44 protein-coding genes, 4 pseudogenes and 1 riboswitch (2 of these 49 cut by a window edge) are annotated in these 57,199 nt (G+C 71.5%); of the genes and pseudogenes, 20 read left to right on the top strand and 28 right to left on the bottom strand.

The genetic code is table 11. The features are described from left to right. The 8 genes in view from AQJ91_RS19550 to AQJ91_RS19515 are tightly spaced (at most 42 nt apart) and all read right to left on the bottom strand, a layout consistent with a single transcriptional unit that may run on beyond the window. Positions 1 to 6,017 carry the 5' portion of an eCIS core domain-containing protein gene (locus tag AQJ91_RS19550; protein ID WP_067023018.1) on the bottom strand. Its footprint begins 742 nt before the window's first position, so only the first 6,017 of its 6,759 coding nucleotides appear in the window; the start codon lies at positions 6,015 to 6,017; its stop codon lies beyond the left edge, outside the window. Continuing rightward, the gene (locus AQJ91_RS19545) at positions 6,014 to 6,313 is read right to left on the bottom strand and encodes a hypothetical protein (RefSeq protein WP_067023015.1); all 300 of its coding nucleotides are present in this window, start codon (positions 6,311 to 6,313) and stop codon (positions 6,014 to 6,016) included. Before AQJ91_RS19545 ends, AQJ91_RS19550 begins: the two co-directional genes overlap by 4 nt. Continuing rightward, entirely contained in the window at positions 6,304 to 8,334 is a 2,031-nt protein-coding gene (locus tag AQJ91_RS19540; protein WP_234382564.1) for an ATP-binding protein, read from the bottom strand. Before AQJ91_RS19540 ends, AQJ91_RS19545 begins: the two co-directional genes overlap by 10 nt. A 6-nt stretch (positions 8,335 to 8,340) precedes the next feature. Continuing rightward, a complete protein-coding gene (locus tag AQJ91_RS19535) occupies positions 8,341 to 9,234 on the bottom strand; it encodes a Pvc16 family protein (protein WP_067023012.1) in 894 nt (297 codons plus the stop codon). A gap of 42 nt (positions 9,235 to 9,276) precedes the next feature. Further along, positions 9,277 to 10,026 (bottom strand): hypothetical protein, encoded by a 750-nt coding sequence (locus tag AQJ91_RS52180; protein ID WP_067023007.1) that lies wholly within the window; start codon positions 10,024 to 10,026, stop codon positions 9,277 to 9,279. After that, a complete protein-coding gene (locus tag AQJ91_RS19525) occupies positions 10,019 to 10,747 on the bottom strand; it encodes a T4 family baseplate hub assembly chaperone (protein WP_067023004.1) in 729 nt (242 codons plus the stop codon). The genes AQJ91_RS52180 and AQJ91_RS19525 overlap by 8 nt, the downstream gene beginning before the upstream one ends. A gap of 32 nt (positions 10,748 to 10,779) precedes the next feature. Beyond that, positions 10,780 to 11,304, bottom strand: a complete 525-nt coding sequence (locus tag AQJ91_RS19520; RefSeq protein WP_067023001.1) for a phage tail protein — start codon at positions 11,302 to 11,304, stop codon at positions 10,780 to 10,782. Positions 11,305 to 11,336: 32 nt separating this feature from the next. Continuing rightward, the gene (locus AQJ91_RS19515) at positions 11,337 to 13,202 is read right to left on the bottom strand and encodes a phage tail sheath subtilisin-like domain-containing protein (protein WP_067022998.1); all 1,866 of its coding nucleotides are present in this window, start codon (positions 13,200 to 13,202) and stop codon (positions 11,337 to 11,339) included. A 649-nt stretch (positions 13,203 to 13,851) separates the two neighbouring features. On the opposite strand from AQJ91_RS19515, the pseudogene AQJ91_RS19505 reads away from it, so the two are divergent. Then, a pseudogene (locus AQJ91_RS19505) lies at positions 13,852 to 14,577 on the top strand (excinuclease ABC subunit UvrA); the annotation flags it as partial. After that, positions 14,538 to 15,578, top strand: a pseudogene (locus AQJ91_RS19500) (RNA polymerase sigma factor); the annotation flags it as partial. The pseudogenes AQJ91_RS19505 and AQJ91_RS19500, both read left to right, overlap by 40 nt. An 18-nt stretch (positions 15,579 to 15,596) precedes the next feature. Here the strand turns inward: AQJ91_RS19500 and AQJ91_RS19495 are convergent. Both AQJ91_RS19495 and AQJ91_RS19490 read right to left on the bottom strand, forming a co-directional pair. Continuing rightward, positions 15,597 to 16,541, bottom strand: a complete 945-nt coding sequence (locus AQJ91_RS19495) for an LLM class flavin-dependent oxidoreductase (protein WP_067022986.1) — start codon at positions 16,539 to 16,541, stop codon at positions 15,597 to 15,599. Then, positions 16,538 to 17,575, bottom strand: a complete 1,038-nt coding sequence (locus AQJ91_RS19490) for a helix-turn-helix transcriptional regulator (protein WP_067022983.1) — start codon at positions 17,573 to 17,575, stop codon at positions 16,538 to 16,540. Before AQJ91_RS19490 ends, AQJ91_RS19495 begins: the two co-directional genes overlap by 4 nt. A gap of 231 nt (positions 17,576 to 17,806) precedes the next feature. Between AQJ91_RS19490 and AQJ91_RS19485 the strand changes: the two genes are divergently transcribed. The 5 genes from AQJ91_RS19485 to AQJ91_RS19465 all read left to right on the top strand — a co-directional run bounded on the left by AQJ91_RS19485 (position 17,807) and on the right by AQJ91_RS19465 (position 24,872). Continuing rightward, on the top strand, positions 17,807 to 18,847 hold the full coding sequence (locus AQJ91_RS19485) for a sugar ABC transporter substrate-binding protein (RefSeq protein WP_067022980.1): 1,041 nt from the start codon (positions 17,807 to 17,809) through the stop codon (positions 18,845 to 18,847). A 10-nt stretch (positions 18,848 to 18,857) separates the two neighbouring features. Further along, complete coding sequence (locus AQJ91_RS19480; RefSeq protein WP_067022976.1) at positions 18,858 to 20,399, top strand: sugar ABC transporter ATP-binding protein; 1,542 nt, start codon at positions 18,858 to 18,860, stop codon at positions 20,397 to 20,399. After that, the gene (locus AQJ91_RS19475) at positions 20,396 to 21,379 is read left to right on the top strand and encodes an ABC transporter permease (protein ID WP_067022974.1); all 984 of its coding nucleotides are present in this window, start codon (positions 20,396 to 20,398) and stop codon (positions 21,377 to 21,379) included. Before AQJ91_RS19480 ends, AQJ91_RS19475 begins: the two co-directional genes overlap by 4 nt. Positions 21,380 to 21,410: 31 nt before the next feature. Further along, on the top strand, positions 21,411 to 23,126 hold the full coding sequence (locus AQJ91_RS19470) for an amidohydrolase (RefSeq protein WP_067022972.1): 1,716 nt from the start codon (positions 21,411 to 21,413) through the stop codon (positions 23,124 to 23,126). A gap of 204 nt (positions 23,127 to 23,330) precedes the next feature. Continuing rightward, a riboswitch (cyclic di-AMP (ydaO/yuaA leader) is annotated at positions 23,331 to 23,505 on the top strand. 56 nt (positions 23,506 to 23,561) lie between these two features. Next, positions 23,562 to 24,872: a C40 family peptidase gene (locus tag AQJ91_RS19465; protein WP_159054607.1), complete on the top strand. Its 1,311-nt coding sequence runs from the start codon at positions 23,562 to 23,564 to the stop codon at positions 24,870 to 24,872. A gap of 62 nt (positions 24,873 to 24,934) precedes the next feature. Here AQJ91_RS19465 and AQJ91_RS19460 read toward each other — a convergent pair whose 3' ends face one another. From AQJ91_RS19460 to AQJ91_RS19450, 3 genes are all read right to left on the bottom strand, one after another. After that, positions 24,935 to 26,416, bottom strand: coding sequence for an MFS transporter (locus AQJ91_RS19460; RefSeq protein ID WP_067023238.1), 1,482 nt, complete (start codon positions 26,414 to 26,416; stop codon positions 24,935 to 24,937). A gap of 185 nt (positions 26,417 to 26,601) precedes the next feature. After that, positions 26,602 to 27,276 (bottom strand): response regulator transcription factor, encoded by a 675-nt coding sequence (locus AQJ91_RS19455; RefSeq protein ID WP_067022966.1) that lies wholly within the window; start codon positions 27,274 to 27,276, stop codon positions 26,602 to 26,604. After that, positions 27,273 to 27,599, bottom strand: a complete 327-nt coding sequence (locus tag AQJ91_RS19450) for a sensor histidine kinase (protein WP_067022963.1) — start codon at positions 27,597 to 27,599, stop codon at positions 27,273 to 27,275. Before AQJ91_RS19450 ends, AQJ91_RS19455 begins: the two co-directional genes overlap by 4 nt. Before the next feature lie 206 nt (positions 27,600 to 27,805). Between AQJ91_RS19450 and AQJ91_RS19445 the strand changes: the two genes are divergently transcribed. The 5 genes and pseudogenes from AQJ91_RS19445 to AQJ91_RS58755 all read left to right on the top strand — a co-directional run. Then, complete coding sequence (locus AQJ91_RS19445; protein WP_067022960.1) at positions 27,806 to 28,483, top strand: LuxR C-terminal-related transcriptional regulator; 678 nt, start codon at positions 27,806 to 27,808, stop codon at positions 28,481 to 28,483. Positions 28,484 to 28,512: 29 nt separating this feature from the next. Beyond that, entirely contained in the window at positions 28,513 to 29,991 is a 1,479-nt protein-coding gene (locus tag AQJ91_RS19440) for a pentapeptide repeat-containing protein (protein ID WP_067022953.1), read from the top strand. Between the two features lie 75 nt (positions 29,992 to 30,066). Further along, complete coding sequence (locus AQJ91_RS19435) at positions 30,067 to 31,332, top strand: glycosyltransferase family 4 protein (protein ID WP_067022944.1); 1,266 nt, start codon at positions 30,067 to 30,069, stop codon at positions 31,330 to 31,332. Next, a complete protein-coding gene (locus AQJ91_RS19430; protein ID WP_067022942.1) occupies positions 31,329 to 32,138 on the top strand; it encodes a hypothetical protein in 810 nt (269 codons plus the stop codon). The genes AQJ91_RS19435 and AQJ91_RS19430 overlap by 4 nt, the downstream gene beginning before the upstream one ends. 127 nt (positions 32,139 to 32,265) lie before the next feature. Next, positions 32,266 to 32,376: pseudogene (locus AQJ91_RS58755) on the top strand (class III lanthionine synthetase LanKC N-terminal domain-containing protein); the annotation flags it as partial. 79 nt (positions 32,377 to 32,455) lie between these two features. On the opposite strand, the gene AQJ91_RS19425 reads toward AQJ91_RS58755, so the two are convergent. Beyond that, positions 32,456 to 33,796 (bottom strand): cytochrome P450, encoded by a 1,341-nt coding sequence (locus tag AQJ91_RS19425; RefSeq protein ID WP_199847966.1) that lies wholly within the window; start codon positions 33,794 to 33,796, stop codon positions 32,456 to 32,458. Positions 33,797 to 34,130: 334 nt separating this feature from the next. On the opposite strand from AQJ91_RS19425, the gene AQJ91_RS19420 reads away from it, so the two are divergent. Further along, positions 34,131 to 35,138, top strand: coding sequence for a trypsin-like serine peptidase (locus AQJ91_RS19420; RefSeq protein WP_067022935.1), 1,008 nt, complete (start codon positions 34,131 to 34,133; stop codon positions 35,136 to 35,138). A 150-nt stretch (positions 35,139 to 35,288) separates the two neighbouring features. Here the strand turns inward: AQJ91_RS19420 and AQJ91_RS19415 are convergent, their stop codons facing one another. From AQJ91_RS19415 to AQJ91_RS57805, 3 genes are all read right to left on the bottom strand, one after another. Then, positions 35,289 to 35,972 (bottom strand): DUF899 domain-containing protein, encoded by a 684-nt coding sequence (locus AQJ91_RS19415; RefSeq protein ID WP_067023235.1) that lies wholly within the window; start codon positions 35,970 to 35,972, stop codon positions 35,289 to 35,291. Between the two features lie 113 nt (positions 35,973 to 36,085). Further along, entirely contained in the window at positions 36,086 to 36,451 is a 366-nt protein-coding gene (locus AQJ91_RS57810) for an FCD domain-containing protein (RefSeq protein WP_067022933.1), read from the bottom strand. A 4-nt stretch (positions 36,452 to 36,455) separates the two neighbouring features. Further along, positions 36,456 to 36,743 carry a FadR/GntR family transcriptional regulator gene (locus AQJ91_RS57805; RefSeq protein ID WP_067022930.1) on the bottom strand — a complete coding sequence of 96 codons (288 nt, stop codon included), beginning with the start codon at positions 36,741 to 36,743 and terminating at the stop codon, positions 36,456 to 36,458. A 14-nt stretch (positions 36,744 to 36,757) separates the two neighbouring features. Here AQJ91_RS57805 and AQJ91_RS19400 point away from each other — a divergent pair, with 14 nt between their 5' ends. The 3 genes and pseudogenes from AQJ91_RS19400 to AQJ91_RS55715 all read left to right on the top strand — a co-directional run. Then, positions 36,758 to 36,967, top strand: coding sequence for a hypothetical protein (locus AQJ91_RS19400; RefSeq protein ID WP_067022928.1), 210 nt, complete (start codon positions 36,758 to 36,760; stop codon positions 36,965 to 36,967). Between the two features lie 156 nt (positions 36,968 to 37,123). Next, positions 37,124 to 38,464 (top strand): jacalin-like lectin, encoded by a 1,341-nt coding sequence (locus AQJ91_RS19395; protein ID WP_067022925.1) that lies wholly within the window; start codon positions 37,124 to 37,126, stop codon positions 38,462 to 38,464. A gap of 11 nt (positions 38,465 to 38,475) precedes the next feature. After that, a pseudogene (locus AQJ91_RS55715) lies at positions 38,476 to 38,685 on the top strand (hypothetical protein); the annotation flags it as partial. Here the strand turns inward: AQJ91_RS55715 and AQJ91_RS19390 are convergent. Genes AQJ91_RS19390 through AQJ91_RS19375 form a run of 4 tightly spaced genes read right to left on the bottom strand, consistent with a single transcriptional unit; the run spans position 38,660 to position 42,461 of the window. After that, positions 38,660 to 39,958, bottom strand: coding sequence for an NAD(P)/FAD-dependent oxidoreductase (locus tag AQJ91_RS19390; RefSeq protein WP_079085057.1), 1,299 nt, complete (start codon positions 39,956 to 39,958; stop codon positions 38,660 to 38,662). The pseudogene AQJ91_RS55715 and the gene AQJ91_RS19390 sit on opposite strands and share 26 nt — an antisense overlap. Continuing rightward, positions 39,955 to 40,749 carry an amino acid ABC transporter ATP-binding protein gene (locus AQJ91_RS19385; protein WP_067022922.1) on the bottom strand — a complete coding sequence of 265 codons (795 nt, stop codon included), beginning with the start codon at positions 40,747 to 40,749 and terminating at the stop codon, positions 39,955 to 39,957. Before AQJ91_RS19385 ends, AQJ91_RS19390 begins: the two co-directional genes overlap by 4 nt. Next, on the bottom strand, positions 40,746 to 41,519 hold the full coding sequence (locus AQJ91_RS19380; RefSeq protein ID WP_067022919.1) for an amino acid ABC transporter permease: 774 nt from the start codon (positions 41,517 to 41,519) through the stop codon (positions 40,746 to 40,748). Before AQJ91_RS19380 ends, AQJ91_RS19385 begins: the two co-directional genes overlap by 4 nt. Positions 41,520 to 41,528: 9 nt before the next feature. Continuing rightward, complete coding sequence (locus tag AQJ91_RS19375; protein WP_067022913.1) at positions 41,529 to 42,461, bottom strand: substrate-binding periplasmic protein; 933 nt, start codon at positions 42,459 to 42,461, stop codon at positions 41,529 to 41,531. Positions 42,462 to 42,692: 231 nt separating this feature from the next. On the opposite strand from AQJ91_RS19375, the gene AQJ91_RS19370 reads away from it, so the two are divergent. After that, entirely contained in the window at positions 42,693 to 43,898 is a 1,206-nt protein-coding gene (locus AQJ91_RS19370; protein ID WP_234382562.1) for a CdaR family transcriptional regulator, read from the top strand. 6 nt (positions 43,899 to 43,904) lie between these two features. Here the strand turns inward: AQJ91_RS19370 and AQJ91_RS19365 are convergent, their stop codons facing one another. After that, positions 43,905 to 44,105, bottom strand: coding sequence for a hypothetical protein (locus AQJ91_RS19365; protein WP_067022910.1), 201 nt, complete (start codon positions 44,103 to 44,105; stop codon positions 43,905 to 43,907). Between the two features lie 202 nt (positions 44,106 to 44,307). On the opposite strand from AQJ91_RS19365, the gene AQJ91_RS19360 reads away from it, so the two are divergent. Together AQJ91_RS19360 and AQJ91_RS19355 are read left to right on the top strand one after the other, a co-directional pair. Continuing rightward, positions 44,308 to 45,165 (top strand): glycoside hydrolase family 16 protein, encoded by an 858-nt coding sequence (locus AQJ91_RS19360; protein WP_234382559.1) that lies wholly within the window; start codon positions 44,308 to 44,310, stop codon positions 45,163 to 45,165. Between the two features lie 199 nt (positions 45,166 to 45,364). Next, positions 45,365 to 46,147 (top strand): DUF899 domain-containing protein, encoded by a 783-nt coding sequence (locus AQJ91_RS19355; RefSeq protein WP_067022905.1) that lies wholly within the window; start codon positions 45,365 to 45,367, stop codon positions 46,145 to 46,147. A 213-nt stretch (positions 46,148 to 46,360) separates the two neighbouring features. Here the strand turns inward: AQJ91_RS19355 and AQJ91_RS19350 are convergent, their stop codons facing one another. Further along, on the bottom strand, positions 46,361 to 46,672 hold the full coding sequence (locus AQJ91_RS19350; protein WP_067022902.1) for a thioredoxin domain-containing protein: 312 nt from the start codon (positions 46,670 to 46,672) through the stop codon (positions 46,361 to 46,363). A gap of 170 nt (positions 46,673 to 46,842) precedes the next feature. Then, positions 46,843 to 47,574, bottom strand: coding sequence for a hypothetical protein (locus AQJ91_RS19345; protein WP_234382556.1), 732 nt, complete (start codon positions 47,572 to 47,574; stop codon positions 46,843 to 46,845). Between the two features lie 372 nt (positions 47,575 to 47,946). Here AQJ91_RS19345 and AQJ91_RS19340 point away from each other — a divergent pair, with 372 nt between their 5' ends. Further along, positions 47,947 to 50,487 (top strand): SpoIIE family protein phosphatase, encoded by a 2,541-nt coding sequence (locus AQJ91_RS19340; RefSeq protein ID WP_067022899.1) that lies wholly within the window; start codon positions 47,947 to 47,949, stop codon positions 50,485 to 50,487. Positions 50,488 to 50,506: 19 nt separating this feature from the next. Here the strand turns inward: AQJ91_RS19340 and AQJ91_RS19335 are convergent, their stop codons facing one another. From AQJ91_RS19335 to AQJ91_RS19320, 4 genes are all read right to left on the bottom strand, one after another. Beyond that, positions 50,507 to 51,673, bottom strand: coding sequence for a substrate-binding domain-containing protein (locus AQJ91_RS19335; protein ID WP_067022895.1), 1,167 nt, complete (start codon positions 51,671 to 51,673; stop codon positions 50,507 to 50,509). A gap of 69 nt (positions 51,674 to 51,742) precedes the next feature. Continuing rightward, positions 51,743 to 52,807: an ABC transporter permease gene (locus tag AQJ91_RS19330; protein WP_067022891.1), complete on the bottom strand. Its 1,065-nt coding sequence runs from the start codon at positions 52,805 to 52,807 to the stop codon at positions 51,743 to 51,745. Next, on the bottom strand, positions 52,804 to 54,309 hold the full coding sequence (locus AQJ91_RS19325; protein WP_067022888.1) for a sugar ABC transporter ATP-binding protein: 1,506 nt from the start codon (positions 54,307 to 54,309) through the stop codon (positions 52,804 to 52,806). The genes AQJ91_RS19330 and AQJ91_RS19325 overlap by 4 nt, the downstream gene beginning before the upstream one ends. A 77-nt stretch (positions 54,310 to 54,386) precedes the next feature. Then, on the bottom strand, positions 54,387 to 57,199 hold the 3' portion of the coding sequence (locus AQJ91_RS19320) for a SpoIIE family protein phosphatase (protein ID WP_407696875.1). The gene runs 10 nt beyond the window's last position; only the last 2,813 of its 2,823 coding nucleotides appear in the window; the start codon falls outside the window, past its right edge — the gene reads right to left on this strand; its stop codon occupies positions 54,387 to 54,389.

Genomic DNA, 57,199 nt, shown 5'->3' with positions numbered 1-57,199 from the left:
GACTCGTGGTCCTCGTCCGGCCGCCGATCGTGGGGGCCGAGCGTGAGGTTGGTGAAGGGCTGGAGTTGTTCTTCGGGAATGTCGAAGTAGAGCCGATGGCGGGCCTGGCCGGCGAATTTCTTCATCTGCCGCGCCAGTTCCCTCTTGTTCTGCTCGGCCTCCCGCTTCCGCTTCTCCGTGTCGGTTTCCACCGGGATCCTCGCCTGGATCGCCAACGCTTCCTTGTACTCCTCCTCGGCCGAGTTCACGTAATCCAACTGCTTCGCCTTGTCATTCTCGGCCTCAGGCTTGTCCAGGTCCTTGCGCCAGTCCGCCATGAACGGCGGCACCTCCTGCGGCGTGCTGTGGATGTACATCGGTGCGCGCGGGCCCCGGCCGTGGAACATCAGCGTGTGTCGCTCGCCGTCGTCAGCGTCGGCGAACGGCACCTTCGGCAGGTTTACCGGCTTCGTGGTGTCATCGCGCCGGTCCCGGCGGCGGGGACGGTCTCCGGGACGACGGTCTCCGGGACGACGGTCCCCATCGCGGTCCCGGTCGCGATCCCGGTCGCGGTCACGGTCGCGGTCACGATCCCGGCCGGTGTCACGACGCCGGTCGTCCCTGCCGTCGCGGTCCGGATGGCGGTCGTCCGTGCGGCGCTTGTCGTCGGGGCGCGTGTTCCTGGGATCGCGGTCGCGCTCGTCCGTTCGGTCCCTGCCGCGACGGCGCCGGTCGGGGCGGAGCGTGTCACGGGCCGGGCCACGGCGTGAGGTGCGGCCGTCCCGGTCCTCGTGGCGCGTCCTCTTCTCCGCGTCCTTCGCTTTCCGCCTGGCCGCGTTGATGTCGCGGCCCTCCTCACGGCGTTCGTCGTCGTCGCGGCGCTTCTTCGGCCTGGTCGTGTGCGAGGGGCGCGGCTTCTTCTCCGGGGAAGAGCGCTTGCCGGGGCGGGGCTTGGACTGGGGGCGGGACGTCTTGTCCGGGGACGGCTTGCGCGGGGCCGGGCGGTCGGCCGGCTTGTTCGTGGCCGACGGGTCGTCCTCCTTGGGCTTCTCGTCCTTCGGCTTCTCGTCCCTCGGCTTCTCGTCCCTCGGCTTCTCGTCCCTCGGCTTCTCGTCCCTCGGCTTCTCGTCCCTCGGCTTCTCGTCCTTCGGCTTCTCGTCCTTCGGTTTGTTCGGCGTGGACGGCTGGTCGGGGGTGTCCGGCTGCCCGGGCTTGTCCTTCTTCGTGCGGATCTTCTTCAGCATGTCCCCGAGCCGCTCGGCGACCTTGCCCATGAACCTGCTGACGCCCTCGATCAGGAACTGGTAGACGATCTCGAGCAGGGCCACGACACCGGCGGCGACCGCCTTCGCGAAGGGCAGCGCGCCGTTGCCGCTCTTGACCGACTTCAGGAAGTCCATGAAGAGCCCGAAGGCGTTGAGGACCTCGCTCAGCACTTCCCACGCCACCTGAAGGGCGTCGATGATCGCCATCACCCAGCCGGCGCCGGGGATGAGCTTGGCGACGACCTTCTCGACGACCAACACGCCGATGATGATGGGGAGTTGGGGTACCGCTTCGTCCCAGGCCATCTGGGCCATCTGGTCGACCGTGACGCCGCCGTCGATCAGGGCCTGGAAATCCTCCATCGGGATGCCGATGATCTCCTGGACCTTCTGGTTGAACCAGGCCTTGACGGCGGTCTTGATCTCGTCGAAGAGGTGATCCCTGGCGCCGGTCTCGGCCGCGGCGCCCGCCTTGCTGATCCAGCCGCCGGGGTCGGAGACGATGTCGTTGAAGATGGCCGCCCATTCGCCGAGGCCCTGGACGACCGCGGCACCGAACTCCAGGGCGCCGACCGTGACGAACTCGGCGACGTCGACGGCCGCCAGCAGTCCGGTCTCCAGGAGGTCGAGGCCGGCGAGCAGCGCACCGCACAGGCCGTCGAGCAGCTTCCCGGCGACCTCCTTGAGGGCGTCGGCGAACTCGTTGACCTTCTGCACGGCCCAGTCGCGGGCACCGTCGATGGTGTTGCGCCACTTGTCGCGCATCGCCGGGTAGTCGGCGAGGAGTTCGTCGCCGAGGGCGATCAGGGCGTCGGCGAAGGTGTTGATCTGGTCGATGACCCAGTTGCGGGCGTCGTCGATGAGCTTGAAGACCTGCTGCTTGAACTGGTCGATGAGATCCGTGACGGCCTTGCGGGCCTTCTCGAAGATGCCCTTGATGGCGTTCTTGAGGCCCTCGAAGAACTCCTTCAGCTTCTCGATGGCCTCTTCGAGCCAGTTGTCGGCGTCGTCCTTGCCCTCGTTCTGCTTCTTCTCCGCGTCCTGCTCGGCGGTGGTCTGCTCCGTCTCGATCTTCTTGTTGTCGTCCTCGGTGCGCTTGTCGACGTCCTTGTCGGTGTCCTCTTCCTTCTTCTTGACGTCTTCGCGGACTTTGTCGTACTTCTTGCCCTTCTTGTCGTCGATCTCCGCGACCTTGTCGTCCTGCTCCTTGCGCCACTGGTCGCGGGAGTCGGAGATGTCGGTGCGGCCCTTGTCGCGGGCGTCGGACTGCTTCTTGCTGCTGGCGTCGACCTCGCGCTTGAGGTCCTCGTCGTGCTGCTTGCGGTCGTCCGTGGCCTTCTTGTCCTTGGCCTGGCGCTCCTGGCCCATCTTCTGCCGGCCCTCGGTGAAGCCGGCCTGGATCTGCGGGCCGCGGTCGTGTTCGGCGACGGCGGAGGCGGACTCGATGGGCACGCCGGCGGACACCGAGCGCGGGCCGCCGGCTTTCCCCCTCTTCTTCCCGCCGGGCACCTTGCCGGTCAGGGTCTCCTTGGGGACGTCCGGGTAGAGCTGGTCCTCGCCCATGGGGCGGGCCGCGTCGTCACGCCCGGCCTGGTGGAGTTCGGTCTTGCGTTCGTCGAGCTTGCCGCTCTGCTCGTCGGTGCGCTGCGGGTCGGAGTCGTTCTCCAGGGGCAGGCGGGGGGCGTCGCCCACCTTGGCCTTCTGTAGTCCCTCGTCCTGGGTGGGCAGCCCGAGGATGGAGTCGATCAGGTCGTCGAGTGGGAGGATCTCCTTGAGGAGCTTGCCGAACAGCTGGGCGCCGATGGTGAGGGCGATGTCCCACCAGCTCGGCTCGGGCACGTTCGCGCCCGGGACCTCGCCTTCCGGCTTCTGTTCGCCGGTGATCTCGGGTGTCCTGCCCGCTGTGGCCTCGGTGCGGGCGACCTTCGCGTTGGTGTAGGTGCCGGGGGCCGCGGGCGTCGGGCCGCCGGGCACCGTGCGCGGTGAACCGGACGGCCGCTGCGTCTTCGGCGGCGCCTTGCGCAGCGTCGAGCGCTCCTTCTCGACCGAACGCCCCACCGCGCCGTCAACGCCCTTCAGCGTCTCCAACGCCTGGTGCGGCTTGAGCGATCCCGCCGTCGCCAGACCCGACTCGGGCGTGGCGTTCGAGACGTCCGGGGCGGGTGCCTCCTTCTTGGCCTTCGAACCGCCGGCCGGGGCGCTACGGCTGCCGCCACGGCCACCGGACCGAACGGGTGCGGGTGCGGATGCCGTACGGCCGCCGCCACCGCCACCCTTGCGAGCGGTCTTCGCGGCCTGCCGTGCCGCCTGCCGTTTGCTGCCCGTCGGCCGGGCGCGCGAGCCTTTCGAGCCTCCCGTCGACCCGCCGGATACCGGTGCCTCGGTGGCCTTGGGAGTGTTGGTCCTCGCCTCCGGTCCGGCGGACATGGGAGCGGGGCCGTTGCCCGGTGCCAGTTTCGGGGCGGTGGCGGGTCCCGAGGCGGAGACCTTGTCGGGGCCGGTCACGGGGCCGGGAGACGTGGCGTTGCCGTTGCCGTCGGTCACGTCCTGGTCGATCGAAGGGGGCGTGGTGGGGGCGGACTGTGTGCCGTCCTTGCCCTGGTCCGTTCCCTTCCCCTCCTGGCCGGTGGCGTTCTCGGACTGGCTTGTGCCCTTGCCGGCCTGCTGGCCCGTGTCCTTCCCGCCTCCGCCGGCCTCCGTCCCGTTCCGGCCCGAGGCGCCCGCCTCCGATGCCGTCCTGCCTGCTTCTTCGCCGCGGCTCCCGCCGTCCGACGCACCCTTACTGCCCGACGGCGAGCCCGCTGTCTGGGTACGTGCGTCCTCGTCCGCCTTGGCCAACTGTCCGGGCCCGGCCGCCTCACCGGGAGCGGGCACGGTGTCCTGTCCGGCACCGTCGGCGGCGCGTGCTTCCTCGTCGCGCCGCGCGGCCTCGGCATCCTCCGACCGCTCCCTGTCCGCATCCTTGCCCGTGCCCGACATGGACGTTCCCAGCGCTCCGAGACCCGACGATGCCGCGGCCCCGGCCGGGCTGTCCCCGTCCGCCACGGGGTCCTGGCCCGCGGTGATGTCGTCCATGAGCTCTTGGACAGCCCGGTCCTCGGCGTCGTCCTCGTCGGTGCGCGCGCCGCTGTCGGGGACGGGCTCGGGTTCCGCCGTGTCCTGGGCCTCATCCGCAACCGACGGGCCATCGGAGAACGAAAGGGGCGCACGGGGCGCTCCCCTCTTGCGCCGCTCGAACAGCCGTGGGTCGACCGCCGAGTCCTCGCCCGACGGCGCGGTGTCGGCGTCGGGCGCACGGCCGTCGCCCGCCTCCTCGCCGGCGTCCGGTTCGGTGTCGTCCTCGGCGGACTCCGCATCCAGCCCCAACGGCTCGTCGTCGGCGTCCTGTTCGTTCTCCGGATCCCCCACGGTACGGGCCGTACCGATGTCACCGGCGGTGCGCGGCCTCTCTCCCGGCTCCGCACCGCTCCGGTCCACCGCCGCCGGGGCGGGAGCCTGTTCCCGGACAGCCTCGGCCTGTTGCGGCTCCTGCTCAGTGGCGTGCTCCTCCGGTTCCGGCGCGGCCTCGTCCTGCGCACCGTCCGTGTCCTCCTGCGCCTCCCGCTCGTCGCTCTGGTCCTGCTCCTTCTGCTCCTTCTCGGTGCTCGCCGCGTCTTTGCGCTCGTCCGCGGCGTCCTTCTGTGCGCCCTGACCGGAGGCCTGCCGGTCCTCCTGCTGGTCCTGGGAACGTTCCTGCTGTCGACCAGCCGCCTCCTCGCGGTCCCTGGCAGCGCCCTGCCCGCCGGACGCGTCGCTCTCCTGGCCCTTGGCGTCCTCGTCCTTCCGGTCGTCAGCGGGGGCGGTCCGCCCGTCGCCCTCCTCCCGGGGGCCGTCCGCGGGCTCGTCCTCCTCCTGCCGCTCCTCGCCCGACGCCCGCTCGCGCTCCTCCTCGACCTCCTCCACCGCACCAGGCACGGCCAACGGGGCCGCCGCGGCCTCCGACGGCAGCGGACCGGCCTGTTCCATCTCCTCCACGGCCTCCAACAGCCGGTCGACCACAGGCGTCGGCAGCCGCAGCTCCAGCCGGTCCAGGACGATGTCCTGCACCTGCGGCGCCATCCGCGCCAACTGCAACCGCACCCGCCCCGACCGGTCCTCCGGGTCACCGCGCAGGGAGCGCAGGAGGGTGTTGGCCATGCGGTCGACGACGGTCGCCGGGTCCAGTTCCTCCATACGGCGGCGGTCGGCGTCGGCCGTGGCGTACCGCAGCCAGCCGGGCGTGGCCTGGCCCTCCTCGATCTCCGTCGACTCGGCGGCGGAGCCGGGCTCCGGCTGCCGTACGAGATCCTGTGCCGCCGCTTCAGCCTCCCGCTCGATGGCCTGCTGCGGCAGGCTCACCGCGCCCAGCTCGCGCCCGGCGCGCAGTGTGCCGAGGCCGTGCGGGTTCTGGACGGTGTGCAGGAGTTCGTGGGCGAGGAGGCGGCGGCCCTCGTCGGTGCCCGGCTTGAAGGTGCCCTCGGCGAAGAAGATGTCCTGGCCGACGGCGACCGCGTCCGCGCCGAGGAGGTCCGTGAGGTGTCCGGCGTCGCGGCCGGTGTGCAGGCGTACGCGGCTCAGGTCGTGGCCGAGCGTTTCCTCCAACTCCCGTCGTATGCCGGGGTCGAGAGGCTGCCCGGCGCCGCTGACGATGTCCTTGGGCTCGGGCGTACGGGACTTGGCGGTGCGTTCCTTGCGCTTGCGGCGGCGCTGTTCGGCCGTCTGCTCGGAACTGGCTTCCTGGGACTGGAAGGTCACCGGGTCACCTCCCCGTGGCCGCTGAGGACCTCGTGCACCGCGCGGGCCAGTTCCTGGCCGAGGCGGCGGGCGGACAGGCCGGCCGGCAGTGGGGGCAGGCCGGAGAGTGTGTCGGCGGTCAGGGCGCCGTCGGTCGCCATCGGTACGCCGTGGACGCGGATCAGCCGGGTGAGTTCGTCCTCGAACGCGGCCGAGACCCGGTCCGGGTCCACGCGGAAGCCGTGCAGGGCGAGTTCGCCGATCTCCACCCGGATCTCGCGGGGATTCTCATGCCGGGAGTTCCTGGTCACACCCATCCCCGGACCTCCGTCGGCGTCAGGGAGCGCTCCAGCTTCAGATACTCCGTGCGGGCCGCCGCGAGCATGTGCCGCATCTGCAGGCGGTCGCCCTCCTCGGCGGCCAGGAACGCGCCGGACAGCGCGATGTTGCGGATCGAGCCGCCCGCGACGGTCAGTTGGGCGAGAAGGTCCGCGTCGATGTCCTTGACGGGTGCTTGCGGCGGAAGCACCCTCCGCCAGATCTCGGCTCGTTCGTGCTCCGCCGGGAAGGGGAAGTCGACCACGAAGCGGATGCGGCGCAGGAATGCCGTGTCGAGGGCCTTCTTCATGTTGGTGGTGAGGATGGCCAGGCCCCGGTAGGCCTCCATGCGCATCAGCAGGTAGCTGACTTCGAGGTTGGCGTAGCGGTCGTGGCTGTCCTTGACCTCGCTGCGTTTGCCGAACAGCGCGTCGGCCTCGTCGAAGAGCAGGAGCGCGCCACCTCGTTCGGCGGCGTCGAAGACGCGGCGGAGGTTCTTCTCCGTCTCGCCGATGTACTTGCTCACCACCTGCGAGAGGTCGATGACGAACAGGTCGAGGCCGAGTTCCTTCGCCATGACCTCGGCTGCCAGGGTCTTGCCGGTGCCGGAGCCGCCCGCGAACATCGCGGTGACGCCCAGGCCGCGGCGCAGGGTGGCCGCGAATCCCCACTCCTGGTGGACGGTCGCCCGCTGGCGGACATGCGCGACGATCTCGCGCAGCACGCTCGTCTGCCGATCGTGCAGGACCAGGTCGTCCCAGCCGGCCTGCGGTTCGATACGGCGGCCCAGTTGGTCCATGCCGATCCGGGCCTCCTCCAGGCCGGCCCGCCAGGCGAGTTCGGCGGCGTCGAGCCGGTCCTCGTAGGGGAGTCGGCGGCGTACGGTGGCGGCCGCGGAGCGCACGACGTGCGGCGGCAGCTCGAACTGTGCGATCAGGGAGCGGAGTTCGGTGTCGTCGAGGTCGGCGACGGGGTGGAACGCGTCGGCCCAGAGGGCGAGTTGCTCCTCGTCGTCGAGACGCGGCACGGGCACGCGCGCGCCGTGCGGGCGGTCCGTGCGCAGCGGGTCCTCGCTGGACACCACGACGGGTACGGCGGCCCCGGCCAGGAACGCCTCGGTGGCCGCCCGCTGGTCGCGCTCCACCGCGCCCACCTCCACCAGCAGCGCGGCGGGCAGCAGGATCGCCTCGCGCTGCCAGAGCCGGGCGAGCCGGTCACGCTCGGCGGGGTCCGCCGGAACGTCCTCGGCGCCCATCGCGTACACCCCGAGCCCGGTACGGGCAGCCGCCGCGGCAGCGATGTCGGCGCGGCTGCGCAGATCCCCGCCGGTCACCTCGACGACCGGCGGCACGTCCGGGCCCGCCACCGTCGTCCAGCCCTCGGCGACCCGGCTCGCGGCCAGGTCGTAGGACGGCGGCAGCCGGTCCGGCACGGGCGTGCGGCGCAGGCGTCCGTGCAGCCGGGCGTCCAGATAGGGCGAGCCCAGCAGGAAGTGCAGGATGCGCTCGTCGAGCCGGAGCCGTGACGTCGTCAGCCGCGACTCGTCGTCCAACTCGACGATCAGCCACCGCCGCAACGGCGCCACGGGCGTGAGCGCGCTCCAGTGCGGCTCGGCCAGTGCGGCCAGGGCGAGGGAGAAGGTCGGGTACGCCCGCTGCGGATCACCGCAGGCCGCGGCGCAGCGGGCGGCGGTCGTGGGGTCCAGTTCGTCGGCGGCGGTGAGGAGGATCAGGTCGCGTTCGAAGGGGGTGAGCCCGAAGCAGGCGACGAGGGCGTCGAGGGGCTCGGTGACGGAGGCGTCCGTCGGCACCGGGGCGCCGGCCTGCCCGGGCTCCGCGCCCTGGCCGGTCTCGCCCGCCGCGTGCGCGTCGACGCGGGCCAGGACACGCCGGATCTCCGCCATCAGCGCCGCGCCGCCGTCACGTGCGCCCGCCGCGCCCGGCGTTCCCTTCGCGCCGGTCGCTCCGGTCGCCCCCGGCTCGTTCGTCCCCATGTCCTCACCCGCCCCCGTCGTCGTCATGTCGTCTCAGTTCTCCGTGGTTTCGGATCCGCCGCCCGTCTCCGTGCCCCGCGCCCTCGTCGGCCTGCCCGGCTGCGCCGTCTTGCGGCCGCGTGCCGACGCCTTGGCGGGTGCCTTCTTGGCGGGGCTCTTGGCGACCGTCTTGGTGGGCGCCTTCGCAGGGGCTTTTACGGCCTTCTTGGGACCTGTCGGGCCGGGATCCTCGGTCTCCGCCTCCACAACAACGGTGGCGGGTCCGTCAGTTGACGGCACGCCAGCCGGTTCCGCCCCCGAAGGGACCGGCGCCCCCTCCGCCCCGAAGGGCAGCACCCGTACCTCCGGCCGCTCCACCGGCTTCGCCGGCACCGGGGTCTCCCGGCCGTCGATGAAGAGCAGGGACGCCTGGTAGACCACCGACAGCGAGTACGGCGTCTGGTGGAGCATCCCCCACAGCTTCGACGTCTCGTCGATGTCCATCACCATCGGCGTGAAGCGCACCCGCTGCACCGCCTCGACGAGGTCACTGCCCGTCAGATACGGGCGCTCACCGGCCTGTTCGATGACGTCCTTGGGCAGGACCGGTATCTCGTGCAGGGCGCGCACCACGGCGCCGATGAGCCGTTGTCCGACCAGTTCCGTCTCCTCGCCGTAGGCGCTGATCAGGTAGTGCAGGTCCAGCGCGGCGGCGGGCCGCTTGATCAGCCGGCCGTCGGGTGCGCGGGTCGGCAGGTCGTTGTTGCGCTGCGAGGTGTTGGGCGTGACCTGGTACAGGAACACGGAGATGGTCGGCTCGGCGGGCGGTTCGGCGGGCGGCTTGCGCGGCTCCACCTTGACGGCCTCGCCGAACTCCGGCCCCAGGTTGGACTCGATCAGCAGGGCGAGGGCCTGGGTGACATGCGCGATGGCGAGTGCGTTGCTCATGACGTCCGTTCCTCGGTTCCTCTGGGTGTCTCGTGCCGCATGTCACTCCCGCCCGCGCGCCAGATAGTCCGCGAGGCTCAACGTCGCGCCCTGACGGCCGCGTTCGGGGGTCCGCTGCCGGGTGCCGCCGCCGGACGGTGCCGGTCCGGCCGTCACCTCCAGCCGCCCGATCTGCACCTGCACCACCTGTTCGGGCGCCCGCCCGGGCCGCCGGGCCGCGGCCTGCCGTACGGCGTCGCGTGCCGCCGCCGTGTCCGCGGCGCTGGGCCGCAGGGGGGTGGACACGGTGGGGGAAGCGGCGTCCGCACCCGGGGGGGTGGGTACGGACGCCGCGGTCTGGGTGGAGCCGTGCTCCGGCCGCCGCGGGACCGCGCCGCGCCGGGCGGCGTCGGGTGCGGGCCGGGGCCCCGGCGCGACCGGTGCCACGGGACGCAGCAGCGGCGTCTCGGGCACGGCCCGTACCGCGGGTCGCGGTGTCAAGTCCCCGTCCGTCGGGGCGCGTTCGGTACGTACGACGGTCCGCTCCCGTTCCGTACGCAGCCGCACCTCCGCCGCCGGACGCGGTACGTCCCGCTGTGCGTCGGCGGACGGCGTGGCCGAGGGCCACAGCAGGCCGGACCCGTCGTCCGCCTCCGGTGCCGTGCCCCGTACCGCCTCGACCCGCTCGAACGGGCCGGGCAGCCGGGGCCGTACCCGCGCCACACCCGGGCGCGGGACGGCCGCGACCGGGGCGTGCCGGGCGATCAGCCGGTCGAGGAAGTCGGGAACCGGCGCCCCGTCGGCGTCAGACATCCGCACACAGCTCCAGGTAGTAGCGGCGCCGCAGCGGGCTGAGCGCCAGGATCTCCGGCTCGGTCCAGCCGTAGGCGGTGGCGAGCAGGTGGACGTCGAGGAGCACGTCCCGTGCCCAGGCGTCCAGTTCGGTCCACAGGTAGGAGGCGATGTCGAGCTCGGCCCGGGTGCCCTGCCCGCACTCGGGGCAGCTGACGTTGAGTGTCAGGTCGGCGCCCGGGTCGGCGGCCTCGACCGCCTCCGCGATCCGGCGCTGCACGGGCACGGGCAGATCTCCAGCCCCCACGTCCGCGCCGTCCCGCACCGCCGAGACCAGGCACCGCGTGAGCAGCGCCATACGCGGATCCACGGCCCGGGCCGCCGCCGTCAGGTCGGCGACCCCGGGCAGCCGGAACTCGACCGCCCAGCCGTCCTGTTCGACCCGTACGACGGACCTCGACGTCCCGCCCAGCGAACGCGCGAACTCCCCGGCGTCCAGGTCGAACTCCATGTCCGCCCCGCACGCCGAGCACTCCATCCGCACCTGCATCCGCTCCCCGAACAGGGCCCGGCGCAGCGCGAACAGGTCGGCCTCCCGCTCCCCCACCGGCAGGACCGGCAGGTTCGCGGCGTCGAGGTCCGGCCGTGCGGTGCGGTGCAGCAGCAGGGCACGCCCGACCGACGCCTCGGCGAGCCCCGCCTCCCAGGTGGCCAGCAGATCAGCCGCCCCGGTGTTCCCCATGTCCTCCCCCGATTCCCGTAACCGCCGTCACCTCACGCGGGGTTGAGGAACGACGGCTCCTCCGGCTCGGGCACCTCGTAGTCCCGCTCCCAGCCCTCGCACTCGAGCTTCAGCGACTGGATGGCCACCGCGTTGGCGTTGGCGTCCAGCTCGCCGAGGACCTGGTACTCGCTGGGCCAGGTTCGGTACAGCTTGTGCGAGACGGCGACCTGGCCGGCCTCGTTGAGGACCTGGATGACGATGTCCTTGCGGAAGTCCGCGAGGGACACCTCGGAGCCGAGGCCCGCGCCGACCTGCCAGACCTTGTTGGCCCAGCGGTCGAACTCGGGGTCGTGGGTGACCCCGCGCTCCAGGGTGATGCCCTCGAACTCGGAGCGTCCGGGGGACTTGCGCGGAGACGACGGGTCACCTCCGTGCCGGTGCTTTACCACTTCCGTCGTCCGCTTCAGCGGACTGACCTTGCTGATGCCGGCGACCGTACGACCGTCCCACAGGACCAGGAACTTGAAGTTCTTGTACGGGTCGAAGCGATGCGCGTTGACCGTGAACTCAGCCATCGGATTCCTTCAGTTCTCCACGATTCCGGCGCCTAGAGCGCGAACTGCCCGGACGTCTGCTGGATTTTGACGATCACGAACTCCGCCGGCCGGACCGGTGCGATGCCGACGAGGACGTTGACGATGCCGTTCTCGATGTCCTCGGCGGTGGTCGTGTCGCTGTCGCACTTGACGAAGTACGCCTCGCGCGGGGTGCCACCCTTGAAGGCGCCCTGGCGGAAGAGGGTGTGCAGGTACGAGGAGGCGGCGAGCCGGATCTGCTGCCACAGGTTCTCGTCGTTGGGCTCGAACACGACCCACTGCAGGCCCCGTTGGAGGCTCTCCTCCACATGCAGCGCGAGGCGTCGCACCGGCACGTACTTCCACTCGCTGTCGAGGGCGTCGGAGCCCTCCAGCGTGCGTGCGCCCCAGACGACCGGGCCGGTCACCGGGAAGGTGCGCAGGCAGTTGACGCCGAGCGGGTTGAGCAGGCCGGTCTCGCGGTCCGTGAGGTTGACCGTGAGCGAGTGCACGCCCGCGAGCCGCGCCTCGGTCCCGGCCGGCGCCTTCCACACGCCGCGCTCGGAGTCCGTACGGGCGATGACGCCCGCGACCACGCCGGACGGCGGGAAGGAGCGCAGCCGTCCGGTGAGCGGGTCGGTGAGTTGGAGGTGCGGGAAGTACAGGCCGGCGTGGTTGCCGCGGACGGCGTCGAAGGCGGCGAGCCCGGCGCGGGCCGTGTCGACGCTGACCCAGGTGCTGGGCGCGTCGACCAGCAGGAAGATGCGCCGCTCCGCACACAGCCGCTGGGCGGCCGAGACGACCGTGAGCAGGTCCTCGGTCTTCTCGTACGCGGCGAGTTCGGGCAGCGCGAGGAGGTTGACGTCGGCTACGCCGCGCAGCGCCTGGATGCCGGTCTTGCCGGCCTCGGAACCGATGAGGTCGCGGGGACCCGGAGCCTCGCCGTCCTCGCCGCCCGCCAGTGGGAACACCGGCGGGTTGACGGAGGCTTCCAGACCGAGGTCGTTGGCGCACTCGCCGAGGAAGCGGACGACGTCCTCGGGGTCGGTGGAGCCGGCGACGACCTGGATGCGCCGGCCGAAGGCGGTGACCTCGGCGCCCGCGAAGGCGTGCTTGCCGGGCGCGTCGGGCAGGGCGCGCAGCTTGCGCTCCAGGAGCAGCGCCAACTCGGCCACACTGCACGGGGCTTCGCCGTCGCAGTCGGGGTCGTAGAGCGTGAACTCGCGCTCCACCTCACCGATCTTGACGGTCAGGTCGACGGCCAGGTCGGGCAGTTCGTCGCCGAACGGCTTGGAGACGGTGCCGGACGGGTCGGGGCGGCCCTCGCCGACGACCTCGACGCGGATGAGCCGGGAGCCCGCGTTGATCACGGTCTGCGCGTAGCGGCCGTGCGAGGCGTCCATGGACAGGCCGGTGAAGCTCTCCCGGGCTTCGCCCTTGGCGTCGTAGACACGCAGGTTGAAGGTTTCGTCGGGGTTCGGCGTGTCGTGGTCGACGGCGACGCGCAGGCCGTTGCCCCATACGCCGGGCTCCTTGGCGTGCACCTCGAGGGCGCCGCTCTCACTGTGGCCCTCGGTGGACTCCAGCGTCACGCAGGCGGCCTTGCCGCTGCCGGCCTTGGCGACGCGGACGATCACGGCGACGGTGCCGCCGTTGCCGAAGAACTGGTGGACCGCGTAGCCGACGGCGCTCTGCGCGCTCAGGCCGCCGAAGCGGCGTTCGAACTCCGTGAAGCTGGTGACACGCACCGGCTCGTTCAGCGGACCCCGCCGGGTGTGACCCACAAAGGCGGTCACGGATGTGGTCAGGGTCGAGATCGTGCGGGTGCTGCTGGGAAGCTCTTCGACGTAGACGCCGGGATACGTCGGCTTGGTGGCGCTCACCGCGCTCATCGGCATTCCCCCTCCTTATCCCTGTCTCGGGCACCGGGATGAAGGCACCAAGAGATGGCGGAGGGACACACTCCGGAGCGGTGCGCGAACAGGCCACACACGTCGGTCGACGGCGGCCGTGCGCACCACATCAAGTCCCCCGTCATCGCCCCGGGCTGTTCGGTCGCCCGGGTCAAGCAGCGCGCTTGTGACTCCTGATGCTCAAGTGCTCAACCCACCTTGAGGTGTACGCAGTTGACGCAACAAGGCACCTTCAGGCCACCCGGGGAGGGGGTTTGGTGAAGGCGCCCTCGCGGCATCCGCACACCCCACCTGCGCGCCCCGGCCATGTGGTTCACAGGTTCTCCACAGGGAGTGCGATCGCGCAGGGGCGCACCGGCCCCGGCTCACGACGGAAACCCCTTACCCCCATTGAGCGCCCTGTCGCACGTCCGTGCGATCTCCCCGAGTCGTACACAACCCCTCGTGGCTGGTTTCACGGGGGTGACGTGATCATGCCATCGCTCGTGGCCGACCTGTGGCGGACGAGGCCTTCGCCGCACTCGCACCGCGATGAGGACCGCGTAAATCCGAACTACGCCCTTGACACCCAGAGGTGCCGTGTGGGCAATGAATGCGGCCGCCGAGAATGTTGATAACAGGTCGAGTTGCCCAGACAGGGCTCTTCGACCATCTGCGCAAGCTGTTCGCGCAGACCCCGGAGGCGAAGGTGCGCGGCTACCGGCCGGGACGGTTCTCCTTCAACGTCAAGGGCGGCCGCTGCGAGCACCGCTACGGCGACGGCACCCTCAAGGTCGAGATGAACTTCCTGCCGGACGTGTAGGTGCCGTGCGAGGTGTGCGAGGGCGCCCAGTACAACCGGGAGACGCTGGAGGTGCACTACAAGGGGCGGTCCACCGCCGACGTGCTGGCCATGACGGTCGACGAGGGCCTGGACTGCTTCGACGGACACCAGGTCATCGGCCGCCATCTGCGCGTCCTGCGGGACGTCGGGCTCGGCTGTGTGCGGCTCGGCCAGGCGGCCACCACCCGGTCCGGCGGTGAGGCGCAGCGTGTCAAGCTCGCCGCCGAGTTGCAGCGCCGTGGCCGAGGGCGCACCCTGTACGTGCTCGACGAACCGACGACGGGCCTGCACGTCGACGATGTCCGCAAGCTGCTGGAGGTCCTGCACCGGCTCGTCGAGGCCGGCAACACGGTCGTCGCGATCGAGCACAACCTCGACGTGATCAAGACCGCCGACTGGCTGATCGACATGGGGCCGGAGGGCGGCCACCGCGGCGGCACGGTCGTCGCACAGGGCACTCCCGAGCAGGTGGCGGCCCAACCTGACTCGTACACCGGGCAGTTTCTGCGGGGCCTGCTGGAGGTGGGGCGGGCATGACGGAGGAACTCGTGCGGGAGCAGGAGGAGTTCCTGGTGGCGGAGGACGAGAGGGACGCGCCCAGGGCCCGGCTCACCACCGAGGGCGGCTCCGTCGACCAGGTGCGCGACTATCTGCGGCTCATCGCCCGGGTCCAGCTCCTCGACGCGGCGCAGGAGGTGGAGCTCGCGAAGCGGATCGAGGCGGGCCTCTTCGCCGAGCACCGGCTGGCGGAGGAGCCGGACCTGGCACCGGAGTTCCAGCGCGAGCTCCGGCTTCTCGCCGAGGACGGGGGACGCGCGAAGGCCCATCTCGTCGAGGCGAACCTCCGGCTGGTCGTCTCCATCGCCAAGCGGTACACCGGCCACGGACTGCTGTTCCTGGACCTGATCCAGGAGGGCAACACCGGGCTCATCCGGGCCGTGGAGAAATTCGACTACACAAAGGGATTCAAGTTCTCCACGTACGCGACCTGGTGGATCCGCCAGTCGATCTCGCGGGCCCTGGCCGACCAGAGCCGGACCATCCGGATCCCCGTCCACACGGTGGAGATCATCAACCGGGTGGCCAGGACCCGGCGCGAGATCATCCAGGATCTCGGGGTCGAACCCACACCCCAGGAGCTTGCGGAAAAGATCGGCATCACCGTGGAGAGACTGGCCGAACTCGACGCCTACGCCAAGGAACCCGTCTCCCTGCACACGTCCCTCGGTGACGAGAGCGGCACCGAGTTCGGCGACCTCATCGAGGACGTCGACAGTGTCTCGCCCTGGGACATGGTCACGTTCGCGCTGCTCCAGGACACGCTCCGCACCCTCCTCGCCGGCCTGACCGCACGGGAGGCCGGGATCATCGCCCTGCGCTACGGCCTCGTCGGCGGCGGGCCGAAGACCCTGGAGGAGATCGGCCAGGTGTACGGGGTGACGCGCGAGCGGATCCGACAGATCGAGGCGAAGACGATGTCCAAGCTCCAGCACCCGTCACGCCTCATGGCGCTGAGCGACTTCCTCGACGCCGTGTGACGCCGGCGCCGACGAGGCCTACGCCGCCGTCAGCGCCTCCACCCGCCGCATGACCTCGCGGCAGAACGCGCCGACGCCGTCCGGGTCGTCGATGAACTGGTTGGGTTTGACGCAGAACGTCGTGAAGCCCTGCTCCAGCTGCTCCGGGATCGATGCGAGGGCGGCGCCGAGGTCCGCCGTGGAGTGGTCGTCGGGGAAGTGGGCCTGGGTGCCGCCGATCATCTCCAGGTCTGCGACGTCCCGGCCGGCCGTGGTCATGGCGTCCTTGAGGAGCTGCATGTCGTCCGGTGCCGGCCGGCCCAGCGGATGGAAGCCGTGGCCGTACCGCACCAGTCGGCGCAGCACCGGGCCGTGCAGGCGCTGCCCGCCGAACCAGAGCCGCGGACCCTCCGGGCGGTATGCCTTGGGCTCGAAGTAGACGTCCCGGAAGGGGTAGTGGTCGCTGTCGTGCGAAATCGGTGACGGTCCCCAGGCCTTGGCCCAGACCTCCAGGTGTTCGTCGAGCAGCCGTCCCCGTTTGGCGAAGGGCACGCCCAGGGCGTCGTACTCGTCCTTGCTCCAGCTGACCGTCGGCTGGACCAGCAGCCGCCCCTCGCTGATCAGGTCGAGGGTGCCCAGCTCCCGTGCCATCAGCAGCGGATGGCGCAGCGGTGCGAGGACGGCCGCGGCGGCCAGGCGCAGGCGTTCGGTGACGGAGGCGATGGCGGCGAGCAGGAGCAGGGAGTTGGGCCAGGGGGTGTACGGGTCCTGGTTGCCCGGGAGGGCGTAGTCGCGGGGGTTGCCCATGATGCCGTCGGCGGCGGCGTCGGGGCCGAGCACGATGTGTTCGCTGACCATGACCGAGTCGAACCCCGCGGCCTCGGCCTCGCGGGCCCACCGTACGGCCAGGGGCAGATCGGCCCGGCCGCCGGTCAGCGTCCAGTTCTCGCTGAGCACGAGCAGCATGCGGGGCGCTTGGGTCATCGTCGACTTCCTTCGGGTATCCGCTCGATGAAACGTCCGATGTCTTCGGGTGCCGGTCGCAGCACACCGTCGCGCACCGCGAGGGCCGTGGCCTCGGCGCGGGAGGCGGAGCCGGTCTTGCGCAGGAGGTGCTCGATGTGGCTGTGCACGGTCCGCGGGGAGAGGAACAGCGCCTGCGCGATGGCCTGGTTGGTCTGGCCCGTGGCCGCCCGCGTGAGCACTTCCAGCTCGCGCGGGCTCAGCCCGTACGGCAGCTCGGCCGGCACCTCGTACACCAGGACGGCTTTCCGCACCACCGCCGGCCCCACCGTGCACCGGCTCAGCACCACCCGGCACCATCCGGACCCGACCGGCCACAGCACCCGCAGCCGCAGGCCCCCGGAACCGGCGAACGCCTCCACCAGACGCCGGAAACCGTCGTCCGCCAGCGCTCCGGCGGGCTCCCGGCCCGGCAGATCGATGACACCGTCGGCGGTGACGAGGTTCGCTCCGGCCTCCGTCGGCAGATCGCGGAGCTCGCCGGCCTGGACCGTCGGGTCGGCGAGGGCACCCAGGGCCGGCAGGATCGAGGCGAGCAGGTGCCGTGCCCCGGTGTCGTAGGTGTCCGGCCCTACGGTGGACAGGTGGATCATGCCGACGACGCGGCCCGCGTGGCGCAGCGCCCCGGTCATGCCGTCACGGAAGCCGGACGGCCGGACCCGCTCGGCGTAGAACCAGCCGTGCCGGAAGCGCTGTCCGGGATCGTCGGCGTCCTCCGAGATGGACCGCGGCAGTTCCTGGCGTACGACGTTGCCGTACCACGGGGTCGAGACGAACTCGGAGGCCAGTGCCTGGGAGGTTTCGGCGGTGTAGCCGACGCCCGCGATCTGCACGTGCGTCCGGGAGATGGGATCGATCCCGAGCAGGGTCACGGCGTCGAACGGCAGGGCCCGGCCGAGCTCGTGCACCGCCTGGGCGCAGGCCGCGGCGGTGTCGCGTTCGCGGGTGAGCATGCCGATGCGCGTCGCGGCGGCGATCTGCTGGTGGCTGAGCATGCGAGCCTCCCGGGGCCCGGTACCGCAAGGGTCGTTTGGTCCCTAACGATAGGGCCGGCAGGGGCCCCGGACAAGGCGTTCACCGATCCGTGACCCGGTTCCGCCTGGTCAGCGCCGGGCTCTCGGACAGTCGGTATTTGTACGGATGGCACGGCACGGGGCTCCGGTCTTTCCTGTTCGGCACAGCCGGACGCCCGCCGCCACGGGCCACCTTCCCTGGAGAGCCCCGCCATGACCAGATTCCCGCAAGCCGTCCCCTCGGCCTCCCGCCGGCAGTTCCTCGCATGGTCCGGCGGCACCGCAGCGGCCACCGCGCTGGCCCTCGCGGGCTGCTCGGCGCCGGACGCCGGCGCGACCTCGGCGAAGGCCACGGGCACGGCCGCAGGCTCGTCGAAGACTCTCACCCGGATCGGCTTCGACTACCCGTTCACCCAGCTCCCGCTCTACTCGACGCTGGTGAAGCTCTCCACCGCCGCCGCGAAGCAGCACGACATCTCCCTGTTGACCACGAGCGACGCGGGCAACGCCGACACCCAGGCCACCAACCTGAACACCTGGGTCTCCCAGAAGGTCCCGGCCATCGTGTCGTTCCCGATGGTCTTCGAGGCCACCGAGGCCATCGCCAAGAGAGCGCTGGACGCCGGGCTGATCTGGGTGACGTACGGCGGCTCGCTGGAGCACCAGAGCGCGGACATCCAGTTCAGCTTCCTCGAGGGCGGCACGCTGCTCGGGGAGGCCGCCGCGCAGTGGGCCGACGAGCAGCTCGGCGGCAAGGGAAAGGTCGCCTTCCTCACCGACAGCACGATCCAGCTGGGCCGCGAGCGCACCAAGGGCATGATCGACGCCTTCACCAAGAACGCGCCCGGCGTCGACGTCGTCGCCCAGGAACAGGCCATCGATCCGGACACCGGGCTGTCGAAGTCGCGTGCCGTCCTCGCCAAGCACCCCGACCTCAACATCATCCTCGGGATCACCGACGCGGCGGCGTACGGCGGCTTCAAGGCGCTCCAGCAGGCGGGCCGGAAGGCAACCGACGCCAGGACCTTCGTCGGCGGACAGGACGGCTCGGCCCCCTCCCTCCTCGCGATCAAGCAGGGCACCTTCTACCGCGCCTCGGCCGCGCTCGCGCCGGAGGACATCGCCGCCGCCGTCGTGGAGGTGCCGCGCGCGGTCGCCGCCGGGAAGGCGAACCCGAGCGCACAGGTGCCGATCACGCTCGTGCAGCGCGGCGACACCGCGCGGATCGACGCGCTGCTCGCCCAGAACTCCTAGGGCGCCCCCCATGACGGAAACGAACCTCCGCATCACCGGCCTCAGTAAGTCCTTCGGAGGCGTGCAGGCGCTGGACGGCGTGGACCTGACCGTCCCGGCGGGCCAGGTGCACGCTCTCCTCGGGCACAACGGCGCCGGCAAGTCCACCCTGATCAAGTGCCTCGGCGGGGCCTTCCCGCCGGACGCGGGCACGATCGAGGTGGGCGGGGCCTCGTACCCGCGGCTCAGTCCGCGGGAGTCCATCGCCGCTGGTGTGGCGATCATCTTCCAGACGCCGAGTGTCGTCGACTCGCTCACGGTGGCCGAGAACATCTTCCTCGGCCAGGAGTGGACCCGGCACGGCCGGATCGACCGGCGCGCGCAGGAGGGGGTCGCGGCCGGGCTGCTGCAACGGGTCGCGGCGAGTTGCTCGCCCCGTGACCGGGTGGGCGAACTTCCCATGGGCCAGCGGCAGTTGGTGGAGATCGCCAAGGCCCTCAGCCGCAGCGCCTCGGTGCTCGTCCTCGATGAGCCGACCGCCGCCCTGTCCGGTGCCGAGAGCGACGCGCTGGCCGAGCGGGTGGAGGATCTGCGCGCCCAGGGGCTGGCCATCGTGTACGTCACGCATCTGCTGGGCGAGGTGGAGCGACTTGCGGACGCGGTGACCGTCCTGCGGGACGGGCGGGTGACCCATCACTCCGCAGTGGCGGGGCATACGCGGCGGGAGTTGGTCGAGGCGATTGCGGGCCGGGCGGATGCTGTTCACAGGGACAGCCCGGCAGCCGAGTCGGGCGATGTTCCCATCGGCGCCCCGCGCGCTCCCCGGCTCACCGTCGACGGCCTCCGCGGCCCCGGATTCGGCCCCGTCGACGTCGGTGTCGCCGAAGGCGAGATCGTCGGCCTCTACGGCCTCATCGGCTCCGGCCGTACGCGCATCCTGGAGACCCTCTTCGGCAGGCGGCGCGCCACGGGCGGAACCGTCCGGGTCGGCGACCGGGCCGTCACCGCCACGCGGCCTTCCGACGCGCTGGCCGCGGGCATCGCCCTCGTCCCGGCGGACCGGCGCCGGCAGGGGCTGTTCCCGGGGCTCGGCGCACAGGACAACGCGCTGTTGCCGACGGTCCGTTCGCTCGCCCGGCGCGGCGTGCGGGCGTTGGGGGCCGAGCGGCGGGTCTTCGGTGCGTTGTCCGACGCCGTGGGGCTGCGGCCGGTCCGGCCCCGGTTGCCGGCGGTCGCGTTCTCCGGCGGCAACCAGCAGAAGCTGGTCCTCGGCCGGTGGATCAACGAGGCGCGCACAGTGGACGTGCTGCTCCTCGACGAACCGACCCAGGGCGTCGACGTGGGCGCCCGGCAGGAGATCTACCAGGTCGTCTCCTCCCTGGCCGAACAGCGGAGCGCCGCCGTGCTGTTCGCCTCCAGCGACCCCGAGGAGATCGTCGCGCTCGCCCACCGCTGTCTGATCGTGTCCGCGGGCCGGGTCGTCGGCGAGCTGAGCGGCGCCGAACTCACCGAGGCCGCGCTGCTGTCGGCCGTCCACGACGCCTCGCCCGCGCCCTCCGAAGGAGCAGTATGACCACCGCGACCACCGCCCTGCCCACGCCGCGCGCCCTGGCGGGAGGCGGCCTGACCGCCGTACGGCGGAACCCCCTGCTCATGGTCCTCGCCCTGATGGTGCTGGTCTTCCAGCTGACGACGGGCAGCTTCCTCGACGCGGGCAATCTGCGCGGAATCGCGACCGACGCCGCCACCCTCGCCATCGTGGCGGTGCCGCTGGCCCTGCTGGTCATCAGCGGCTACCTCGACCTGTCCGTCGGCTCCACGCTCGCCCTCGGCGGGCTGGTCGCGGGCTGGCTCGCCGGGCAGCAGCACCAGTCGCCGGTCGTGGCCGTGCTGGGCGCGCTGGCCGCGGGCGCGGCGGTGGGCGCCGTGAACGGCGTCCTCTGCTGCTACCTGGGCCTGTCCGCCTTCATCGTGACGCTGGGCATGCTGACCGCCGTACGCGGACTGGCACAGCAACTGTTCCCGCTGCCGCTGAGCAGCTTCGGCTCCGGCTTCGCCTGGCTGGGCGGGTCGCGGATCGCCGGGATCGACGCGCCGGTCTTCATCGCCGCACTGGTGCTCTTGGCGGGTGCCCTGTTCCTGGCGCTCACCCCGGCCGGACGGCATGTCTTCGCCATCGGCGTCAACCGGGAGGCCGCCTACCTGTCCGGCGTCAACATCCGCCGTACGCCGTTCGCCCTGTTCGTCGTGACCGGGGTCGCGGCCGCGCTGGCCGGGGCCATCAAGGCGTCGGTGCTGGACAGTGTCGTGGCGGGGACCTCGGGCGCCGGGTTCGAACTGACCGTGCTCACCGCCGTACTGCTGGGCGGGGTCGCGCTGACGGGCGGATCCGGCTCGGTCTTCGGAGTACTCCTCGGCGTGCTCTTCCTCGGCTGTCTGCAGAACGGGCTGACGCTGTTGAACGTGCCGACCTTCTGGCAGCAGATGGCCCAGGGCTCCGCCCTGGTGGCGGGCGCGGCGCTCGCCTACTTCGGTCCGCGGCTGACGCGGTGACCACTTTCCCCACCTCAGAGAAAGGCCTCGCGTGAGCGACAGCACCCCCACCCTCCTCCTGACCGGCGGTCAGGTCCTCACCGTCGACGCCGGTTTCACGGTCGCCGAAGCCGTCGCCGTGCGCGGCCGGGACATCGTCGCCGTCGGCAGCGACGCCGAGCTGCGCGCCCTGGCCGGCCCCGGCACGCGGGTGGTCGAGCTCGGCGGCCGGACCGTCCTGCCCGGCATCAACGACTCGCATCTGCACGGGGCGGCGTACGGCATGACGAAGCCGCCCTTCGCTCTCGACGTCGGCCATCCGGCGGTCGGTTCGATCGCCGACGTCGCCGCCGCCGTCCGCCGCGCGGTGGCCGCCGCCCGCCCCGGTGAGTGGATCGTCGGGCTGGGCTGGGACGCCGGTTATCTGGCGGAGTGCCTGACCGATCCGCACCGCTTCCCGCACCGCCGGGACCTGGACGCGGTGGCGCCGGACCACCCGGTGTGCCTGACCGACTTCTCCGCGCACATGGTGTGGGTCAACAGTGCGGCCCTGCGGGTGTGCGGCATCGACGCGGGCAGCACGCCACCGCCGGGTGGTGTCATCGACGTCGATCCCGACGGGAGGCCCAGTGGCATCCTGCGCGAGGCGGCGCAGGGCCTCGTCGAGGCCGCGCTCCCCTCCCCCACGGTCGTCCAGCGTCGCCAGGCCATCCAGAACGTGGTCCGCGAGCTGCACTCCCGCGGCATCACCAGCTACACCGAGCCGGGCCTCGGCCCCGGCGGTGCGACGACCCTGTTCGGTGGCCTGAGCACCGACAACTGGACCGCGTACGCCGAACTCGCCGCCGAGGGTCAGCTCGAAGCCCGAGTCAGTGTGTTGCTGCTGCCCGCGCCCATGGGCGGCTCCGCCGACGACGTACGCAAGGGACTGGCCGAGCTGCGGCACCCCGGGTCGGCGGACCCGCGGCGGCTGCGGGCGATCGGCGTGAAGATCTTCGCCGACGGGGTGCCGCCGAACCGTACGGCCTGGATGAGCGAGCCGTACGCCGACGGCGGCCTCGGCGCGCTGTGCGTGCACGGTGACACACCCGCCCTGCAGGCCGACGAGCTGCGCGAGATGATCCGGCTCGCGCACGAGGGCGGCTTCCAGCTCGGCGTGCATGTCACCGGGGACCGGGCGATCGACACGGTGGTGGACGCCTTCCTCGCCGCCGACGCGTCCGCGCCCCGCCCGGACGCGCGGCACTACGTCATCCACGGCGACTTCATCGGCGCCGGCAGCCTCGCCAAACTGGCCGCGCACGGCTACGGCGTCAACATGAACCCGGCCATCAAGTGGACCATCTCCGATCTGATGGACGAGGTCGTCGGTCCCCGGCGCTCCGCCTACCAGTGGCCCGTGCGCTCCGCCGTCGAGGCCGGGGTCACGGTCTGCGCCAGCTCCGACGCGCCGGTCACACAGCCGGACTGGCGGCAGGGCGTGGCCGCGATGCTGCTGCGCGAGTCGAAGGCGAGCGGCCGGCCCAGCGGCCCCGAGCAGTGCGTGGACCTCGCCGAGGCGCTGCGGGCGTACACCGCCAACCCCGCCCGGCAGGACTTCGCCGAGGACTGGAAGGGGTCCGTCGAGCCCGGCAAGGTCGCGGACCTGTGCGTCCTGGACCGTCCGCTGCTCGGCCTGGACCCGCATGAGATCACGGACGTCGAGGTGGACCTGACGGTGTTCGACGGGCGGGTCGTCCACGAGCGGTGGGGCAGCCATCTGGTCTAGCGGCTCCTGCAGCGGGGCTGTCGGGTCCGCACCACCGTGCGCAGCAGAGACAGTGAGTAGCGGACCGACCGCGGACTGCTCCCTCAGCGGCGAAGGTCACAAAAACGTATCGGGCATTTCACACCTCAACCTTCACGCACCGCACACAAGTTGGCTAGGTTTACCTCCGGCCGCTCGACTCCCTCCGGCGAACCCCGCCGGGTCGCGCGACCTCCGCCGAGTCCGGTGCGCCCACGCGGCCCACTGGAGCCGGGGACCCACCGAACCTCGGGGTGAATCGGCCCAACCGCCCTTCGGGGCAAGGGCCGTAGGGCACACCTTCCGGATCCGTCCGCCCGAACCCGTCAGCTAACTCGGTAGGCGGAGTACGGAAGGAGTACGTCGCCCATGGCGCCGGAAGGCACCGCGCGACCGGGGGGTCTCAGCCTCCCCGGCATGCGCAACTCCGCACTCGCGTCGGCGGCCCTCACCTCGGTGGCCCTGCTCGCCCAGACCGCCAACGCCGCCCCCTCCGCGGGGGACGAGGGCCCGAGCCGGGAAGAGGTCCGGCAGCGGGTCAGCTCGCTCTACGACCAGGCCGAGAGCGACACCGGGACCTTCAACGCGACCCGCGCCGCGGCGACACGCGGTCGCGTCGACCGGCCGGTCGACGGGGGCAGGCGCACCGATCCCGCCCTCGACACCGTCGCCCGGCAGTGGTTCGACGTGGCGCGCTCCCGGCTGGGCCCGACCGTCCCTGCCGTGATGCCGCCCGACAGAAGGCCGGACCGGCCGGCCGGGGCCCGGCCCGCGCGCCCGGCGGAGCGTGCCGGGGACGGCCGCACCGGCGGTGCCCGGGAGACGGCCGACCGCGCCCTGCCCGAGCTGACCGCCAAGCCGGTCGCCGAATTGACGTCCGGTCCGGCCACCGCGACCGCTCCCGTGGCGGAGTTGACCGCCGGGCCCGTGCCGGCCCTGCCGATGGCCCTGCCGACCGCGCCGGAGACTCAGCAGCCGGAGACCTCGCAGGAAACCCCCCGGGCCCAGTCCCTCGCCCTGCCCGCACCGACGACCGAGGCGCGGCAGTCCGCGCTGCGCACGACCAAGGAGCAGAACCGGCGAAAGCTCGCCCACGCCCGCGAGTTGCTCTCGGCCCACGTCGTGCAGCAGAGCACGCCGCTCGCCGCGGCTGAGCCCCCGCCGGTCGAGGACACCTGGTCCGCGACGACGGCCCAGTCCCTCCCGGAGGCCCGGCCGGAGTGGCCGCAACAGCAGCCGACCGAGCTCGGCACGGTCGCACCCGTCACGACGGGCTGGACCACGACGGCGGACCAGGCCGCCGCAACGGGCTGGAGCACAGCGACAGGCCAGGTCATCGACACGGGCACAGGCACCGTGCCGGTCGCGGCGCAGGACACGAGGGCCGTGCGGGCCGTCTCCTTCGCCCGCGCACAGATCGGCAAGCCGTCCCTCTGGGGAGCGACGGGGCCGGACTCGTACGACGCCGGCGGTCTCGTGCAGGCCGCCTGGAAGGCCGCCGGGGTCACCCTTCCGCGCACCCCGCCGGAACAGGCGACCGCCGGAACGCCGGTCTCCCTCATCTACGTCGAGCCCGGCGACCTGGTCCTCTTCCACGCCGGCCACGTCGGGATCGCCACCGGCAACGGCATGATGATCCACGCTCCCAGCCCGGGCACATCCATACGCGAGGAGTCGATCTTCTACGCCGGGGAGGCGGCCATCCACAGCGTGATACGGCCCGCCTGAGGACCGTCGCCCCAACCCGACGAGAACGCCATCCTGGATCCTGACGTGGGGCTGCCTCGGTCTCAGCCCGGGCCGAGGCCCGTGCCGCCCTTGAGGCGTTCCAGGTCGGAGGGGCGGACCTGGATGACCACGACGGCGATCAGGGCCGCCAGCACGGTGAAGATCGCCGCCATGACGAAGGCGGCCGACACTCCGGCGGTGAGGACCTCGTCGGCCCAGCGTCCGGGGAGGTCCCCGGTGCGTTCGAAGCGGCGCCGCTCGGCGGGCGTCGCCTGGGACAGGAACCGCGGGATCTGCTTCTCGGCCTCGTTCCTGCTGGCCGTGCCGAACATGGTGACCAGGATGGACAGACCCAGCGAACCGCCGACCTGCTGTGTGGCGTTGAGGAGTCCGGAGGCCGCGCCGGTCTCCTCGGTGCGGACGTTGGAGAGCGCCATCAGGGTGAGCGACACGAACTCCATGCCCATGCCCAGGCTGAAGACGAGGATCGGGCCGAGGACACTGCCCGCGTAGGTGGAGTGCACGTCGGTCAGGGTGAGCCAGGCCAGGCCCGTCGCCGCGAGGATCGCGCCCACCACCATGAACGGCTTGGGACCGTACGTGGGCAGGAACTTCGAGGCGAGCCCGGCCCCGAACGCGATGACCACGCTGACCGGCAGGAAGGCGAACCCGGTGGCCAGCGGGCTGAAGTCCAGCACGTTCTGCACGAAGAGCGTGAGGAAGAAGAACATGCCGAAGATCGCGGCGGCGAGGCACAGCATGATGCCGTACGTGCCCGCGCGGTTGCGGTCGGCGAACATGTGCAGCGGCGTGATCGGCTGCCGCGAGCGCCGCTCGACCGGCACGAACGTCAGGAGGACGACGCCGGCCGCGGCGAACGAGGCCAGGGTGAGCCCGTCCCGCCAGCCGTCCTGCGCGGCCCTGATGAACCCGTACACCAGCAGCACCATGCCCACGGTCGAGGCCAGCGCGCCGGTGATGTCGAAGTGGCCCGGGTGCCGTTCGGACTCCTTGATCCAGCGGGGTGTGGCGAGGGCGATGACCAGGCCGATGGGGACGTTGACGAAGAGCACCCACCGCCAGTTCAGCCACTCGACGAGCATCCCGCCCGCGAGCAGCCCGATCGCGCCGCCGCCCGCCGAGACCGCGGCGAACACCCCGAAGGCCCGGTTGCGTTCCGGTCCTTCGCGGAACGTCGTACTGATCAGGGCGAGGGCGGTCGGGGACGCGATGGCACCGCCGACGCCCTGCAGGGAGCGGGCGGCGAGGAGTTGGCCGGCGTTCTGCGCGAACCCGCCGAGCAGGGAGGCGAGTACGAAGAGCAGCACACCGAAGACGAAGACGCGCCGCCGGCCGAGGATGTCACCGGCCCGGCCGCCGAGCAGCAGCAGACCGCCGAAGGTGAGGGTGTAGGCGTTGACCACCCAGGACAGGCTGGTGGTGGGCAACTCCAGGTCGCGCTGGATGTGCGGCAGCGCGATGTTCACGATGGTGATGTCCAGGACCACCATCAGCTGGCACGACGCGATGACCAGCAGGGCCATCGCGCTGCCGCCGCCGCCCGGTTCGTGGGCGGTGGTCCGCGATGAAGGGGTCGGCTGCGGGCTGCTGCTCATGGCATGTCGTGCTCTCGGGGGTCGTCGCACCCCCGAGAGGGGTCAGTGAACGATGCCGTCCACTGCTGTCCACCGTTCGACGGTACGCCCGCGAGGGGGCCGTGACCACTCGATCAACGGGCCGCTCGGCGCACCCCGGCGTCCGGTTCGACGATGCCGAGCCGGACGGCCTCGCTGACGGTGCCGGCGCGGTTCTCGGTGCCGAGCTTGCGGTAGATCCGTACCAGATGGGTCTTGACCGTCGCCTCGGCGAGGAACAGCGCGTTCGCGATGGCCCGGTTGCTGTGTCCGCCGGCCAGCAGCCGCACGACCTCGGTCTCGCGGTCGCTCAGGACCGGTCCCGGTCCGACCGCGTGCCCGACGACACGGGCCGCGGCCTCGGGTGCCGGGCCCATGCCGCCGGACGCCGCGGCACGCACGGCGCGGAACAGTTCGTCGGGCGGGCCGGCCTTGAGGACGTAGCCACGGGCGCCGGCCTCCACCGCGCGCAGGACGTCGGTCTGACGGCCGTAGCTGGTGAGCACGACGACGCGGGTGCCGGGGAGGGCGGTGAGGATCCCGCGGGTGGTCTCGATGCCGTCGACGTCGTCGTCGGCCAGGCGCAGGTCCATCAGTACGACGTCCGGGCGGTGCCGGCCCACCAGGCGCACCGCCTCGGTCCCGTCGCCGGTCTCGTCGACGACGTCGAATCCTGGCTCGCCCTCCAGGAGGGCGAGCAGTCCGGCGCGTACGACGGCGTGGTCGTCGACGATCAGGATCCGCAGGGGCGGATCCTCCATGCCGCTCATCGGGCGCCCACCGGGACGCGGTCGGCGGCCGGCAGGGTGGCCCGGACGCGGGTGCCGCGGCCCTGTGCGCTGTCGACGGTGAGTGTGCCGCCGAGCGCGGCCAGCCGGTCGTGTGCCGCGGCCAGCCCGAATCCCCGGCAGCCGTCCTTGACCCGCGGCGAGGCCGGGTCGAATCCGACTCCGTCGTCCCGGATTTCGAGGGCCGCCGTCGTGTCGCCGGGGACCAGGGTGACCTGTATGTGTGTGGCCCGGGCGTGTTCAGGCGCGTTCGCCGGAAGGCCCTGGGCCGGCCGCAGCAGGGCCACGGCCCGTTCCGTGGGCATCGGTACGGCTCGTGCTCGGCGCGGAAGGAGATCCTGGGCGTTCCCGTCATCCGTTTCAACCGTTCGGCTGAACGGGCACGCGACAAACCCGTCGGCATGTGACCCAGACCACAAGGGAAACGGTGTCGTTTCGATAGCGGCGGAGCTACTCTTCTCCCAAGTGAACGAAACCGTTTCGTTCAGAGTGCGAATGTGGGGCCACCCGCATGATCAATGTCCTCGTCGTCCACGCCCAGACCCTGCAGCGCCTCGGCCTCCGCATGCTCCTGGCGGACCGGCCCGGCCTGACCGTCGTCGGCGAAGCGGCCACCGGAACCGACGCCGTCCGGATGAGCACCGCGCTCCGCGCCGACGTCGTCCTGCTGGCCAGCGACCTGCCCGGCACGAACACCGTCGAGACCGTCCGCCGCATCGCCCGGCCCGACGCCGCCGGAGTGAGCGGCGGGCACCCCGCTCGCGTACTGCTCCTGGCCCCCGCCGGGCCCGCCGAGTACCCCTACGCAGCCCTGCGCGCCGGAGCGGGCGGCTGTCTCCCCGAGGACGCCACCCCCGACCAGCTGGCCTCGGCCGTCCGCAGCGTGGCCGCCGGAGACGCCGTGATCACCCCCGGCCTGACCCGCGCCCTCATCGACGCCGTCCGTCGGCAGCGCCGGCCCGCCGCCCCGGAGCCGCCGATCCGGCTCGACACCCTCACCGCGCGCGAACGCGACGTCCTCACCGCGGTCGCCGCGGGCTGGTCGAACGCCGAGATCGCGCAGCGCCTGTCCATCGCCCCGACCACCGTGAAGTCCCACGTCAGCAACATCCTCACCAAGACCGGCGCCCGCGCCCGCGTCCAGGCCGTGGTGTTCGCCTACGAGTCGGGCCTGGTTCGGCCGGCCTGACGGCGGGTCACCGCCGGTAATCTTCCCGGGTGCACTCGTACCAGGAACTGACGTCGGCAGAGCGCGAGTTGTGGGATGCGTATCCCACGGGTCGCCCGGTGAATCTCGGTACGAGCGGTTCGGACGTACCCCCGGAGGACGGGGGCGGCTGGGGTGCCGAGCGGACGATCCGGGCCGGTGTCGTGACCGCCCTGCTCCTCGGCGCGAATCCGGGGCCGCCAGGGACCGTTCCGGCGCTGCGGCTGTCGGGCGCCCGAATCCGCGGGGCCCTCGATCTCAGTGGCGCGGAGATCGGGCACGGGCTGTGGTTCCGGCAGTGCTGGTTCGAGGAGCGGCTCAATCTCTACGGGGCCACGACCCGGACGGTCGAGATCAGGGGCTGTGTGCTCCCGGGGCTCGACCTGACCATGGCCCGGGTGGAGGGCCTTGTCTCACTGAGACGCACGGCCCTGAACGGCAGACTCGAGCTGACGAACGCACGGCTGGCCGGCGAGCTGCTGCTCAGCGACGCGGTCCTCTCGTACCCCCGCGACTGGGCGGTGATGGCCGGCGGGCTGGTCGTCGAGGGCGGACTGTTCTGCCGCAGAACGGTGCTGCACGGCGGGATGCGTCTGCTGGGCGCGCAGGTGGCCGGCGGCATGCACATGGAGCAGGCGCGGGTGCACCGTCCCGGCGCCGAGGCGATCCTCGCCGACCACGCGGTCGTGCGCAGCCTGGCACTGTCGCGGGGTTTCACTGCCGAGGGGACGGTGAGTCTACGGGGCGCGCAGATACCGGACCAGCTGACCTTCGACGGCGCCGACCTGCGGGCCGACGGCACCGCGCTGGACTGCACGCGTATGCAGGCCGGCGTCTTCATCTTCACCCCGGCCGGGCCGCCGTCCGGCGCGGTGGACCTGCGGGACGCCCAGGCCGTGACGGTCCGCGACCGGCAGGACGCCTGGCCGGACACGGTCCGCCTGCAGGGGTTCACCTACGGCTCCCTGCACGAGACGGGCGACCTCGAGGCGGCCTCCCCCGAGCAGCGCATCGCGTGGCTGCGGCGGAACCCCGGCTATGCCGCGCAGCCGTACGAGCAACTGGCGGGCTGGTACCGGCAGATCGGACATGACGACGACGCCCGCAGGGTCCTGCTGGCCAAACAACGGCACCGCAGGAGAACGCTGGGCCGCCCCGCCCGGCTGTGGGGCCACCTCCTCGACACCACGGTCGGCTACGGCTACCGTCCCTGGCTCGCCGGCCTGTGGCTCGCGGCGCTCGTCCTGCTCGGCACCACGGTGTTCCGGGCCCATTCCCCGCACCCGACCGACCCCGGTCAGGTGCCGCCGTTCAACGCGTTCGTCTACACGCTGGACCTGCTGATCCCGATCGGCGGTCTGGGCCAGCGCAGTTCGTGGTACTGGACGGGAGGAGCACCCGCCTGGCTGGCCTACGCCCTCGTCGCGGCGGGCTGGATCCTGACGACGGCGGTCCTCGCCGGCATCACGCGTACATTGAACAGGAACTGACGGGACGGAAGATTCCTGGACTACGAAGTGGTAACGGGCAGCAACCGAACACTAGTTGCCATGGTCTAGTCCGCCATGAAGATCTCTTTCCTGCTGCACAACGCCTACGGAATCGGAGGCACTATCACCACCACCTTCAACCTGGCCCAGGCACTGGCCGAGCGGCACGAGGTGGAGATCGTCTCCGTGCTGCGGCACCGCGAACACCCGAACTTCACGCTGGACCCCAGGGTGTCGCTGCGCCCCCTGGTGGATCTCAGACAGGACAAGGAACATCCGCTCTATCTGAAACCGGCGCGGGTCTTCCCGCGCGCCGAGTACCGCTACGGGCAGTACAACGAGCTGACCGACCAGCGGATCGCCGAGTGCCTCGCCGCGACCGACGCCGACGTGGTCATCGGCACCCGGCCGGGGCTCAACGTGCATCTCGCCCTCCAGGCTCCGCCGCACGTCGTCCGCATCGGACAGGAGCACCTCACCCTGGACAACCACCCGCCCCGGCTGCGCACCGCGCTGCGCCGCGCCTACCGCGGGCTTGACGCGCTCACCACGGTGACCGAGGCGGACGCCGCCGCCTACCGGCGCAAGATGAGGCTGCCCGGGGTGCAGGTGGAGGCACTGCCCAACAGCGTGCCGGATCCCGCGCTGCCCGCCGCGGACGGCACCGCGAAGGTGGTCGTCGCGGCCGGCCGGCTGGTCCCGGTGAAACGTTACGACCTGCTCATCGAGGCCTTCGCCCTGGTCGCCGCCGAACACCCGGACTGGCAGCTGCGCATCTACGGCAAGGGCGAGGAACACGACCGGCTGCGGCAGCTCATAGCGGACCTCGGGCTGTGGAACAACGTCTTCCTCATGGGCGCGGCGGCCCCCATGGAGGCGGAGTGGGTCAAGGGCTCGATCGGAGCGGCCGCCTCCAACTTCGAGCCGTTCGGCATGACGATCGTCGAGGCGATGCGCTGCGGCCTGCCGGTGGTGAGCACCGACTGTCCCTACGGCCCCGGCGAGATCATCGAGGACGGCGTCGACGGCCGGCTGGTGCCGGTCGGGGACCGGGACGCGCTGGGTGCGGCCCTGCTGGGACTGGTCCGTGACGACGAGCGGCGCCACCGTGCGGGCCGTGCGGCCCTGCGGAACGCGCGGCGGTTCGCTCCCGGCCCGGTGGTCGAACAGGCCGAGCGGCTGTTCGCCGAGGCGGTCACCGCGCGCCGGGCGGGACGGCCGGTCGTACCGGACCGCACCCCGGTGGGCGGCGTCCTGATCAGCCAGGGCTTCGCAGCCCGGGACGCCGCGTACTCGGCGGCCAGCAGCGCGCTGCGCGTCGTACGGAGGGGACAGCGATGAGCACGGAACACGGAACGCGGCCACGGGTGGGCTGCACGGTCGACACGGACGGCCGGATCTCCTTCGACCTGCCGCCCGGGCCGGACGGGGAGCACGCTGCGCAGCAGTTGCTGCTGCGGCTGCGGCCGAAGAAGGGGCAGCCCGAGAAGACCCTCCACGTCCTCGACCTGAAGCCCGCCGACGGCCGGCTGAGCGCCGTACTGGACCCGGAGCCGGTTCTCGCCGAGGGCCGGTGGGACGTGTACCTGCTTCAGGGACCGGACTCCGAGCGGGATCGGCTGCGCCCCGGCCCGCGCGACCTGCGGGCCCTGGTCGACGGCCACCTCCGCGACCGGCGGTCACCGCTGGCCGTCCGGATTCCCTACGTCACCAAGGACGGCTACCTCGCGATCCGGACCTGGTTGCGCCCCGCGCACGCGGAGGCCGGCCGCGTCGACCTCACGGACCGTTCGCTGACGGTCGGTGCGCGCCTGCACGGCGCCGCCCTCGAGGAGGGAGCCGTCGTACTCCTGCGGCTGCGGGGCGCCGGCGGCACCGAACACACCCTGGAACCACGGGCCGAGGCCGACGGGCGGGGTTTCTCCTTCACGGTCGGCCACGAGGAACTGGCCGCCGCGACCGGCGTCTGGGACGTCTTCGTCCAGCCCGCGCCGGAAGTGCCCCGTGTCCGGGTCGGCCGGCTCCTGGACGACGTGGCGGACCGCAAGGAGGTGTTCGTCTACCCGGCGGCCACGCTCGGCGGTGCCGTCCTGCGCCCCTACTTCACGGTGGACAACGACCTGTCCGTGGAGGTGACGAAGGTGTGAGATCCGCACAGGCGGACTGTGCGGATCTCACGTCCGGCCGGTGACAGACACTCGATGTCCCTGTCGCCGGGTTCTGCGGTACGAGGTGTAGCCTCACGCACCCGCATTTCTACGAGGCAGGGCAGCGGTGTGGGACTACTGCGTCCCGCGCCGCATGGCCTTCAAGTTCCTCCCCGGCATGGACACCCTGCTCCTCGCCCACGCGCAGTACGCGCACCGCGGGTCCAGCGGGAGGTTCGTGACCGTGCGCGTCTCGCCGGCCCGCGCCCTGGTCCGGGAGCCCGAGCTGCCGCTGCTCGACGCGCCGTTCGGCGGTGTCAGCGGCCGGTGCGGATCAGGCCCGTCAGGTAGCGCCACAAGGAGGAGCGCTGGCGGGCGGACGGGTCCGGCAGTACCGTCTCGGCCGGCTCCGCCGCCGGGTCCTGCGCCGGTGGTCGCTCGGGCACCGAGGCGAGTTCGTACCGTACGGGCAGCGAGCGCAGGCCCCGCATGAAGGGCGAGGAACGCCACGGCAGTTGGTCGACGGGGAGGGCGAGGTCCAGATGGGAGAACCGTTCGAAAAGGCGGCCCACCCCGACCGCCGCGACCGTCGACGCGAGTTCCCGCGCGGGGCACTGGCGGGGACCCGCGCCCCAGGACAGATGCGCCCGGGTGCTGACCGTGGTGCTCGGCGCCACGTGCTTGGCGAAGAGCGGGTCGGCGTGCGCCGCGGCGGAGGAGACCCACACCGGGTCGCCCGCCCGGACCGTGTAGTTGCCGAGCGGGGTGTCCCTGGCCGCGAAGCGCGGTACGAAGTTCACCAGCGGCGGCTTCCGCATGACCACCCGGTTCATCGTCTCCCTGACCATGCCGGCGGACAGGCTGGCCCGCACGCTGCTCTCACCGGAGATGACCTCGACCACCGTGTTGGAGATGAGGATGCCGACGTGGTCGGACGTCATGCCGAGCAGCATGAAAAGCTCTCGGGCCAGCTCGTCCAGCGAGAGTTCGGGGTGCGCGGCCAGCAGGTGGGAGGGAAAGTCGTCCCCCGGCGTCTCCAGTTTCACCGCCGCGAGTTCCGCCAGCGTCGCCAGCAGCCGCTCCAGGGCGGGCTCCGCGTCCGGCCCCGCGTCCAGCACCCGCCACATGTCCATCAGCGCGTCGTCGCCCTGTGAACCGGGGAAGCCGAGCAGATGGCTGGCCACCATCAGCGGCAACGGCCGCGAGAACTGGGCGGACAGGTCCGCCAGGCCCGTGCCGCCGGCCTGCCCCACCAAGGTGATCAGCTCGTCGGCGTAGGCGGTGACGGCCGACTTCAGTCTCTTCGCCTGGGGATGGCGCGGGTCCTGGAACGGTTTGAGCGCCGCGTCCCACGCCGTCCGCAACGGCTTGTATCCCGGACCGCCCTGGATCAGCACATGGTTGACCTCCAGCGACGGCCCGAGCGGCCAGTCGGCCGGCACTCTTCCCTCCGAGCGGGCCCGCCAGTTCTCCAGTCCCTTCGGCCAGCCGGCGTCGTCCTGGAGCACCTGAAGCGCCTCCCGGTAGCCCAGGACCAGCCAAGCGGGTACGCCCAGCAGGTCGACCGGCGCGACCGGCCCGTGCCGCTGCCTCAGGCGCTCGTAGACGAGCGAGGGGCGCGTCTCGTAGTCCCGGGTCAGCAGCGGCTCAGGTGTCATCGCCTCCAACCGGGTGTGGTCCAGGTCCACTGATCCGCCATCGAGCCACCGGGATTCCAACGTCTTGCCGCCCCCTCCGACACTCCACGTACCGACGCACCTTCAGTCGGTAGCCGGAAACGGTGGGGACCTTACCCCAGCCCTACTCGCGAGTGAACGACGGGGGCATCGGTAACGGCCCTCACGTTTGTGGATTTTCGGTCATCGTCCTGACGTGCACCTGTCCAACACGGCTTCCTGATGGCAGGCTGCCTTCCTGACCGCGCAGTAACACCCCTGCCCACCCGGCCGGATGACCCTCACCGCCCGGGCCCCCACCGCAGAAGGAGACCGCGTGAAAGGCAGCCTCCGCAGACTTCACGAATCCGGCAGCTCCGGCGTCCGCCGCACCCTGTTCGGCGCTCTGGCCGGCGTTGCCGCACTACTGGCCACTGGTGTCACCGCCGGCCCGGCGAACGCCGCCGGCCCGGAACCGGGAACGGTGCCGCTCCGGGCGCAGGAACAGGCCCGGGACTTCTGGACCCCACAACGGATGCGTCAGGCAACTCCACTGGACGTCCTGTCCGTCGACCGCTCCGAGGTACGGGCGTCGACCCCGCGCAAGGGCGAGAAGACCGTCGTCGCCCCCAGCGCGCCCGCCGCTCCCGTCGGGGCCCTGGCGATACCCAACGGCGGCGGACCCTGGACCGGGGGCGGGGCCGTGGTGCAGACCGCGGGCCGGGTGTTCTTCACCTACCAGGGCCGCACCGCCTCCTGCTCCGGCAACGCCGTCACCAGCGCCAACAAGAGCACGGTGATCACCGCGGGCCACTGCGTGAAACTGGAGGGATCCTGGCACACCAACTGGGTGTTCGTGCCGGGCTACCACGACGGGCAGGCACCGTACGGCACGTGGACGGCGTCCAAGACCCTCTCCACACCGCAGTGGACGGCCAGTGAGGACATCAACTACGACGTCGGCGCGGCCGTGGTCGCACCTCTGGACGGCAAGGCGCTGACCGATGTCGTCGGTGGCCAGGGCCTGGCCTTCAACACCGGCTACAACAAGGCCATGTACGCCTTCGGCTTCCCCGCCGCCGCCCCGTACGACGGCGAGAAGTTCATCTACTGCAGCGGCACGACCTACCGTGACTTCCTGCTGTCCAGTGACCACGGCCTGACCTGCGACATGACCGGCGGCTCCAGCGGAGGCCCCTGGTTCACACAGTTCGACGAGGCCACCGGCACGGGGCTGCAGTCCTCGGTGAACAGCTTCAAGTACAACTTCCTGCCGACGGCCATGTACGGACCGTACTTCGGCGCCGACGCGCAGAACCTCTACCAGACGGCCCAGTCGTCCTGAGCGTCTGAACGCCTGAGCACCGTCAGAGGAACGCCCGCTTGTCCGCGTGCATCGGGGAGGTGAGCCGGATGGTGACGCACTCGTCGTCGTCCGGCTTGCCCGGCGTACGGAACGACACATGCCCCAACGGCAGTCGACCGGCCGCTACTTCTACTTCCTGGCCGGCTCGGCGTCGTCGTAGGTGTCGTGCCAGTGCCACCATGCGTACGGCTCGGTCTGGGGATAGCCTTCGGGCGACTCCTCCCATGTCTCCTGCCGTCCCAGCGCGGTCATGTCGAGGTAGCTCCAGGTGCTGCCCAGCGCCTCGTCACCGCGGGCGTTGACGAAGTAGGTGCGGAACACGCTGTCGCCGTCGCGGACGAACGCGTTGGTGCCGTGCCACTCGTCCACACCGAAGTCGGTGTCGAAGTCGTCGGTGATCGTGTACCAGGGGATCGTCCAGCGCATGCGCGCCTTCACCCGCGCGATGTCCGCCTGCGGCGCGCGTGAGGCGAAGACGAGGGTGGTGTCGCGGGCGTTCAGATGGGCGAGGTGACCCACGTGGTCGGCCACCATGGAACAGCCGACGCAGGCGTGGTCGGGCCAGCCGGTCACCCCGGGCTCGAAGAAGGCGCGGTAGACGATCAGCTGCCGGCGTCCCTCGAACAGGTCGAGCAGACTCACCCTGCCCGCGGGGCCGTCGAACTCGTACTCCTTCTCCACGGCCTGCCATGGCATCCGCCGGCGCTTGGCGGCGAGCGCGTCGCGGGCGCGGGTCAGCTCCTTCTCCTCCACCAGCAGCTCCTGCCGCGCGGCCTCCCACTCCTGCGGCGAGACGATCGGGGGTGTCTTCATGGCGAGGTCCACCTTCCGGTTCGGTCCGGGCTCACCTCCAGGGTCGCCCGCCACCGGCACCGGCGCACACCCGCGTGCTCCGGGGTGTGGCCGGAGCGGCTCAGTCCGTATGCTCACCGCCGACAGATTCGGCGGCCCCGTTTCGGCACGGCCGCCGCGCGTCGGACTCCGCGGAGCCGAGGGGTGCTCCCGTCCGCCACGGCCGCCGCCCGCTCCAGAATGGCGGCAAGCCAGTTGCTGGTGGTCGCCACGTGGGTCAGTGCGGCGGCTCGGACCAGAGGGGCGTCCCCGACCCGGATCGCCTCCAGGATCACCTCGTGCTCGGCGATGGTGCGCGCGTGCGCGTCACACTCCACGATCCCCCGCCACACGCGGCCGCGGAACGTCCCGCCGGAGGTGCCGATGAGGATCGACGCAAGTGCGGTATTGCCGCTCGTGCGGGCCACCGCGGCATGGAACTCCGTGTCGTGCGTCACCATTTCCTCATGGGTCGCGGCGGCTTTCATGGCGTCCAAGTGCCCGGTGACCTCCGATGCCGCCCAGCAGCAACTCCGGCGTCAGGTCCGTGACAAACGTCCCGTCGCCACGCCGCACATCGAGGACCCTCGCCGTCACCAGTGCGCGAACCGCCTCGCGGACGGTGTTCCGGGACAGGCCCAGCTGGGTGCACAGGTCCTGCTCGCGGGGCAGCCGGTCGCCGGGCTCCAGCGTGCCGTCCAGGATGAGATCCCGGAGCCTGGCGACCGCCGTCTCGATGAGCGGTGCACCCATGGGCCGCCTCTGGGGTGTCGTCGCAGCCGACGGCACTCACGTCGATCGCCGAGTTCCTCGAAGGCCATCCCGGCGTCCGCGCACTACCCGGGGCTGTGGACGGCGACGCGGACGCGGCGGGCCAAGTCTGCGAACGCACCGAGGTGTTCACACTCACCGTGTCCCTGGGCAGCGAGGACTGCGACGAGCTGATCGCCGACCTGGACCGGGCCCTGGCGGGCTGACAAACCCGTGAAAGACGGACCGAGAAGCCTGTGAATGTTGTCGAAGGGGTTCACGAGATGAAAAGGACTGGTAAGACTTTGCCGCTCCCCTTTGACATGCCCGCTGCAAGTCCGCATATCCCCCGCTCACTTCGCGCACCCCAGGAGAAACCCCTCATGCGCAGACTCCTCGCCTGCCTCGCAGCGGTGGCCGCCGCTCTCGGCGGGCTCACCGCGGCCGCCCCCTCCGCAGCGGCCGCCGACTCGGGCGCCTTCAGCGTCCTCAGCTACAACGTGGCCGGCCTGCCCGAGGCCATCTCCAGCGCTCCCACGCCCCGCGAGTCGGCCACCGCCGAGATCGGCCGGCGGATCGCGCCGTACGACATCGTCCACGCCCAGGAGGACTTCAACTATCACGCCACCCTGTACGCCGCCGACACCAACCACCCCTACCGCACCCCCACCAGCGGCGGCGCCGGAATCGGCAGCGGGCTCAACACCCTGTCGAAGATCTCCTACGACGCGGACGACTTCGAGCGGGTGCGCTGGCGGACCTGCACCTACGGCTCGGGCGACTGTCTCACTCCCAAAGGCTTCACCTTCATGCGGGAGCGCCTCGCCGAAGGCGTGTACGTGGACTTCTACAACGTGCACACCAACGCCGGGTCCAACGACGACGACCTCAAGGCGCGTGCCGACAACCTCAGCCAGCTCACCGAGTTCATCAAGACCCACTCGGCGGGCAACGCGGTCGTCGTCATGGGCGACACCAACACCCGCTACACCCGCTCCGGTGACACGATCGCCGAGTTCGCCGCCGCCAACGGCCTCACGGACGCCTGGGTCGAGCTGATCCGGGGCGGCACCCCGCCGGCCAAGGGCAGCGCGGCCCTGGTCTGCGACCAGACCCAGCCCACCGTGCCCAACACCTGCGAGATCGTCGACAAGGTCCTCTACCGGGGCAGCAAGCTCGTCTCGCTGAACGCCACGTACTACAACAACGACCACGCCAAGTTCCTCACCTCCGACGGGCTGATGCTCTCCGACCACGACCCGATCACGGTGAACTTCTCCTGGTCGCGCAACGCCGCCTTCCAGCTCAGCGACCAGTTCGGCGGCCCGCACGGCACGTACTTCAACGACATCGACAGCGTCCCGGCCGCCGCCCGCGCCACCACCATCGCCCTGCGCGCCGGCTCCCGCGTCGACCGGATGAGCCTCACCCTCGCGAACGGCACCACGCTCGCGCACGGCGGCTCCGGCGGCACCGCGTCCTCACTGACGCTGGGCAGCGGCGAGTACGTGACGACCGCTCAGCTCTGCCGGGCACAGAAGGACGGCCACACCCGGATCTTCTACGCCAAGTTCACGACGAACCTCGGCCGCACCCTGGCCGGCGGCTCGACGACCTCCGACTGCGTGACCCGCACCGCGCCGTCCGGCCGGCAGATCGCCGGCTTCCACGGCCGGACCGGTGACGAGGTCGACAAGATCGGCTTCATCTACACCCAGCGCTGACGCCCGTTCTGGGCCGCCGGGGCCGGCTGAATCCGTCCCCGCTGGTCCCGGGCGACACGGTCACCATGACGGTGGAGGGCATCGGCACCATCAGCAACACCGTCGTCGCGGGCGTGGCTCCGGTCCCCCTCCCGGCCGCACGCCGCCGGGGACCGGAGCGGGCCGGGCGGCGTACGGATGCCAGTCCGGTCCGGTTCAGCGGCGGAGCCGGTCGAAGCTGAACGGCGCGAGGGTCTCGGGGCGTCGGCCGGTGAGGATGTACTCGGCGAGTCGGTGCCCGGTGGCGGGGCCCAGGGTGACGCCGAGCATGCCGTGGCCGGTGGCCGCGAAGGCGTTGTCGTACCCCGGGAGGCGGTCGATCACCGGCAGCCCGTCGGGGAGGAACGGCCGCCCGCCGACCCAGGGGTCGCGGATCACGCTCACCAGGTCGTCCGGGTCGTCGAACCAGCGGCCCAGATAGTGTCGGCTCGCCAGCGCCACGGCGACGATACGGCGCCAGTCGAGACGGCCGTTGTTTCCGCTCAGCTCCATCGTGCCGCCGATCCGCGTGGTACCGCCGATCGGTGAGGCGACGGCCCTGCGCTCGCCGAAGTACAACGTGTGCCGGGGCGCCGGGTCCAGCTCCACCGAGAAGCTGTAGCCCTTGCCCGCCTGGAGAGGCAGTCGGTGTCCCAGACCACGCAGCAGGTGGGGAGAACGCATACCGGCCGCGATGACGACAGCCGAGCAGGGGATCTCGCCCTGGTCGGTGCTCAACGCGGTGACCTGCCCCCCTGAGGACCGGAAACCCGTGACCTCCGCGTTCTCATGGACCTTCACCCCCGCGGCGGCCAGTGCCTCACCGAGCCCGCGGGCGAACGCCTCCGGATCGACGACGCCCTCCCCCTCCACCAGGTAGGCCGCGCGCACCCGGGGCGACAGCGCGTCGTCCAGCAGATGCGCTGCGGCACCCGTGGTGACGTCGTCCGGCATCGGATAGCGGCCGTCCGCCATCTCCCGCTGGATCGCGAGGTGGTGCCGGGCCTGCTCCGGCGACAGGAACGCGTGCACCATGCCGGGCCGGGTCAGCGTCGTGGCCACCCCTGCCTCGCGCAGGCCGTCGAAGAGATCGAACGTACCGCGGTTCAGCTCGGCGATCGCCGCGTAGCCGCGCCGGAACGCGGCCGGTGTGCTGCTGCGCCAGAACCGCCACAGCCACCGTACGAACGCCGGATCCGGAAGCGGCCGTAGATACAGCGGTGAGTCCGGCCGCCCCAGCGAGCGCAGGGCGTAGCGCACCACGCCCGGGGCCGGGACGGGCGTCGAGTGGCTCAGGCAGACCCAGCCCGCGTTGCCCCGGGACACACCCGAGCCCAGACCGCGCCGCTCGACGACCGCCACCGGCAGACCGGCCGCGGCCAGGTAGTAAGCGGTGCACAGCCCCACCACACCGCCTCCCACGACCACGACCGGGTTGTCGCCGGCCAGTCCCGTCCCGCCGGGCACGCCCGTCACGACGCGGATCCGTACGACGCGAGGAACTCCCGGGTGCGGGCCTCGGAGGGCGCTCCGAGGACGTCCTCGGGCCTGCCTTCCTCCACGATCCGGCCGCCGTCGACGAAGACGACGTGGTCGGACACCTCGTGGGCGAAGGGCAGTTCGTGGGTGACCAGCAGCATCGTCATTCCGTCCGCGGCGAGTTCCCGCATCACGCTCAGTACCTCCCGGGTGGCCTCGGGGTCGAGGGAGGACGTGGGCTCGTCGAAGAGCAGCAGTTCGGGCTTGAGAGCGAGGGCCCGCGCGATGGCGACGCGTTGCTGCTCGCCGCCGGACAGCTGGTCGGGCAGGGCGAGGGCGCGGTGGGCGACGCCGACCCGGCGCAGCAACGCGACGGCGCGCTCCAGCGCCTCCGACTCGGGGATGCCGGCCTTGCGCTGGGCCAGGACGACGTTCTCGACTGCTGTGAGATGCGGGAACAGGTTGAACCGCTGGAAGACCATGCCAACGGTGCGGCGCAACCGGGCCAGGTCGCGACAGACCGTGCGGCCGTCCTGGTGCACCAGCTCTCCGGCGACCTCGACCGTGCCCCGGTCTGGCCGTTCCAGCAGGTTGACGCAGCGCATCAACGTCGTCTTCCCGCCGCCGCTCTGTCCGATGACGCTGACGATGCGGCCCCGTTCGATGGTCAGGTGGACGTCGTCGAGCACCAGTCGGCCGTCGAAGGACTTGCTCAGTCCGCCGATCCGCACGACTGCCGCGGGCGGCGCCAGGGGCTTGGTCTGCGCGGCGGTGACTGACCCGGTCATACGGCACCTGCCTTCACGTCGGCGCCCACGGCCGTGGCGGGCGGGTCCTGGGCGAGCAGGGCGCGTGCCGCCCGCAGGCGCCGTCGTCGCCACGGGGACAGGGGCACGCCTGCCCGTACCTTCCGCTCCAGCAGAAGGAGCAGTTGGGAGAGCGGGTAGCAGAGGGCGAAGTAGATGGCCGAGATGACGAGATACACCTCCAGGGCCCGGAACGTGGCCGAGGTGATGAGCCGCCCTTCGGACATCAGCTCGGCGGCGGAGACGGTGACGAGCAGCGACGTGGATTTCAGCAGGTCGACGAGCATCGTGTTGGTCCCGGGCAGTGCCTGGCGTACGGCCTGCGGCAGGACGATGTGACCGAAGATCCCCGCCCTGCCGAGACCCAGGGCCTGCCCCGCCTCCGTCTGTCCGGAGTGCACCCCGCTGATCGCGGAGCGGAAGATCTCGGACAGGTAGGCGGCGTAGAAGACGACCAGGCTCAGGCATCCGGCGGTGAAGACGTCCAGCCGGATCCCCGCCGAGGCCAGGCCGAAGTAGGCCAGGAAGATGATGGCCAGGAGAGGGATGTTCTTGAACAGCTCGGTGTAGACGGCGGCCACGGCGCGCAGCGGCCATGCCCTGCTCAGTCTGAGCAGGGCCATGCCCAGGCCGAGCAGCACCGCTCCGACGAAGCTCACCACCGTGTAGGAGAGGGTGCGCCGGAGCGCGTCGAGCAGGTCCGGACGGTAGTCGGACCAGGGAACTTCGAAGAGACCGGCGAGGTCGGACATGTCATCCCCTCACTGGCCGATGGACGGCGGCGTCCAGTCCTGGGGCCGGTCCACGCCCCGGCGTGCGGTGGCGACATCGGCGGCGGGCTCGAGGAACTGCCCGGGATCGCCGCCGTACTTCTTGACGAGTTTCTCCATCTCGCCGTTCTGGTACATGGCGTCGATCTCGGCGGAGATCGCCTTCTCCAGCTCGGTGGCCTTCTTCGGCAGGTAGAAGCCGGTCTGGTAGGGCTGGAAGTACTGGTAGTCGGGCTCGGCCTCGACTTCGGCGGCGGTCGGCGGTGTCAGGTACTCCGTGCTGATCTTCAGGTCCGGCCGTTCCTTCTGTGCCGCGATGATGATCAGCGGGTCGAGGAACCCGACGTCGACGCGGCCCGCGCCCAGGTCGTCGAAGACTCCGTTGGCGTCGGGGTAGGCGTGGAGCTTGGCGTCGGGGACGGCCTGGATCGACTTGACCCACACATAGCCCTCGACCGTGCCGAGTTCGAGGCCCTTCAGGTCGTCGACGGTCTTGTACGTCTTCCCGCTGCGGACGGCCATGGCCGGGGGCGAGTAGTACGGCGGATCGGTGAACAGCCCCTGCTTCTGCCGGTCGGCGGACCAGGCGACACCGCCGATGGTGATGTCCACGCGGCGGGACTGCACCCCCGCGAGCATGCCCGCGAAGTCCGTCACCTGGGGCTCGATCTCCAGGCCCAGTTTCCCGGCCACGTAGGTGAGGATGTCGCCGTCCAGGCCGACGATCCTCTCGCCCTCGACGCTGGTGTACGGAGCGTACGGCTGTACGGCGACCTTGATGACGCCGGGCGTGAGCGTGCCCAGCGCGGCGGTCTTGGCGGACACGTTCTTCGGGGCGTCGTCTTCGTCCGAGCCGCAGGCGGTGACCGCCAGCATCAGGAGCATTGCTGACAAACCGCCGGCAAGGGATCTCGTACGGGTCATGGGCGTGGGCCTTCCGTATCAGTGCTGAGGGAGCTGAAGGAGCCCGCCGTTTCACCGCGCTGTGCCTCCGGCGGGGAGGTGTGATTGGGCCCATACGTTATGGACTGGACCTCATCGCGTCACCGGTCACTCCGTACGAACTTGCGGCCGAAATCCCTTGGTGTGCTGTACGGTGCGTCCAGCCGTCGGCCGATCCCGGTCCGTTCCCGGTCCATTCCCGCGACGGGAGGAATGTTCGTGCTGAGCCCGTCACTCGCGCAGGAGATCGCCGGGGACACCTCCGCCGTCATCGGCTTCAATGTGCTGATCACCGATGCGAAGGGCATGGTCATCGGCAGCGGCGACACCAGCCGGGTCGGAACCTTTCACGAGGCGTCGGTCGACGTGATCCGCACTCAGGAGCCCGCCACGCACAACGCGTTGCAGGCCCAGCAACTGCGCGGGGTACGCCCCGGTGTCACCCTGCCGCTGGTCACGGGCGGGCAGGCGGTGGGGACGGTCGGCATCACCGGAACGCCTGCTCAGGTACGCCGCTTCGGACTGCTGGTGAAGCGTCAGACGGAGATCCTGCTCAGGGAGTCCGTGATGCTGCGCTCCCGCCTGCTCGCCGAGCGGGCGGCGGAGACGCTGCTCGCCGACATCGCCTCCTACGACCCACAGGTCGTGGAAGGTGATTTCCTCGTGTTCCGGGCCGCCGAGCTGGGCTTCGACCTACGCCTCGAGCGGGTCGCGGTGGCGTTCGAGGTGAGCGTGCCCACCGCGGGCGCCCGCCGCCAGGGCGCCCCGACCCGCGACATGGCGCTGGTCCGCTCGGAACTGCTCCGCACGGTCCGCGAGGTCTTCGCCGATCCCCAGGACATCGTCGCCTCCACGGCTCCCGGATGGATCGGCGTACTGCGCCGGCTCCCGGCCCGGGCTCAGATGGCTTCCCTGCTGGGCGACTGCCGGAGAATCACCGACATCATCGCCGCGCAGGACGGCCTGAACGCCCGCGCGGGGATCGGCGAACCGGCCGCCTCCGTCGCCGGCCTGCACGACTCCTACCAGGACGCCCGCGACGCGCTCCGCCTCGGCGCTCGCGTGGCGGGCCACTCCCCGGTCCACCTGATCGCCGATCTACGCGTCCATCAGGTCCTGGCGACGGTGAGCCAGCCCACGCGCAACCGTCTGATCGAACGGACCGCGGCGAGACTGCGGGCCCAGCCGGACTGGCCGGTACTGCGCGACACGGTCACCGCCTGGTGCGAGAGCGGATTCAACCTCGTACGCGCGTCCGCCGCCCTGCACATCCACCGCAACACCGTCGTCTACCGCATGAACAAGATCGAGCAGATCACCGGCCGCCCGCTCCGCGAACACCGGACGGCCATGGCCCTGTACCTCGCCTGTCTGGCCGACGAACTGGGTGAGGGCGGCGCCACGACCGCCGACGGTTGAGCGCTCTCACGGATCGGGGCAGCCCTCGTCGGCCCCTCTGACGTGCCGTCCGCTGTCGTCGGCCATGTTGTCGACAGTCACCAGGTCGGCGGACGGATGGGAGACGCGGTGCGCGGCAGCGGTCGTGCAGGTCAGCTGTTCCGTCGCGGTGCGGGTCAGCGCGCCGATGCCCAGGGGCGGTTCGACCGACCGCGTGTCACCCGCCACCGACACTCACCGGCCCCGCCGTCCCGTGACGTCTACCGCGGAGGGTGACAGTCCGCTACTCGAGCCGTTCCGGGGATGGCGTTGCACCGGCCCTACGGCGAGGATGCTCCCTCACGCAGCACTTCCCTTCGTACGGCCGGAGGGCCTTCCGATGGGTTCACACGCAGCACCGAACGGTCGTAGCCGCGCTCTGTTGCTCTCCATGGGCCTCGTGCTCCTGGCCGTACTCCTCGGCATCCCCCGCGCCGATGGAGCGCCTGGGCCGGCGGCCGACGCCTGCCGCACCACGGGCAACGAACTGCCCCGCGGTGACTGTGGACCCTTCTGGCAGGTCCTCGCGGAAGACTTCAACGGTGACCGGGTGCCGCTGGGCGCGTTCCGCGACTGCGATCACCACGTCGACACCTCTGCCGCGTACTGCGGGGGCCTCAGCGGCACGTACCGCGACAACTGGTGGGCCTATCCGACCGGTTGGCGTGACACGGCCGACGATCGGGGCCGGAACGTCGTGGGCGTCTACCACCCGGAGGACACCGTGAGCGTAGGTCCCGCGGAGAACGGCGACGGAAGGATGTACATCCGCATGTGGCGGCCCGCCGACGGAGGTCCCGTGCATGCTGCGGCGGTGGTGCCTCGTGCCGTCATGCAGATGAAGTACGGCAAGTACAGCGCCCGCATCAAGGTGACCAAGCTCGCTCCGGGATACAAGTCTGCTTGGCTGCACTACGGCGGGGGCTGCGAGATGGACCACCCCGAAGGCGAGTGGACCGGCGGCCTCACCGCCTTCCATCATCCGTGCGGCGGAGGCCGACAAGGCTACTTCCCGGGGAGCGACGACTGGACGGAGTGGCACACCGTCTCGACCGAGTGGACGCCCGGACAGGTGCGGTTCTTCGTGGACGGCCGACAGACGGGGCACGACACCCGCAACGTGCCGGACCAGCCCCTGTCCTGGGTGCTCCAGAACGAAAGCGCCCTGCAAGGACCCGGCGCGGCTCCGGGCAGCAGCGCCCAACTCGACATCACCTGGGTCGCCGCGTACGCCTACGGGTGGAAGTGATCCTCCACCGCTGTTGTACGCGGCCGACCGGCCGGGGGATGCGACGGTATCCGTAGGGACGGGGTCCATGCGTTCTTCCGCCGCCGGCTCTACCGTGCCCCTTGCCGCGATGAGTTCCGGCCGGGTCGCGAGTCTGTTCTGGTGACCGTCGTATGACGTCGTACGACGCTGCCCGGAACGAGACACCACGGAGGACACCATGACGACCACGCCGAGTGACCCGGCCACAGCGCTGCCCGGCCGCCCACCCGTCGTTGACCTGGCCACCTGGCAGGCCGCCCGTGATGAGCTCCTGGTCCGGGAGAAGGCCCACACCCGCGAGGGCGACGCCCTCGCCGCGGCCCGCCGCCGGCTGCCGATGGTGGAGCTCGACGGGGCGGTCGAGGTCGTCGGACCCGACGGCCCGGTCCCGTTCCTGGACCTGTTCCAGGGCCGCGACGAGCTCGTGGTCTACAAGCACATGTGGTACGACGGCGCGCCGCACCAGGGGCAGTGCGAGGGCTGCACCACCACGGCCTGGCACCTGAAGGACGCCGTCTACCTCAACGCCCGCGGCGTCTCGTTCGCCATCCTGACCACGGGCCGGTGGGACGAGGTGGCCTCCTACGTCGCGTTCATGGGCTACACCCAGCCCTGGTACTCGGTGCGCGACGTGGAGGCGCCGGTCGGCGGCAGCATGGGTTACCTCACCTGCTTCCTGCGCGACGGCGACCGAGTGTTCCTCACCTACTCCACGACGGGCCGCGGCAACGAGCGGGTCAACGGGGCCCTAGGCCTGCTCGACATGACCCCCTACGGCCGCGGCGAGGCGTGGGAGGACAACCCGGATGGCCGGCCCGAGGGGCGCAGCCCGTGCTGGTCCTGGCGCTCGGACCCGGACGGGAACGCCACCTGGGGCCCGACCAGCCGCCCCGTGCCGCAGTGGACCCGCCCTGGCGCGACCCCCGTGGAGACCCTCGGCCGGCACGGCCACCACCACTGACGCGCCTTCGTCGACGGCGTCGGCAAAGGTGCTCGGGTGCCGGGCGGAACCTCCCGACGCTGCGATCGGCCCATGCCCTGCTCATGGCGGGGGTGGTGATCGTCCCTCGTGGCGGCACCGGCGGTGCCCGAGAAATGGGACCGGCACCTCATCAAGGACCACGGCCTGCGCCGACTCGCCTACATCGGCTCCGCGGAGGCCAGATGGCCGTCCTCATTCGCCCTGGTGTGCGTGTTTCAGGGCGTCTGCGAGTTGTTCAACACTGGGGACACCGCCAGTGCGTCCATCGGCGTCGCGGTAGATCCGGCACGAGACGCTGACGGTGATGTCCGGGGCGGCGAAGGGATCGATCCCGTCGATCAGCAGGGTCGGGGATCCGTGCATTCCGTACCGGGCCGCCTCTACCTCGTTGGTGATCACGCGCACCTCCGCCGGGTCGGCGTCCTCAGGCAGCACCTGCTCCAGGCGCTGGACGAGCAGCTCCATGTTCGGGCAGTCGGGCACGGCGAGCACGCTCAGCTCCATGGTCTCCTCCCTCCGGGCGACGACTGGCCTCGTACGGACCACGGTAGGCGTCCGGGCGACGTCGAAACGTGAGCGCGGTCGCCGTTGGGCGCAGCCCCTCGTGCGTAGCGTCGAAGCCTGAGAACGTCCCGGCCGGCGGAAGGCAGGTGCGCAGCCAGGACACGGTCAGCTCACCCCCCAGCCCGGCCGGTGGCCAGGCGCTCGCGAGGCCGGGATGCACCCCACACCAGCGTGCTGGTCAGCAGCACCAGCGTGAGCGGATAGAAGATCGGACGCAGTGGGATCAGTACGGGCAGGACTACGGCGGCGGTTCCGGTGCCGAGGACGAGCAGGACGGTCGGTACACAGCAGGCGAATCCGAGCAGAAATGCCGGGAGCACGCCGAGCAGCCGCGCATGCCTGGTCCGGCGGCAGGAGGCCGCCTGCCGGCCTGCGAGCCCGGCGACCGCGACATTGCACCCGACCAGCGTGGCCACGACCGCGCCGAGCAGCAGGTTGACCGGGCTGAGGAACACCGCCACATGCGGGCTCGGGTGCAGCGCGAGCACTGGCTCGAACAGATACGGCGCCCGGGCCTCGAACAGCTGCTCCCAGGCGGTCCGGAACACCGGGACGCCGGTGAAGCGGCCGGAGGCCGACACCGCGAGATCACCGATGGAGAACAGGTACGCCGCCAGCACGACGGCGGCGGCCAGCAGTCCGGTCCGCCGGTGGCGGCGCATGGCGAGGGCGGCCCGAACCGCCCCGGGCTGTACAGCTGTCACCGGCTCGGACGGGCGGTCCGAGACGACCTGCCAGCCGATGACGCCTCCACCCACCAGCAGGACGACGACTGCCCCCATCACGTCGGCACCCTTGACGACCTGCCGCCGGTCCGGCCCGGCACGCTGCTGACCGTTCACCTGGCACCTCCCGACCACGCGGGATCCGGGAAACCGGCAGGAAACCCGCTTCCTCACTCGCGATGCTCTCGCGCATGAGGTACCGGTTCGGTGAGCGCGCTTACAGTTCTCGGTTTACACGGTGATGGCGGCCGGCTCGTCCCCTTCGGGCGCATGCCTGGCCCGCCGTGCAGGCGTACTCGGGACGCCCGACCGACGCGGTGCCGCTCCTGCACCGGACGAAGCGCGCCACCGGCGGCATCCGCACGGTAGCGGAACAGTGCCTGACCGTGGCGTGCGCTCGCCCTGGTGAGTTTCCGCCCCGACACCCACCCACGAACAACTGTGAACCACCTTAAAATGGAACAAATTCTCCACGGATGATCGAGGGCAATGTCGGCCAACGGTGTGGCATCGAGCTCGTCCCCGTTCGGCGTCGCGGATGCCGGCGAGGCGCCCGAGCGCGACGACGCACTGGTCAGTGCCGTCGTCAGTGCCGTGGAGGTGACCGGAGCGCATGCCGGAAGTGTGTTCCTGCTCTCCGGCGACCATCACTCGCTCGTACTGGCCGCGGCGTGCGGCACGCCGCCCTCCCTGCTGGGCGGGTGGCGTCGGATCCCGGTGAACAGCCGTATCCCGGTGGCGGAGGCGTACCGCTCCGGGCACATCGTCCACCTGGCCGGCGCGGAGGAGACGATGCGGCGCTTCCCCCAGCTCTCGGTCGCCCTGCCCTACCCGTTCGGCTCTGCCTCGGTCCCCGTGAGAGCGGGCGAGCGGACCTTCGGAGCAATGTCCGTGGTGTGGACGCCCCGGCTGGACGGGACAGGTCTGTCGAGGGCGCAGCGCCACCAGTTGCGTTCCGCCGCCGACCGTCTGGGCACCGTCCTCGCCGGGCTGAGCGCCCGCCGTGCGCTCGGCACGTACGACGAGCGGACGGCTCCGGTGGTGGTCCCGATGCCGTCCGCTCCACTGATCCGGGTGGGCCTGTTCGACTGGAACCTCGGCACCGGGGCCCTCACGGCCGACGACGAGCTGTGCGCGATCTTCGGGATCCCGCCCCGAGAGTTCGACGGACGGTCGGCCACCCTGGCGGCCAGGATCGAACCCGCGGATCTGCCCGGATTCCGGTCCGCCGCCCGCGCCGCGGTCGAGGAAGGCCATGTGCTCGCGCACTGCCTGCGCATCCGGGACGGCGGTGGGGGGCACCGCACCGTCGAGCTGTGGGGCCGGGTGCCCGAGAGCCCGGACGATCCGGAGGCCTCGTCCCATCTGATCGGCGCCGTACTCGACTCCGGGAGCGGCATGGCCGCCGTCGCGGCGATCGAGCGGCTCGCGGACGGCTTCTTCGCGCTCTCTCCGGACGGACGTGTCACCTACGCCAACCACAGTCTGGAGAGTCTGCTCCGGGCCCGGCATGACGAACTGCTCGGCAGGCGCCCCTGGGACGTTCTGCCCTGGCTGGCCGATCCCGTGTACGAGGACCGCTACCGGGCCGCCGTGGTCTCCCAGCAACCGGTCTCCTTCCTGGTCCGCCGCCCGCCCGACGAGTGGCTGGTCTTCTCGCTCCACCCGGGCGCGCAGGGCATGACCGGATGGGCGGCACCCGTGCGGCAGCCGGTGCCGGCCGACACCGGCCCCGGGGCGCCCGTCGCGGGGGAGGGTCTGCCCGTCTCCTTGTCACCTCCGCCCGCGGCCCCGCGCGTGGGTTCCCTCTACCGGGTGCTCCAGCTGGGCAGCGCCCTCACCGGGGCGGTCACCGCGCGCGAGGTGTTCGATGCCGTCGCCGACCAGCTGCTGCCCGCTTTCGGCGGCCAGAAGCTGGCGATCGCCGTGGTGGAGGAGGGGCGCCTGCGCCTGTTCGCGCAGCGCGGCTACTCGAAGCGCTTTCTCGCCCGGTTCGAAGGCACCCCGCTGCATGCCCGGCTGCCCGTGACGGACGCCCTGACCTCCGGGGCCCCGCTGTTCGTCGAGTCCCGGGAGGAGCTCCTGGAGAAGTACCCCGGGACCCTGGTCGGCCACTCCAACTCCTGGGCGTTCCTGCCGTTGATCGCCTCGAACCGCCCGGTCGGCGCCTGCATGCTCGGCTTCGATGACGTCCACCGCTTCCCCGACGAGGAGCGTGGCGTCCTCACCGCACTGGGCGGCCTGATCGCCCAGGCCCTCGAACGCGCCAGACTCTACGACGCCGAATTCGCCCTCGCCCGCGGCCTGCAGAACGCGCTGCTGCCGCACCGGCTGCCCACACTGCCGGGCCTCCGCGTCACCGGGCGCTATCTTCCGGGCACCAGGGGGATGGACATCGGAGGCGACTGGTACGACGTCGTCCCCACCGGCGACGAGGTCGCGCTGATCGTCGGGGACGTCGAGGGGCACAACGTCGCCGCCGCGGCCGCCATGGGCCAGCTGCGCAGCGCGGTACGGGCCTTCGTCACCGCCGGCCACCGACCTGGCGACGTCGTCGCCAGCACCAACCGGCTCCATATGGACCTCGATCCGGCGCTGCTCGCCAGCTGCTGCTACGCCAGCTTCCATCCCCGCTCCGGGAGGGTGCGCATCGTCCGTGCGGGCCATCCGCCGCCCCTGCTGCGCCTGCCCGACGGGCACGCCGAAATCCTGGATGTGCCCGGCGGTCCCCTGCTCGGCATCGACGCGACGGCACACTTTCCGGAGTCGGAGCTGCGCCTCGCGCCCGGTTCGGTGCTGGCCCTGTACACGGACGGGCTGATCGAGAGGCGCGACTCGGACATCGGTTCCGACCTCGACCGGCTCCGGGCCTCGCTGGCCCGCCTGGGCGGGGACGGCCTGGAGGATCTGGCCGACGGGCTGTTGCGAGACGCCCTCCGGTCCTCCGACAGGGAGGACGACATCGCACTCCTGCTCACCGAGTACACCCCGCCACCGCGGACGGCCACCGAGCCGGGTGGATCACGCTGACCAGTCCCCTGCGCCGCTGTCACCTGCCCCAGATCTTCCGGTATGCCTCCCGGTAGCCCGACGGGTCCCAGGTCGTGGCACCGTCGCTGTTGTGGGCCGTGGTGATGTGGATGGGCGCCACATATCCGCTGGCGGGACGGCCGGAGAAGGCGCGGTTGAACTCGTCGACGATCTGCCAGCCCTGCAGGGACAGCGGCTCGGGCACGGTGGCCGCCTGGTACTGCTTGCTGTTGATGCGCTGGAAGGCGGAGGGGTCGCCGTCCCCCGCGCCGATGTTGAAGGGCGGGCCGGAACCCTTCTTGCCGGCCGCGCGGAAGGCCGGGGCTGCGTCGGCGAAGTACAGGTCGTTGATGGCGACGGAGTGGGTCCACTCGCCCTGGAAGCGGGAGAGGAGCGAGGAGACCTCCCGCGGCGTGCGGCTGCTCGCGTCCGGGATCGGGATGTTCTCGTACGCCAGCAGCTTCACGCCCGAGCAGGCGGCGAGTTCCTTCCTGATCAGCTCGGACTTGTTCTTGGCGAACGGAATCGAGGCGTCGGTGAAGACCACGACGCCGGCGTTGCCGTTGGAGGTCGAGATGACCCATTGCGCGCTGGCCCTGGCCACGTCCTCGACCTTGGTGGTGACGTTGGTGAAGAGCTCGGGCCGTCGGCTGGGGCCCGGGGCAGCGACCGCGTGCCAGCCGATGAGCGGGATGCCTGCCGCGTTGGCCCGCGCGACCTGCTTGGAGGTCGAGTTGGGGTCGAAGCCGCCGATGACGATGCCCGACGGCCTGAGGGCCACGGCATCGCTCATCGCCGCCTGGATGCGGGCGGGGGTACCGCCGCCGTCGATCACCCGGACGTTCCAGCCGATGACCCGCGCGGCTTCCCGCACCCCTTTCGCGGCGCCCGCGACTCCGGGATTGGTCATGGTCTGGGCGACGTAGACGAGGGTCTTGCCCGACACCCCCGTGGGGCCGGTGGTCGGTCCGTTCCAGGGGACATCGGCCCGTTCCGCCCGGCTGACGGCGGCCTGGGCCCTGGCATGGGCCGCGGGGCAGCCGCTCGGGCCCGAGGCGGAGTCCCCCGGGCCGTTCGACGAGCCGCGTTCACAGCCGGCCAGGAGGGTTGCCGCGGCCAGCAGGGCGGTGGTGGCGGCGGACCGGGCTTTGCAGGCGCCTGGGGTGGCCTTGCGGTTGCGGTGCACCGAAGCTCCTCGCGGAGGGATGAGCGGGAGGATGCGGCCGGGGCACGGTGGTGATGCCCTTGGCGTGGGTCATGGAGTGCCGCCCGCCGTGCCGCCGTCCTGCGTCGGGGAGGACGGCGGCTTGGGCGGCACGTTGGGCGCATCGCGGGCCGTGACGGCGCCGGTGCGCAGCCGACGGCGGGCGGAGTAGCCGGCCAGGCCGACGGCGAGGAGCAGGGTGCCGCCGTGGAACAACGGGACCGTCCAGAAATCGGCGCCCAGCTGGCCGATGCCGGTGAGGCCGACGGCGAGGACGGCGACGGCTACGACGGTGCCCATCGCGTTGGGGCGGCCGGGTTTGATCGCGGTGGAGCCGAGGAGGGCGCCGACGAAGGCGGGCAGCAGGTAGTCGAGGCCGACGCTCGGATTGCCGATCTGCTGCTGGGCCGCGAGCAGCACTCCGGCGAAGCCGACGATCAGCCCCGAGGCGGCGAAGGCGTAGACGGTGTACTTGCGGACCGGGATGCCGACGAGGTCGGCGGCGCGCGGGTTCGATCCCACGACGTACAGGTACCGGCCGAGCGGCAGCCGCTCCAGCACCAGCCAGAGGGCGACCGCGAGGGCCAGCACGTAGAAGGCGGGCACCGGAAGGCCGAGGAACGTGGAGTCGTAAAGGTCGGTGAAGGCGGCCGGGAGGCCTTGCGGGCCGGGGACGATCCGGCCGCCGTCGGTGATCCAGCCGGTCACGGCCAACAGCATGCTGCCGGTGCCGAGCGTGGCGATGAAGGAGTCGATCCGGCCGAACTCGACGATGACACCGTTGAGGACGCCCACGACCGCCCCACCGACGATCACCGCGAGGCAGGCGAGCGGCCAGGGCCACCCGTCGTTGACGACGAGCTGCAGCACCATGACGTGCGCCAGGCCGAGGCCGTAGCCGATGGAGAGGTCGAACGCGCCGGTCACGATGGGAACCATCGCTGCCAGCGCGAGGACGGCCGGGATCGACTGGCTGGACAGGATCGAGTCGACGGTGTCCAGCGTGGGAAAGGTGCGCGGCAGGAGGAGGGAGAAGACCAGGAAGAGCAGGGCGGTGAGGGCCACAAGGCCGTAAGCGCCGATGAGGTGCCCTCCCGGGCCGCGCGGACCGGTCATGGGTTCGTCGCGGTTCCGGAGGGGGGCGTGGCCGAAGCCGCCCGGGTGAGACCGGCGGCCGTGAGGGCGGTACCGCTCAGCTCGGCCGTCACGGATCCTCGGACGAAGACCAGGGTGCGTCGGCACACACCCGCGACCTCCTCGAAGTCGGTGGAGATGAGCAGGACCGCGAGGCCGGCGGCCAGCGCCTCGTCGAGCAGGTGGTAGATCGCGGCCTTGGCGCCGATGTCCACGCTCGCCGTCGGCTCTTCGAGGATCAGCAGGCGCAGGCCCACCCGGAGCCAGCGGCCGATCATGACCTTCTGCTGGTTTCCGCCGGACAGGGTGGCGATGGGTGCCTCGCTGTCGCGGGGACGCACCGAGAACCGTTCGGTCAGGGCGGTGGCCTCGGCTCGTTCGCGGCGGGGGCCGATCCAGCGCAGCGCCGGCAGGCCTCGCGCGCGGGGGTTGGCCAGCAGGTTCTCCCGTACGGTCAGCTCGGCGAGGCAGCCCTCCTGCAGTCTGTCGCCGGGCACGAGGGCGGCACCGAGGCCGACGGCGTCGGCGACCGTACGGGGACGGTACGGGCGGCCGCCGAGAAGGGCCCGCCCGTCGAGGAGGGGCCGGGAGCCGGCGAGGGCCCTGCCCAGATCCATGTGCCCGGCGCCCGAGAGGCCGACCAGACCCAGTACTTCCCCAGCCCTGAGTTCCAGGCTGACCGGTCCCGCACCGGCGGTCCGTACGCCGTCGAGGCTCAGGACGGCCGGGCCGCCGGCCGGGGGCGGGGCGGGGCGGTAGTCGGCCAGTTCCTCGCCGACGATGTCGTGCACCAGACGGGCAGGACTGTGGCCCGCCAGCGAGCCGTGGCTGACGAGGTGGCCGTCGCGCAGGACGGCGAAGGTGTCGGCGACCTCGTACACCTCGTCCAGGCGGTGGCTGACGTAGAGGATGCCGTGCCCCCGGTCGCGCAGGGCGTGCAGGACGTGGAAGAGCCGGGCGCAGTCCGCGGCGGGGAGGCGGGCGGTCGGCTCGTCGAGGACGATGAGCCTCGCCCGCGCCGCCAGGGCTCGGGCGATGGCGACCAGCGACCGCTCGGCGGGGGCGAGCCGGGCGATCGGCGCGTCGGGGTCGAGATGTGCGGCGACGAGCCGCAGGGCGTCGGTGCAGCGCTCGCGGGTCCGCCGCCAGGAGATCAGTCCGGCGCGGCGCGGATATCCGGTGCTCAGCGCGATGTTCTCGGCGACCGTCATCCACTCCACGAGACCGAGGTCCTGGTGGATGAAGGACATGCTGCGGGAGGCGGCGTGACTCCCGAGCGGGTGCCCGTCCACCGTGATCTGCCCCGCGTCGGCGTGGTGGACGCCGGCGAGCACCTTGATGAGCGTGGACTTTCCGGCCCCGTTGGGGCCCAGGAGGGCGAGCACGCTGCCGGCGTGGACGTCGAGGTCGACCCCGGCCAGCGCGAGGGTCCCGCCGAACCGCTTGCCGAGCCCGCGGACGCGGACCAATGGTTCCACGGACATCTCCGGTGATCGGCCTGGCGCGTTCTTCCCGACTGTCATGGCGATACTAGCTGGACATATAGCTACATATCAGATATTTACGCGCCGTCGAGCCCGCATTCGGCCCAGATGACCTTGCCCTGCGGGATGTAGCGCGTACCCCAGCCCTGTGAAAGCTGCGCGACGAGGAACAGGCCACGACCGCCCTCGTCGGTGGTGGCCGCCCGGCGCAGGTGCGGGGCGGTGTTGCTGGTGTCGGAGACCTCGCAGATCAGGGTGCGGTCGTGGAGCAGCCGTACCCGGATGGGCCCGCCGCCGTGGCGGATGGCGTTGGTGACCAGCTCGCTGAGCATCAGTTCCACGGCGAACGCGGCCTCGTCGAGCCCCCAGTCGGCCAGCTGCCGGATGGCGGCGGCGCGGACTTCGCTGACCAGGGCCGGGTCGGCGGGCAGGTCCCAGGTGGCGATCCGGCGCGGGTCCAGGGCGTGGGTGCGGGCGACGAGCAGGGCGATGTCGTCGCAGGGGTGGGCGGGCGCCACGGTGTCCAGGACGGCCTGACAGGTCTCCTCGGGTGTGCGGTCCGGGTGGGCCAGGACTCCGCGCAGTTGGTCGAGGATGACGTCGACATCGCGGTGCCGGTCCTCGATGAGCCCGTCGGTGTAGAGGACCAGCTGGCTGCCCTCGGGGAGGTGGATCTCGGCGGCTTCGAAGGGCAGGCCCCCGAGGCCGAGAGGAGGCCCGGTCGGCAGGTCGGGGAAGGACACGGTGCCGTCGGGGTCGACCAGCGCGGGCGGAGGGTGGCCGGCGCGGGCCATGGTGCACTGCTGCGAGGTCGGGTCGTAGATGGCGTACAGGCAGGTCGCGCCGATGATGCCGGCGCCGGCGGCGGCATCCTCCCGGTCCAGGCGCCCCACGACGTTGTCGAGGTGGGTGAGGACTTCGTCCGGAGGGAAGTCGAGTTCGGCGAAGCTGCGTGCGGCGGTGCGCAGCCGGCCCATGGTGGCGGCGGAGAGTATGCCGTGGCCGACGACGTCGCCGACGAAGAGGCCGACGCGGGTTCCCGAGAGGGGGATGACCTCGTACCAGTCTCCGCCCACGTCGGATTCGGCGGGCAGGTAGCGGTGGGCGACATCGACGGCGTCCTGCGCCGGCAGACCGTGCGGGAGCAGGCTGCGCTGCAGGGCCAGGACCATGGTGCGTTCGCGCGTGTAGCGCCGGGCGTTGTCGATGGACAGTGCGGCGCGGGTGGCGAGTTCCTGGGCCAGTGAACGGTCGTCGTCCCCGAAGGGGGCGGGGTCCTGCGCACGGTAGAAGCCGACGACACCCAGGACGACGCCGCGGGCGACCAGGGGGACCGCGATGAGGGAGTGGACCTGGCTCAGCAGCTGTTCGGAGTACTCGGGATCCTGCGCGAGCCAGCCCACGGCCGCCTTCAGGTCCGGTTCCAGCACCGCCTGCCCGCTGGTCAGACACCGCAGCTGGGGCGTGGTCGGGCCGTATTCGACCTGCTTGCCGACGGGGCTGAAGGGACAGTCGTCGCGGATGCCGTGGACCACCGTACGGCGCAGGTCGCTGCGGGGGTCGGCGGACTCCTCGCCGCGCAGCACGGCCTCGGGCAGGTCGATCGTGACGAAGTCGGCCAGTCGCGGGACCGCCGTCTCGGCGAGTTCCTCGGCGGTGCGGCGCACGTCCAGGGTGGTGCCTATGCGGGCGCTGGCCTCGGACAGCAGCTCCAGGCGGCGTCGCGCGGCCAGGGCGTACGTTCCCACGTGCGGCTCCCCCACCAGCACGAGCCCTCTCGCCGACGGCGGCGAGTCGGGGTGCTCGTCCGTCGCACCGTCGGCGTCGGCGGTCGCGGCGCCGGGAAGGCGTGTGGACGGCGGGGCAACGGAGAAGTATCCGGGCACCTCGGCGACGGGAACGGACCCGGACGGCGGGACGACGGGGACATCGGCAGGCTCGGCGGGGGATCCCAGCGCCTCGTCCACCTGGTGCGGGACGGCGAGGAGCTCACGCGGTGAGGGGCCGGGGAGAACCGCCTCGATGGCTATGCCTTCCACTCCGGACGCACTCGTCAGCGGACGGCTCACGAGCGTGACCTGTCGGCCGTCGGACAGGGACACGTCGACGGCGGCCCGCTGCGCGCAGGAGATCAGCGCGGCGGCCTTCTCCCTGAGGATCGCCCGGTCACGGGGGCGCAGCTCGAGGGCCAGTTGGTCCACCCCGATGCTGCGGTGAAGGCCTGCGGCGGCTTCGGCTCCGGTGTCCAGGTACGCCCGCAGCAGAGCGCGCTCACGCGCGGAGCTCTGGCCCAGCAGCCGCCGTTCGATGGCCTCGGCCGCCTTGCGTATCACGGCGGTCAGCGCCGGATCCTCGGCGCTACGCGGATAGCCGAAGCACAGGACGCCCTCGATGCAGCCGCTGAGCGGATCGCGGACGGGCAACGCACGGCAGGCGCTGCCCTGAGACCGCTCGGCGAAGTGCTCGGCGCCGTAGACCCGGATGAGTTGCCGCTCCGCCAGCGCGAGACCGATGCCGTTGGTACCGGCGAACTGCTCGGCGAACACGAATCCGGGGACCCGCTGGATCGCCGGGAGACTTCTGGCCAGCGACGCCTCTCCGAAGCGGCGCAGCAGGACCGTCCCGCTCGCATCGGCGACGGAGATGTTCATCTGGCTGCCGGCGAACCTGGACTCCAGCCGGTCGAGCACGGGCAGGGCCGCGCGGACGATCCGGCCGTCCGGATCGAAATCCTCCCGGAAGGGAAGGTCCGACTGGTCCGGCGAGAGCCCCAGGGACCGGGAGCGCTGCCACGAATTCAGGATCGACGTTCGTATGCCTGCCTCGACCGGCTCACCCTGCAGAAACCGCTCACGGAAACGGGCGGGCCCTGCGCCGTCTGCCGCACGCC

It is taken from the genome of Streptomyces dysideae (assembly GCF_001514305.1).
GTDB lineage: Bacteria > Actinomycetota > Actinomycetes > Streptomycetales > Streptomycetaceae > Streptomyces > Streptomyces dysideae.
Note: the sequence above shows the minus strand (reverse complement) of the source record. Positions and strands in the feature narration are given on the sequence as shown.

Bases quoted from the DNA above. Each gene is read 5' to 3' on its own strand.
- AQJ91_RS19545 (WP_067023015.1), bottom strand. From the start codon at position 6,313: ATGGGTGTGACCAGGAACTCCCGGCATGAGAATCCCCGCGAGATCCGG.
- AQJ91_RS19540 (WP_234382564.1), bottom strand. From the start codon at position 8,334: ATGACGACGACGGGGGCGGGTGAGGACATGGGGACGAACGAGCCGGGG.
- AQJ91_RS19535 (WP_067023012.1), bottom strand. From the start codon at position 9,234: ATGAGCAACGCACTCGCCATCGCGCATGTCACCCAGGCCCTCGCCCTG.
- AQJ91_RS52180 (WP_067023007.1), bottom strand. From the start codon at position 10,026: ATGTCTGACGCCGACGGGGCGCCGGTTCCCGACTTCCTCGACCGGCTG.
- AQJ91_RS19525 (WP_067023004.1), bottom strand. From the start codon at position 10,747: ATGGGGAACACCGGGGCGGCTGATCTGCTGGCCACCTGGGAGGCGGGG.
- AQJ91_RS19520 (WP_067023001.1), bottom strand. From the start codon at position 11,304: ATGGCTGAGTTCACGGTCAACGCGCATCGCTTCGACCCGTACAAGAAC.
- AQJ91_RS19515 (WP_067022998.1), bottom strand. From the start codon at position 13,202: ATGCCGATGAGCGCGGTGAGCGCCACCAAGCCGACGTATCCCGGCGTC.
- AQJ91_RS19495 (WP_067022986.1), bottom strand. From the start codon at position 16,541: ATGACCCAAGCGCCCCGCATGCTGCTCGTGCTCAGCGAGAACTGGACG.
- AQJ91_RS19490 (WP_067022983.1), bottom strand. From the start codon at position 17,575: ATGCTCAGCCACCAGCAGATCGCCGCCGCGACGCGCATCGGCATGCTC.
- AQJ91_RS19485 (WP_067022980.1), top strand. From the start codon at position 17,807: ATGACCAGATTCCCGCAAGCCGTCCCCTCGGCCTCCCGCCGGCAGTTC.
- AQJ91_RS19480 (WP_067022976.1), top strand. From the start codon at position 18,858: ATGACGGAAACGAACCTCCGCATCACCGGCCTCAGTAAGTCCTTCGGA.
- AQJ91_RS19475 (WP_067022974.1), top strand. From the start codon at position 20,396: ATGACCACCGCGACCACCGCCCTGCCCACGCCGCGCGCCCTGGCGGGA.
- AQJ91_RS19465 (WP_159054607.1), top strand. From the start codon at position 23,562: ATGCGCAACTCCGCACTCGCGTCGGCGGCCCTCACCTCGGTGGCCCTG.
- AQJ91_RS19460 (WP_067023238.1), bottom strand. From the start codon at position 26,416: ATGGCCCTGCTGGTCATCGCGTCGTGCCAGCTGATGGTGGTCCTGGAC.
- AQJ91_RS19455 (WP_067022966.1), bottom strand. From the start codon at position 27,276: ATGAGCGGCATGGAGGATCCGCCCCTGCGGATCCTGATCGTCGACGAC.
- AQJ91_RS19450 (WP_067022963.1), bottom strand. From the start codon at position 27,599: ATGCCCACGGAACGGGCCGTGGCCCTGCTGCGGCCGGCCCAGGGCCTT.
- AQJ91_RS19445 (WP_067022960.1), top strand. From the start codon at position 27,806: ATGATCAATGTCCTCGTCGTCCACGCCCAGACCCTGCAGCGCCTCGGC.
- AQJ91_RS19435 (WP_067022944.1), top strand. From the start codon at position 30,067: ATGAAGATCTCTTTCCTGCTGCACAACGCCTACGGAATCGGAGGCACT.
- AQJ91_RS19430 (WP_067022942.1), top strand. From the start codon at position 31,329: ATGAGCACGGAACACGGAACGCGGCCACGGGTGGGCTGCACGGTCGAC.
- AQJ91_RS19425 (WP_199847966.1), bottom strand. From the start codon at position 33,796: ATGACACCTGAGCCGCTGCTGACCCGGGACTACGAGACGCGCCCCTCG.
- AQJ91_RS19415 (WP_067023235.1), bottom strand. From the start codon at position 35,972: ATGAAGACACCCCCGATCGTCTCGCCGCAGGAGTGGGAGGCCGCGCGG.
- AQJ91_RS57810 (WP_067022933.1), bottom strand. From the start codon at position 36,451: ATGGTGACGCACGACACGGAGTTCCATGCCGCGGTGGCCCGCACGAGC.
- AQJ91_RS57805 (WP_067022930.1), bottom strand. From the start codon at position 36,743: ATGGGTGCACCGCTCATCGAGACGGCGGTCGCCAGGCTCCGGGATCTC.
- AQJ91_RS19395 (WP_067022925.1), top strand. From the start codon at position 37,124: ATGCGCAGACTCCTCGCCTGCCTCGCAGCGGTGGCCGCCGCTCTCGGC.
- AQJ91_RS19385 (WP_067022922.1), bottom strand. From the start codon at position 40,749: ATGACCGGGTCAGTCACCGCCGCGCAGACCAAGCCCCTGGCGCCGCCC.
- AQJ91_RS19380 (WP_067022919.1), bottom strand. From the start codon at position 41,519: ATGTCCGACCTCGCCGGTCTCTTCGAAGTTCCCTGGTCCGACTACCGT.
- AQJ91_RS19375 (WP_067022913.1), bottom strand. From the start codon at position 42,461: ATGACCCGTACGAGATCCCTTGCCGGCGGTTTGTCAGCAATGCTCCTG.
- AQJ91_RS19370 (WP_234382562.1), top strand. From the start codon at position 42,693: ATGTTCGTGCTGAGCCCGTCACTCGCGCAGGAGATCGCCGGGGACACC.
- AQJ91_RS19360 (WP_234382559.1), top strand. From the start codon at position 44,308: ATGGGCCTCGTGCTCCTGGCCGTACTCCTCGGCATCCCCCGCGCCGAT.
- AQJ91_RS19355 (WP_067022905.1), top strand. From the start codon at position 45,365: ATGACGACCACGCCGAGTGACCCGGCCACAGCGCTGCCCGGCCGCCCA.
- AQJ91_RS19350 (WP_067022902.1), bottom strand. From the start codon at position 46,672: ATGGAGCTGAGCGTGCTCGCCGTGCCCGACTGCCCGAACATGGAGCTG.
- AQJ91_RS19340 (WP_067022899.1), top strand. From the start codon at position 47,947: ATGTCGGCCAACGGTGTGGCATCGAGCTCGTCCCCGTTCGGCGTCGCG.
- AQJ91_RS19330 (WP_067022891.1), bottom strand. From the start codon at position 52,807: ATGACCGGTCCGCGCGGCCCGGGAGGGCACCTCATCGGCGCTTACGGC.
- AQJ91_RS19325 (WP_067022888.1), bottom strand. From the start codon at position 54,309: ATGTCCGTGGAACCATTGGTCCGCGTCCGCGGGCTCGGCAAGCGGTTC.